The following is a 57,671-nucleotide window of genomic DNA, read 5'->3' as shown; positions in this document are numbered from 1 at the left end:
TGCGCGGAAGGATTGAAGCAGCGCGGCATATTCTCGGTCCGAACCGAAAGACACCGGTCTTGATTGACTGGCAAGCACAGACGATTTTTTTTCCGACGACTGCGAAGGAAAAAGCGGAATGTGTCTGGATTAATTTTAAGCAGATGAAGGCAGTTCAAAAGAAATCTGGGAAAGTACAAGTCGAATTCCAGACGGGACAGTGCATCGATACGGAGGCATCTGCCTACAGTATCGAACGTCAGCGGATTAAAACACTGGAACTGGCTTACGAGATGCAACGCCGTTTTCAGCTGCCTGAGTTTAAGAATCGCTGAAAAGTGGAATCACATAACAGGAATCTTACTTAGGTAAGGCGAAACAAATCAGAGAGAGAAATCATAGGGAGGTGAAGCGGTAGTAGATACCGCGACACGATGAATGAATCATATGAATGGTTAAATCGCCGAAAATTACAACCGGGATTCGGTGCGACGGGTGGCAGACGTTTTATCAGTTCGCGCATCGTTCGACCTGAAAACACACCGGGTAAGCGCATCAAAGGCATCAAACGGGCGCGTCAGCTCGTGGTTGATGATGCTGGTAACCGCCGTTGGGTTACGAAACGAATCGTCGTGACAGATGCTGCGAAGCACGTTACGATGAACCGCCGGACATCGATTGCATTGAAAGAGACGAAGGAATCACGTCTGGATCAAGTCAAACAAAAGCTTGCATCGAACAAAAAAGTTCTACTGCCCATCTTGGCAGCAACCGGAATTGCTGTCGCTGGTGGCGTCCTTGCTTATGTACTCCGCCGCAAGAACAAACAGACGGAACAATAAGAAAAGCCGTTCTCCTCTTTTGGAGTACGGCTTTTCTGCATCATAGGAACCGTTTTCGTAAGGAAGTCGAGAGTGCTTTATCGGCAATCTCTTCTAACTCTGAAAGATTCGTAGGATCAAAGCTATCGTTGTAGAAACGACCTACGAAATCTACCCGATCATAATCGAGTTCCTTGAAAATCAAGTGCTTATGGTCATCGTAAAAAACAACACGATAATAATCAGATCCACGCTCGAGTGTCACGAGCCCTTTGATGTGATCTAGTTTTTTCTGTTCCTCGGTTTGTTCCTCTAATGTATCGTCCTCGTTCGATGATGCCTCTGCTTGCTCGATGGCATTCTTTACGAGTTCCGGTCGTTGTTCTTGTTCTTCCGCCATGTTTTATCGCCTCCAATTAGTATTTTACATGGAAATGGACTGATGAGAAAGAAAAATCCCTCAATTCATTTGATGCGCCTCACATACGCGCAATACGTTCATCGCTCCGATCTGAAGTCGTTCCATCAGCTGAAGACGTGCCTCTTCATTTGCAATCGTCTCAATCGAAGCCTTCTCCATGAGCGCAAGCCAGCGAACGGCATGTTCTCGACGGATCGGTAAGAGGCGATGGATCATCGCTAAGCTCGTCGGCTCTTGGTTAAGATTACGCGGACCTCCGGTTAATTGAGTCAAAAATGAAAGTTGAGCCTGTTCGACACGTCGGCGGTCATCAGGAAACAAAGGACGTAATAAGGAATCGTGGTAGACTTGATGATAGAAGGAGCGGATAAGGGATGCGAGAACCTTCTCACCACCGAGCGCTTCATAAAGTGACATGAACCATTACCCCTTTACATAGGATGTGCTCTGATTATAGCAAATTCACAACAAAAAGACAGTTGTAGAAAACAGTACATTTGTTCTTATTTGTGCGATAATAAAGAAAGATCAACACGAAGAGGAGGTTTTCTTGATGAACCATATGCACATTGGTCGTGCCGGCAGCGGAAAAACGACGCAATTGATTGAACGCGTCATCCATGAGCTCGAGCAACGACCGTTAGGCGATAAGATGTACTTCATCGTCCCGGACCAAATGTCGTTTGAAATGGAGCGGCGGATCGCCACGGATGAGCGGATTGCAGGTCTTGTTCGGCTGGAAGTCATGAGCCTACGCCGATTTGCGTTTCATATCTTACGCGATTATGGGAATCAGGCGATTCCGTTTTTGGATGAGACAGGAACACAATTATTGCTTCGACAGGTCGTCGAAGAATCAGAAGATGAACTGAAGATTTTTAAACGGACGAAACACATGCCTGGTTTCTTTAAAGGACTCGATGAACTCATTGCATCGTTTAAGCGTTCATTAATTGAGCCGGAAATGTTGCGGCAAGTAAGTGACCGTTCGCTTGAGCGGTCCCCGAAGCTGAACGATCTCGCCTTGATCTATGAGCGTTTTACAGAACGTATTGTCAATAAAGCACTGCATGCAGATGACTATTACACGACATTGCTTGAATTGTTGCCTAAGGCGCAACTCGATAAAGCGACGATCATCGTCGACGGATTCTATGAATTTTCGCTACAAGAACAGCAGGTATTGCTTGCTTTGATGCAACAAGTCAGCGAGATGCATATCAGTTTTACGATGGACGCGACGAATCCGTATGCTAAGCAGACGTCCTTTGGTGTATCCCAGCGGTGTTACATGCAACTGATCGGTCAAATGCAGGAACAGTCGATTGAATATGAAGAAGTGTTCTATGACCGTGCTGTCAAATTCCGTTCAAGTGGACTTCAACATTTGGAGCAGGCAGTATTGAATCCCGGTTATCCAGCTGTCGATCATGAAACGGATGGTTTTCAGATGACAGCTGCCGTCAATCGTCAGGTCGAGGCGGAAGCAGCCGTTCGGACAGCAGTCCAGCTTGTGCGAAAAAAAGGTTATCGTTTTCACGAGATGGCATTCGTCGTCCGGCACCTCGAGCCGTACGCGGATCATTTGGAGCGAGCCTTCGAGATGTACGACGTTCCGTATTTCCTTGATCAGCGTGAATCGATGGTCCATCATCCGCTTGTTGAATTGATTCAATCGGCACTCGACATTGTGATGTCCGGCTACCGGGAAGAGACCGTTTTCCGGTTACTCAAGACGGAACTATTGCCGATTCCTTCAGAAGATGCACGTTTGGCACTTGATCGGTTCGAGACGTTCGTGCTCGAACGGGGAATCAAAGGTTCCATGTGGCAACAGCCTTGGCAATTGAAACGTCGCTTAGCGGAAGAGGTCCGGTTATCGGAAGAGGAACTGGCTCAGGAAGAGGAATTGAATCGATTGCGTACCTTTGTCGTCGGGGTGATTGAACCATTGGAGCGCCGCCTGAAGCAGGCAAAAACGATGAGTGCGTATACGAAAGGATTGTATCAATTTCTTGAAGATCAAAAGATTGCTGACCGTTTAATGGAGTGGCGGCGTCTTGCGCTCGAAGAAGATCACTTACTGGCAGCTCGGGAGCACGATCAGGTATACGAAGCGATACTGCATCTATTCGAACAGTTGGAGGCTGCCGCACCAGAGCACACCTTATCGACAGAGTTATTCGTCCAGATGGTCGAAACGGGTCTTGAAAGCCTTCGTTTCGCACTCGTTCCACCTTCGCTTGATCAAGTCATTGCGACAGATTACGTACGCGGACGATTGCAACGCGTGAAAGTCGTCTTTTTACTCGGAGCAAACGACGGTCTCATTCCATTCGTTCAGGATCAATCCAAACTTCTGTCGGAAAATGATCATGATTTTTTACATGAACATGGCATTCCGGTCGGTAAGGCATCGCTCGATGTGTTTGATGATGAACTGTATTACTTGTATCAGGGGATGATGGCGCCAAGCGAAGCCTTGTACGTCAGTTATGCGCTTGTGGATGAAGAGGGAAAAGCGTTGCAGCCGGCTGCTGTTACTAAACAATTGAAGCGACAACTGTTGCTTGATCGCCCGATCAAGACGCATTTTGCAGAAGCTGGAGAGCATGCACCGCAGGAACAACTTCACTTCGTAACGAGTCCAGACCGTGCGGCGGCTGCGACAGCGATTGAACTTCGACGTCTGCAGCGACGTTATCCGATTCAGCCAATGTGGTTTGAAGTCTACAACACACTTCTTGAAAACGGACAAGGACGCGACCGCATGGCATTGTTCTCACATGCCTTGTTCTATCAAAATCATGCAGAAGCACTTCCGGAAGGACTTGCGCACCAATTATACGGCGACTCCCTTCAAGCAAGTGTTTCACGTTTTGAAACCTATAATGCCTGCTCCTATAAACACTTCGCGCGATACGGTCTCCGACTGCGTGAACGAAAACTCTATAAGTTCGAAGCACCAGATATCGGAAACCTGTTCCACGGGGCATTAAACGATTTATCGCTTAGCATCAAAGCTTCCGGACGTCACTGGAAGGAACTTGACGGGGAGACGTGCGGAACGCTTGCGAAGGAAGCCGTCGAAAAGGTAACACCAGAGATTCAAAATGCGATTTTAATGAGTTCGAGCCGATTCGGATATATCAAGAAAAAATTAACGGATGTCGTCGAACAGACTGCGAAGATGTTAGTCGAACAGTCGAAACGAACGGATTTCGAACCGGATCTGTTTGAAATCAGTTTCGGAAACACAACGTTTCCACCGTTACGCTTCACGTTACCGGATGGAACGGAAATCGAATTCACCGGGCGGATTGACCGGATTGATCAGGCAAAGATCGGAGATCAACTATACGTTCGCATCATCGACTACAAGTCGAGTGCACGGGGACTCGACTTTGCGGAAATCTATTACGGACTGGCGATTCAGATGCTGCTTTATCTAAAGACGGTCGTCGAGCAATCTGAATTGTTGTACCAGCAACAGGCTAAACCGGCCGGTGCTCTTTACTTCCATGTCAAGAATCCGATGTTACGGGGAGACTTGTCTGCTGACGACGAGGAACGCAATCGGTTGTTGCTTGAGTCCTATCAGATGCAGGGAGTCATTCTCGAAAATGATGAGGTATTACGGGCGATGGATCATATTGCGTACGATGAACGGAAAAAATCGCCGCTCGTTAAAGTGACATTTACGAAAAATGGCTTGCATAAGACGCAAACAAAAGGTGTCGTACAGGAGGAAGAATTATCGGCACTAATGAACCATGCGTGGGAAGAACTGAAAGAGAGCAGTCAGGACATTTATGACGGAGACATCGCGATCAATCCGTTCGACTATCAGGAGCGGACACCGTGTAGTTTTTGTGAGTATCGTTCCGTTTGTCAATTCGATGAATCACTTGGAAACCGTTATCGTCCATTAAAACCGATGTCTGAGAAAGAGGTACTGGAACGGCTGAAGGAGGAAGAAGAATGAGTGTACGTTGGACCGAAGAACAACAGCAAGCAATCTCAGCACGGGGCGGACATATCTTAGTTTCAGCAGCCGCTGGTTCTGGTAAAACAGCCGTCCTTGTCGAACGATTGACCCAACGTTTGATGGACCCAGAAGACGCATTGTCCGCCGATCGGATTCTTGTTGCGACGTTTACGAACGCGGCGGCACGAGAAATGAAGACCCGAGTCATTGAAGTGATGGACCGACGGATCAAAGAGGCACCGGATGATCTGTACTTGAAGAAACAGCGTCAGCTGATGAACCGAGCCCAAATTACGACGATTCACTCGTTCTGCTTATCGATTCTACGAGAAAACTACTATCGTATCGGTCTCGATCCTGCATTCCGGATTGCCGACGAATCTGAATTGCTCTTGTTGCAAGATGATGTGCTAGAGGCTCTGTTCGAATCCTTTTATGCATCGGAAGATCCAGGGTTCTATGACTTGATTGATAGCTATACATCAGACCGTGATGATCAGGCGATGATTACCTTGATTTCGAATCTGTATCGTTTTTCGCGTTCTTTACCAGATCCAGAAGCGTTTTATGCACATTTGATTGCTCAATACGATCAGCCGATCGATCCGGATGAGTCATCGCTCATGCAACGCCTCGTCGATCTAGAATGGGAGAGTCTGGCGAATCTATTAAGTCGATATCGCGAACTCGCATTGGAGCTTGAACAGTCAGGGTATGCGGAAATGGGTACTATGATGCGTCAGGATATCGCACCCTTTTCAAGCCTTGAGACGCATGCACGGCAATGGACGACGGTCGCTTTTGCTTTTCAAGCGCTCGAGTTCGGACGCTGGAAAAGTCCACGAGGAGATGAAGGAATCAAACCGTTTCAAACAGAGCGGACACGGCTCGTCGCAGAGTTCAAGAAAGCAAAAGAACTATTCGTCCAAAAGACCGGTGTCGATTACTTGGAAGACTTGCGTTCACAGTTGCGCCATGTCGAGACGATTGTTACGCTCGTCCGTCAATTTGCAACGGACTATTTAGAAGCGAAGCAACAGCGAGGGATCGTCGATTTTTCAGACTTAGAGCATTTTGCCCTGGAAATTCTGACATCAGACGGGCAACCGTCCGATGTAGCCAAATTGCTACAAGACCGATTCATCGAAGTGCTCGTTGATGAATATCAGGATACGAACGAGGTGCAGGAGCGGATTATCCAGCTCGTCTCAAAGACGGATGAGGCGACAGGGAACTTGTTCATGGTTGGGGATGTCAAACAATCCATCTATAAGTTCCGTCACGCAGAACCGGGACTGTTTCTTGAAAAATTCAAGCGATTTCAGCAGACGGCTGCTGGAACACGGATTGACTTGACGAAAAATTTCCGCAGTCGTTTAGAAGTTCTGGACGGTACGAATCAGATTTTCCGCCAAGTCATGGATGAGACAGTGGGCGAAATCGATTACGACGAAGCGGCGCATCTTCGGCTCGGAAACATGAGTTATCTTGAGTCGGAGCAAGTCGCCCCTGAGCTACTGTTGATTGATCCACTGGATAGCGAAAAAGAGGAAGTCGAAGCACGCGCGATTGCGACGCGAATTCTCGAACTGGTCGATACCGAACATCCACATTTAATCTACGACAGTAAAGTGAATCGTTTCCGGACATGTGAATACCGAGACATCGTCGTATTAGCACGTTCACGTGGAAAACGCGTGCAGGCTCTCGTTGAAGTACTTGAGCAGTACGAAATTCCGGTCTACGCGGATACGACAGGCGGTTATTTTCAGGCAACCGAAATTCAGATCATGATGGCGTTGCTCAAAACGATTGATAATCCCTTGCAGGATATCCCGTTTGCAAGTCTACTGCGTTCACCCATATTCGGTGTGACGGATCAAGATCTTGGACGCATCCGTGCGAAGCAAAAAGATGGAAGTTTTTATGAAGCCGCGCTGGCAATGGCGTCAGAAGATTCATCGCTGGGTGTTTCCATTGATGAGATCATCCGTCGAATCCAAGCATGGCGTACGGAAGCACGAGGAAGTGCACTTCCTGCATTCATTCGCTCACTCTTTGATCAGACCGGTTATTTTGAATATGTCGGTTGCTTAGCGGGAGGACGAAGTCGCCAAGCTAACTTGAACGCACTCTATGAGCGGGCGAAGCAGTATGAAGCGTCTGGATACCGTGGTTTGTACCGTTTCCTTCGTCTGATTAACCGGTTGATTGAGCGCGGTGAGGATTTTGCGGAAGCCCGTTCGCTCGGGGAGGACGAAGACGTTGTCCGTATCATGACGATTCATCAGTCGAAAGGTCTCGAATTTCCAGTGACGATCGTCAGTCAATTGACGAAACAATTCAATAAGCAGGATCAGATGCAAGCCATTCAGTTGCATAAGACATATGGAATCGCACTGGATGCAATCGATCCGATTCGTCGTTTACGATCAGGTACATTATTGAAGGAAGTCATCCGTCGGGAAATGGATCGTGAGATGAAGGCGGAAGAGATGCGTGTACTATATGTTGCGATGACTCGGGCGAAGGAAAAGTTGATTCTCGTCGGAACGGTGAAGGATCTAGACACCCAGTTGATCGATTGGCAAATGACTCCACCGGATGAAGTCTTGTTATCGGAAAATGATCGCCGACAAGCGAAGAGTTATGCTGATTGGGTCGTACCGGCAGTCCTTCGTAGTAGCCTGCTCCGCCCAGATGAAACAGAGTGGTCGCTGCGACTTCTATCCCTTGAAGAGCTGGCACCTTATCAAGAAATCTCAACATTGGTCGAGCAGTTGGAACATGTGCAAAAGCTTGAGAAAATAGATGTTCCGATCAATGAATCCGTTAAAGTAGCAGTTGAATCAGCATTTTCCTATCGTTACCCTCATGCGCTGGCGACGGAAACGGCAGCTAAACGAACCGTAACTGAACTGAAACGGGCGGAGCAGCTTGAGCGAGCAGCTTTTGAGACGACGTATCGCCAAAAGAACTATTACCGTACGCCTCAATTCCTTGGACCGGTTTTAAGTGGTGCAGAACGGGGGACCGTACTGCACTTGGCGATGCAACTCTATCTACCGGACCTTCCGCTTCTGGCTCAAATCGATCAATGGGAAAAGGAAGAACGCATCACACAAATCGAGGCGACGACGATGCGGGAAGCGGCTGGTCAACTACAAGGCTTTTTGAATTCGGATATAGGTCGACTGTTCAGTGACCGTTTGCGAACGCATCAAGTGTACCGGGAGTTGCCATTCACCTATAAAATCAAGGCTTCTCGTTTTCGACAGGACTGGGCGGGACCGGTTGATGATGCAGTCATGCAAGGGATCGTCGACTGCTTGATTCAAGATGGCGAGACGTACATCCTGTTGGATTATAAATCCGATCAGATCGTTGAGACGGCAGACGAACAAAGCCCTGCTGATGTATTACGCGAACGTTATGCAACCCAGTTGAATTTATATCAAGAAGCGTTAGAGGCCATCCTTCGCATTCGTATTACACGGAAAGTGATTTATGCCTTCGCGTTAGAAGAAACGATCGACATAGAGTGAATAATGGTGAGAGATGAAACCTCCTCATGCCTTCCTTCTTTCGGAACAGGCAGAGGAGGTTTTGTCAGGGATCAAAAGAGGGGATGGAAAGGGAGAGAAGAAAAATGATTTCTCTAATGTTTTTCATTTCTTATTCAGAAGGAACTGTGTAAAATAAAGAAGATATGTTAATTGAAAGATGGATAATTTTAGGAGGTTTAATAGATGGCGCGTATTTTACTTGCGGAAGACGAAGATGTCTTACGAATGTTGGTACTTGATACATTAGAAGATGAAGGATATTTAATTGACGAGGCAACAGACGGAGACGAGGCCTATCAAAAGATTATGAGTACGGAGTATGACCTTGTCTTGCTTGATTATATGATGCCGGGTATGACCGGGATCGAGGTCATTGAAAAAGTACGACAGCATCCGGATAAACAACATTTGAAAATCATGATGCTGACTGCCAAAAGTCAACAATCCGATCGGGAACGCGCTGAAGAAATCGGCGCAAACTATTTCTTCTCAAAACCATTTAGTCCCCTTGAACTGATTGATGTCGTGGGAGGAATACTGAGTGATCATCAAGTGGATTAATCGGAAAATCGGACGCCAACTGATGGCTTCCTTTTATGTCGTATTAGCGACCCTCATGATTTCCTCACTGATCGTCTACAACTATACGGATACGAAACTACAGGCGACACGGGCCAAATTAGAAGATATTCGTGATCGTAGCGCGCGAGCAGGTGCTTTATGGGAAGAATGGCAGGACGTTCAGTTCAATCTGCGCGGGTATGCCTTGATGGGAAATACTGATTTATATGAACAAGTCATGTCTCAGCGAACGAAGATTGACCAGCAGACACAATGGTTCGAAACGAACGCGATTTATGATCAAGGAAAGGCATTCGCCGCATCCTCGAGGGAACTCTATCGTTATTATTTTGAATCAGTCTTGCCGCTCGTCCAGGCATATGTAAAAGAAAAAGAATCTGGAGATGTGACGGAATCCTTTTTAAAAGGAACGACACTTGCCGAACTGCCACTCGGTCAGCAATTGTTAGCTGAGGGTAAAATCCAGCTTGATGCTAAAGGAAACATCGATGTTCTGTCTGAAATCAATAAAAGTGAGTTGGCGCTAGGTGGTTATCGTCAATTTTTAGAAGACTGGGCAAAGCAGACGAGCGATCAACTCGCGCAAGAAATTCGGACGACACAATTGATTTGGCTTGCAAACATCGTCGTCTTGATTGCGGTTCTCATCTTTTTCATCTATCCATTCATCCGGCGGATTACACTGGAATTGCTATCACTCGTCAAAAATAGTCAACGGCTCGCGAACGGGGAAGATGTCTCGAACGTAAAAGTACCGAATCGGAAAGATGAGATTGGTATACTGGCATTATCGTTCAATCAGATGGCGAGTTCGATTTCTGAGAATAAACAGCATTTGCTCGCAAAAAATGAAGAATTGCAGGCGCAACAGGAAGAACTGCAAGCTCAGCAAGAAGAATTACAGGCGCAACAGCAAGAACTGGAAGAAGCACTCGAATTGACGATGCGTAATGAGCAACATCTTCAGTACCGCAATGATTTAACGGAAACGCTTGCGGCACGGGAATCGTTAACGGCTTATCCGGAAATCATCGAGAAACTCGTGACGATTACCGATTCTGAAATTGGTGCACTCGTTTTTGTTGACGAAGAGGAGACCTATTCTGTCGTCACACACGGGATGACGGATGAACTTGCCGCGCAACTTCTTCAAAATGATGTGTCGTTATTGAAACGGGCAGAATCATTGAAGACACCTGTTCACTCCTCTAAACAAGTCGCAAGTAACCATCCGTTACCGTATCCGTATTACATGTACGAGACAGCCGTACCGATTCTTGAACCTGCTTCAGGTGAAATCATCGCTTATATCTATCTCGTTCGTTACCGGGATCAGTTTACGGATGAACAGATGCGTGACGTCATGTCCTTCTCCCGTCAATTATCGCTGTCGCTTTTACGGATGCGGTTATTTGATGAAATGACGAAAGAAAAAACGAAGACGGAACGAATTCTCGATTCGATTCGAGAAGCAGTCATCTATCTCGAACCGGGAAAAGAAGAAGTCTTCGTCAATCGACCATTGTATGATTTATTCCCAGAGCTGCGGTATAGTGCCCAGCTAGAGCAAGAAACACTTCAAACATGTCTCGACGTCATTCAATCCGTCGTCGATGATCCGGAAGCCTTCAGTCGTTATGTAGATGCCGTCTTACGAGGCGAGGTGCCGACAGAAAGTCTACAATTCTCGGTACGAAACGAGACGGTCTTCATTCAGTTTTATGTCGAAGTGATCGACATTCATCATGTACACAAAGGAACGATGCTTGTCATGCGTGACGTGACGAAAGAGACGGAGATGGACCGTCTGAAGTCGGAACTTGTCTCGACGGTTTCCCACGAACTCCGGACACCGTTGTCATCCATTTATGGCTTCACGGAATTGATGTTGAACCGGGATATCGAAGATGCACGGCAGGACCGGTATTTGCGGACGATTCACTCGGAAACGGAACGACTTGCAAATCTCGTCAATGATTTTCTGGATGTACAACGAATGGAATCAGGCACGCAGTCTTATAAAAAGATGTCCTTGAACATTCAATCAATCGTTGAGGAAACGACGCAGTTTTATGCGGAATCAACGAATGCACACCGTATCATGTATCGACTGGAAGGGAATCAACTGCCAATCATTGAGGCGGATGAGGAAAAAATCCGACAGCTGCTTAACAATCTGTTGAACAATGCTGTGAAATATTCACCCGCCGGTGGTGCGATTGACGTCGTACTTTCAACGTCACGAGATCAAGTCATACTTCAGGTGCGTGATGAGGGAATCGGAATCCCGGAGCAATCGCTCAGTCGGTTGTTCGAAAAATTCTACAGAGTCGATAATTCAGATAGTCGAAAGATTGGTGGTACGGGTCTTGGCCTTGCCATCTGTAAAGAAATCGTCACGGGTCACGGCGGAGAGATTCATGTCGAATCCGTCGTCAAACAAGGCAGTCTCTTTACAGTTAAATTCCCTATCGTACAGCCAGAACATGTGACAATCTCCTGAATAAACCATATATCGACAAAATAACGCTAGGTGTTCGAACGAAAATCAGATACGATGAAATAGGAAAAGAAAGGAGGTATTGAGATGCCAATCACAGCATTCGTTCACACACACGTCTTACTTTGGGTCCTTTTATTGGTCACATTCTTCGTCGCCTTTTCGATGTACAAGAACAATAAGAAAGCCGCAAAAGGCATTCACATGGCGTTCCGTCTTCTCCTTTTATTGACGTTCGCGACAGGTCTTTACCTGTATATCAAAATCATGGGGATGTCTGAAAATCCGGACCCACTCTATCATGCGAAGATCACAGCCGGTCTCTTGACACTCATCTTCGGAGAGTTGACACTCGTTCGCGTCAAAAAAGGAAAAGGATATTCTGGTTTTGTCATCGGATTTATCGTACTGGTTCTCGTAACAGTATTCCTTGGATACTCTCTTCCATACGGTATGAAATTCTTCTAAATGCATACGTTAAAAAGGTCTTTCCTGACTTTCATGTCAGGAGGGGCTTTTTTTCGTACATCCGATTGTAATTTTTGTTTACAAGTGGTTGTTATTTGGGAAAAGGGATGTAATACACAGTAGAGAGGGGAACGCTTGTGGCACAGTTGAAAGAATGGACGAAGGTTTTTCGGGCACGAAAATGGATGAAACGCGCAGAACCGGTATTACCACTTTGGCATGGGTATATCGGTTATAAATATGGCTTGTTCGATGCTTTGCAAACAGGCGCAACACAAGCAGAAGCACAGTTGCGGATGCAACGTCCCTTAACACAGGAAGCACTGTCACGCTGGTTCGAGGTCGGTGTAGCCGTCGGTCATCTGAAGAAAAAAGATCACCGTTATACGGCGACTCGTCATGTCTTACCTGAACTCTCTCAATCAGATGAGCGTAGTATCGGTTTCATGCTGTCTGAAATGATGGAGTTGCATCTACCGGCGCTGTTTTCCTACCCACAATTCCTAGAAGACGGTCAGCAGAAAGTTTTTAGTGGTGAGGAACACGGCGATATCGTCGCAGAAACGTCTGCGCTCGTTGAGACAGTTGCGTTTCCGGCTGTCCGTCATATCATTCGTAGCAAAAATCTTACATCGCTCCTCGATATCGGTTGTGCCTATGGTGGATATTTGCGAAAAATCCATGAAGCGCTTCCGGAACTTCGGCTCGCCGGGATCGATATCGAAGAATCCGTCATTGAAGAAGCAAAACGACGCGAACCGAGTGGTGAGATTGACTTTGTCGTCGGGGATATCAAGACCTATGATGTGAAAGAGACATATGACGGTGTCATGATGAACAATATTCTCTATTATTTCCCGCAAACCGAACGTCTTGCGTTATTAGAAGGTGTACGTCGCTTCGTCAAAGATGATGGAACCGTCATTCTCGTCACCCCTTTACGTGACAGCGATCATGGTGCACCCTTCTCAGCAGCCTTTAACGCTTTCATGACGTTGCACGAGAATCTATATCCATTACCTAGCAAGGAAGAATTGAAGAAAGATTTATCAAAAGCTGGGTTTGAAAATATTTCAATCACACCTTTCTTAAAAGAAGGTGCTTGGTATATCGTCACTGCAAACGCCACTTCCTAAGCGAAGACTGGCGTTTTTACAGTTAGAAGACAGTTCAAATTTGTCGCTTTTACTATGTGCTTAGTATAATAGTTGAAACGATCAGAGAGAAAAAGGAGAGATTCGGGTGAAGCGACGGGTAGCAGTGATTGGAGCAGGACCAGGGGGACTAGCATGTGCCTTGTTATTAGCAGGAAAAGGAGTAGATGTCACCGTTTATGAAAAACAGGCACAGGTCGGCGGGCGGACTTCAGCCGTCAAAATCGGTGAGTATACATTCGATCGAGGACCGACTTTTTTGAATATGCCGCATATTTTAGAAAATGTTTTTCGTGAAGCCGGTCTTCAGCTTGAAGACTATTTAGATTTGAAGGCACTTGACCCGATGTATACCCTTTATTTCAAAGGGGGGACGGAGCAGTTTACGATGACGACGGATCGGGATCGAATGAAACGAACGATTGAAGAACACTTTCCGGGAAACGGAGAGGGGTATGACCGCTTCATGGCAGAACAAGCACTAAAACTCGGAAAATTAATGCCTATCCTGCAGACTCGGCATGACCGGTTGACCGACTATTTGTCACCGCGTGTCTTGACGGCACTGCCTAGACTTTCTTTAGGTCGATCTCTATATGATGTCTTGTCTGACTATTTTACAAGTGAAGAATTGAAGTACGCGTTTACGTTCCAGGCAAAGTATCTCGGCATGTCTGCCTGGGAATGTCCTGGTGGATTTTCAATTTTATCTTATATGGAACATGCTTACGGTGTACATCATCCGATTGGCGGAATGCACCAAGTACCATTAGCGATGCAACGTGCGGTCGAAGAACTCGGGGGTCGTGTAAAGTTAGATACAGGTATTCAACAATTGATCTTAAACGGAAAAACAGTCGAAGGTGTTGTTTTGGAGTCGGGTCAACACGAACTGTTCGATGAGGTCGTCATCGGAGCGGATTTTGCACATGCGATGAATCATCTTGTGCCGGAAGGTGTATTGAAAAAATGGTCCCGGCCAAAAATTGATCGGAAAAAATTCTCATGTTCGACATTCATGTTGTATCTCGGCGTCAATCGGACATTCGATGCCCCTCACCATACAATTTATTTTGCGGAAGATTACGAGAAGAACGTCCGGGAGATGACACAGACGCTGGAACTATCGGAAGACTTTTCGTTTTACGTCCAAAACCCATCCGTTCTTGACCCGACATTAGCGCCAAAAGGGAAGTCGGCTATGTACGTGCTGGTGCCGGTACCGAATAATTACTCGGAACTCGATTGGTCGATTGAAGGACCTAAATTACGCCGTCGTGTCCTGGATGCACTTGAGACGCGTTCTCCTTATCAAGGAATCGAAGCGGCCATCGAAGTCGAAGAGATGTTTACACCGGACGATTGGGAAGCGATGGGGATTCACCAAGGTGCAACCTTTAACTTAGGACATCAGCTGACACAGATGATGTATTTCCGTCCGCACAATCGATTCGAAGAACTGGATCATCTGTATCTTGTCGGAGGGGGCACACATCCAGGGAGTGGGTTACCGACGATTTTTGAATCTGCCCGGATTACGGCTGAACTTGTGCTTGAAAAAGAGGGGGCGCACATATGAAGATCGGATTTGTAGGAGCAGGTGTCGGAACGTTGCATGCGGCCCTCTTGTTGACAGCACGTCACCCGCATGTCGAGATTACGATTTTTGAAAAAGAACGACGTGTCGGTGGTAGACTTCGATCCGTTGACTTTGATTCCGGTGGTCGAATCGACGAGGGGCCGACGATTGTTCTCATGCCCGGAAAGCTAAAAGAGCAATTAGCGGAGGCTGGTATCGATGGAGTTGAATTAGAACGAGTCGATCCGTTATATGATCTCCATTTTGATGATGGAACGATTGTTACTAAAGTGGCGGATGTCGTCGATCAAGCCATCGCGATTGAACGTCAATTCGGAGAAGGACGCGGGTTCCATGAATTCATGCAACAAAAAGAAAAGGATTATGAGACGAGCGTATCGAAATTTCTAGAACGTGGTTACCGTCGTAAAACGGACTTGTTGCATCCGGAAATGATGCGCCCGCTTTTACAGATGCATGCGCTTGAAACCGCATATGATCATTTAAAACGCTATTTCAAGAGCAAATATCTACGGATGGCCTACAGTTTTCCGACGTTCTACATCGGTGGAAATCCGTATACGACACCGTCGATTTACGGATTGATTCCGTACCGAGAGCAAGCGGAAGGAGTCTGGTATGTCAAAGGCGGATATTTTTCGCTTGCGGAACGAATGTATGACACGTTGGTTGAACGAGGTGTCCGATTCGTCTTCGAAGCACCGGTCGAACGTGTCGTCGTCGACCGAGGGCAGGCGAAAGGAATTGTTTTACAAGATGGAACACATGAAGCATTTGACCAAATCGTTCTAAACGGAGAATTCCCGTTAATGGAGCGACTCGTCGAAGGGAAAAAACCAAAGACATACGCTCCATCAGGCGGCACGTTGTTGCTGTATTTCAAAATGAAGGGAACGGTCGATTTACCAGTGCATCGCTTCTTGATGCCAAATGATTTAGAACCCCTCATGACGAATATCTTTAAAAAAGGGCATTTACCAGAATATCCAGCAGTCTATCTATTCCATCCGAGTCAAATTGACTCTAGTCTGACAGGAACGGACGATAGCGTCGTCTACTCGTTGATTCCTTCTCCACGTGGTTATGGCGTAGAAGATTATGAAAAAGTGGGCTTCATCGAAACTGTACTTGAAAAAATCGAGCATCATCATCCGGGATTCCGGGAAAAGATACAGGAAATGAAGATACGTACACCAAATGATGCACAAGCGTTTGGCTTATACGAAGGCGGTAGTTTTGGCATCGCCCCGACGGTTCGTCAATCTGCGGCATTGAAGACACAGGCTAAACCATATCCGGAAATCGATCGACTGTATGCGGTCGGAGCATCGGTTCATCCGTGCGGGGGTGTTCCCGTCGTCATGATGGGTGCAACGATCCTCGTAAATCGAATGGAACAAGAGATGGGGTGGAAACATGAATTCAGTGACGATTCAGAACGCGTATATCAAATGTGAAGAAGTCATTCAGTCCGGGTCGAAGACGTTCTACAAGGCATTTTCACTCTTACCAAAGGCAGATCGTCAAGCCGTTTATGCCATCTATACGTTTTGCCGCTTTCTTGACGATACTGTTGATGAATCGGAGACACCAAAGGAAAGCCTACTTGCTTTTTTAGAGGAATTCAAGCGATTCCGTCACGGTGAAATTCTCGACAAACCATTGTGGATTGCCTTAGCAGACGTATTTGAACGCTACGAGATGGATGAGACACCTTTTCTTGAACTGGCCGAAGGGATGCGTTGGGATATCGAAAAGAATCGATACCAAACGCTAGAAGAAACGGAACAGTATAGCTATTATGTCGCAAGTACCGTGGGATTAATGCTGTTACCGATTCTAGCACCGCAACAGCCAGATCTCCGTAAGTCGGCGATTGATTTAGGGATTGCGATGCAATTGACGAATATCTTGCGGGATGTCGGTGAAGATGCCAAGCGAGGACGGATTTATTTACCGCATCACTGGATGGAGACATACGGTGTCACAGCGGAATCATTACTTGCGGGTCATCCTTCAGGAGACTTCGTAGGTCTGTGGGAAGAGGTGGCACTGCGGGCAGAACACCTGTATGAAGCAGCAATTCCTTCATTTGAGCGTTATCCGAGAGAAAGTCGGAAAGCATTAAAGGCAGCAGCTTTCCTTTATCGGGGAATCCTCGATGCGGCACGTGATAATCATTATGATGTCTTTACTAAACGGGCATATGTGAGTCGTTGGCAAAAAATGAAATTACTCGCAACGATTTAACCATAGAAAAAAGACCTTGGCGGGGACCAAGGTCTTTTTTCTATGGTCTGAGACCGGGGAGTCTCAGATTACTTCTAGACCAAGTACGAAATAACGGACTACAAAGATAGGTCTTTCAAGACCACGGGGATGGTCTGATGTTTATCGAGCTATCTGTGGTTCCATTCGGATGAGACGATCTAAGGGGGAACGTCGTAGGTCATGCGAATGGCTACACGATGAGTCACGTCGGATCAAGGGGTGGGTCCCCAAGATTTCGCTGGTTAGAAAAGTAAGTTCTTCAACGCTCTTGACTCGGGGAAGTCACCTTGCGCTTGATTGAGGATGTGGGGTCAATCACTACCTCTTGAACTCGAAGTAATCGTATCAAATCTCAGTTGTCCGTACAAGTGATTGATATGCAATTCACATAACGTTCACAGGGTAGCCGCGACGGCAGAGACGATTCGTTCACTTGCTAGTTTTCCTGAAAGCGTCACCATTGGACTACCACCACCAGGATGCGTCGATCCACCGGCAAAAAACAAATTGTGAACATTCTTTGAACGGTTACTTGGACGAAGGAAAGAAGACCGAATTCCGTTTGAAGACAGTCCATAGAGTGAACCGTGATAAGCAAAAAATGTCTGCTCGATGTCTTGCGGAGTGATGCGTTGTTCATAAACGACATCCGATGAAATATCGACGCCAAACGCACGCAGGCGTTGGTTGATCAGTTGATCGTACGTATTAAAATCAATCGCATGTCCAGTATCCGTCGCCGGCGCATTGACGAGTACGAATAAATTGTCACCCGCTTGTCCCATTTCCGGTGCTGTGACGGAAGAATTGGAAATATAGATGGTCGGCTCCTCCGCGTAACGTTTTTCATCAAAGAGTGCCTTGAACTCGGCTTCATAATCAGAAGAGAAGAAGACGTTATGATGGGCAAGACCTTCAATCCGACGTGAGAGACCAATACATCGGACGTAGGCAGAAATCGAGGGTTCGACTTGAGCAGGTGTCGGATTTTTAAAATCAGGTCGTGCGGTCTCTGAAATCAGGCGTGGATATTGTGTCAACAAATCACCGTTCATGACGACGAAGTCAACCGGTAGATATTCCAAGTGATTCAATTCGATTTCCGTCGCCTGCCCGTCGACGACTTCGATCTGTGTCACCTCATCGCCAAGTCGGAAGACGACACCTAGTTCTTTTGCACGTTTTGCGAAGCCTTCGGCGATCGTCGTGTTGCCACCATTCGTGAAATAGACGCCGTCGTTTAACTCCAAGTGCGCGATCAATCCGAAAGTAGCCGGTGTCTCATAGGGGCTGCTTCCGATATACGTCGCATAACGATCGAGTGCCTGAATCAACTCTTTATCCTTAAAGTAGTGCTTATGCAGCCCATGAAGGTTTTGGAAAGGATGCACTTTCAACATGTCTCGCCAAAGGGAAGGGCGGATGAATGAATCAATATTCGTAAAGAATTGTTGTTTTGCGATCGTATGCAACTTCGCCACTTCTTCTTGATAACCTGTAATATCGTTCTTCGCCAACTGACCGTTCGTGAACCGATCGACTTCCGTCCGCATCGCTTCGCGTCCAGACGAGAACGTTAAGGTTCGTCCGTCAGAAAAGTGATTGACCGTATGACGCTCAAGTTTCGTGAATGTAAAATATTCGTCGGGATCCGCACCGGATTCAAGAATGACGGATTGAAAAATTTCGGGCATCGTAATCGTATTCGGACCAAAGTCGAAGCGATGTCCTTCCGTAACGATCGGCATCATCTTACCGCCGATATGTGTATTGCGCTCGATGACCGTGACACGGAAACCTTTTGAAGCTAATGAAATCGCAGCGCTCAGTCCACCGAGACCTGCTCCGATGACAGCAATATGTTTCATGATACTGATTCCTCCTTATGAATAGGTCCTGCCCTTCCAAGTGATTTCCCGTTTCCTGAAACTTCGAATCATCGCACTTGCGAGCAGGATGACATATAGAAGAGTAGCAAGCGGATGCAACCACCAAACGTTCGGAATCCGAGCGGCATGATCAATTCGGATCCGGGCAAGATGGAGCAAAAGCCATGCTGCACCGACTTGCCAGGACGGCTGTACGAGCAGGTAGGGAAGAAGACTTGCTTGGATGAGATAAAACGTTAAAAAATAAAAGCCGACGATATACGAATCATTCATACCACGAAAGACATTTTTCAAGAATCCTTGCCAGACTTCTTGATTCGTCGCATACATATCACAAGAGACGACTGGCGCGGCATGGACGAGTGTAGTCGTCCAACCGTTACGTTTGAATGCCCGGCACAGCTCTAAATCATCCACGAGTGCAGAACGGATTTTTTCGTGCCCGCCAACTTGTTCGTAGGCGGAACGCTCGACAAGAACGACCATTCCGTTAGCAGCTGCGAACGCCGGATGTTTTACTTTCCGAAAGGGAATCGGTAGATGTTGGGCGATCAGTACGTGTTGCATCGGGATAAGACATTTTCCGAGAAATGTCGGTACAGGAAACGATGGGAATCCGGAAAGGAAGACAGCCCGTTCTGTAAGAAGTGTAGCGTACAGTCTGCCAATCGCATCGGGTGATAATGTCACATCTGCATCGAGAAACAAGAGATAGTCCTCTGTCGTTCGTTGAGCGAGTTGATGACAAGCATGTACTTTTCCTGCCCAATTAGTTGGCAAGTCAAGACCGTCAATGAGCGTGAATCGCTCGTCTTGACCGATTCGTTCCAGTAACAACTCACGTGTCCGGTCTGTCGAACGGTCTTCATACAAATAAACGTGCATACCTGGTGTCAAAGCAGCTTCAAGTGAATCGAGTAGCTTCTGAACATTTCTCTCCTCATTTCGAAGCGGGATACAAATGGCGAGACTGCTCGGGTGAACAGGAGCGGATAACTTCGGTAAGAAGGCAAGGTTGATCCATGTATACAGGCAAACAGCTAAAGCGAAAAAGAACAAAAACCAATTCATGGACGAAGTGCCCGTAACCAGCGTTCCGTCCGGGCAGGTAGTGGTTCCCTTCGTGTCGTGATACAACGGTAATGATGAATTCGTTCAGCAATAGCGTCTGCTCGTACGTCATCGTATAGAGCAGTCAATTCAGCCGTCAGACGTTCAGCTTGAGCACCTGTTCGTTCACCGGCACGCGGCTCGAAGCGACGCGTCCGAACATAGACGTCCGGCTGTTGTTCATGACCATAGGAATAATAAAAGGCAACAAGGAATACGCTTTCAGCATGGCGTGTCAAATGCGCTGCTCCACTCGCTAGGTGAAGTGGCCGTTCTTCTTGGTGTCGCTCCTCCCCTTGGGGAAACATCCAGACGCTGCTTCCGGACAGCAGTTGTTCTTTTGCATACTGAAGGCTTTTTTTGATATCAGAAAAAGATGAACGATCGATCGAAAAGGCTCCTAAACGCGAAAAAAATGGAAAGCGGGCGAGCCCCTCATGATCGATCATGACATATGGATCATGCCGAAAGCAGGTCTGATCCAAGTGGAAGAGAATCATCCCATCCCACCAGGATCCGTGTGTCGCAAGCATCAGACCAGGTAACGGAAGATCGTCCGCTCGGTAGAGAACGCGGTGAAAATGACGACGGATCAAGGCATGATCCACATACGAATGAAAGATGGATTCAGCTAATCTGTTTTTGTGTGCTTCTTTCAACGACAACCCCTCGTTTCATGATGAAATAGACGATGAGTGCACTCAAACTGATCAGTGTAACGCCGTAGAGACCGGCGACGCCTGCTGTTACACCAAACAGGGTATGCAACATCAAAAAAAGATATTGATTGTTCTGCTCGAGCACTACATTCGTAGCCCGACCTTGATATCGTGCAATCAGAAGTGAGAAGACGAGTGCTGTTCCGTACCATCCGAAAAAGTTTTGTGTTGGAATATCATAATAGAAACCACCGTCTTGCCAAAGCCAATACGACTTTACGTTCGCCGCCACAGGATCGATGGCTAAATCAAGCCAGACAGCAAAAAGCGGAACGAGAATGACCGTATTATAGCGAAACGGGAAAAGCCGGGAGAAGGCAAGACTAGCACCCATGACGGACAGCCAGGCAGCGCCAATCGTAATCGGAACACCAAGCAATTGCACGCCAAAATCAGACTCATAACGATACGTACCGAATGGCCAACCGGTATGTACGCCGATGGACTCGATGAGGATCGAACCGAAAAAGATGAACGGGATGATAAAGCGACCTTTCGGTAAAACATGCCAAAAATAAAGGCCCGCATATAAACCGGAAGCGAATAAAAAGACGGCATTTGCCCATTCTAACCAAGGCGGGAGTAAGGAAAAACCGACTAAAATCAAACCGATGACGAACCAGACCGAAAAGAACAGCCATAGCCATTTTTGAAAACGTTCCATGTATAGCATTCCTCCGTTTCATTAATGGTACTTGCCATAAGTATACCCATATATCTTGAAAACGAGCGAGGAAGAAGCGGTCTTACGAAAAAAAGTGGTTCGACTTCTCGGGAGAGAAATCAAACCACTTCAGACAATCACCCATTTGAATGTTGCTTTTGCTTTTTCCTTTTGATGAAAGAGAAAAGTAAAAATGCGATATACAATGGAATGGCGACGAACCAGAAGGTTGACCATTCATTGCTGCGGGCAATCATGACATACGTGACGTACAGTAACGTAAAGGTGATGACGAACGTATGGCGCGGAACGGGAATGTCTTTGAAACTTGGGATTTTGACGCGACTGACCATCAAAAAAGCAAGCCCGGTGAAGACGAGCGGGACCATCAAATCATTCATACGTCCGCTGAATAAGGTGACGACAGCGAGGATTCCACCAGCTGCTGTAATCGGAACACCAGAAAAGTAAGCGGAAGCGACATTCGTTGCCGTCAAATTGAAGCGTGCAAGACGGAACGCACCGAATAGCGGGAAGAGAGCAGAAATTAACAAACCAACTTCACCGAATTCAAAGAAATACGTATAATAGGCCATCATAGCAGGGGCGACACCAAAGGTCACGACATCTGCCAAGGAATCCAGTTCCTTCCCGAAATCACCGGCGACGCCGAGCATACGGGCCAGACGTCCGTCAAGGCTATCTAGCATCATCGCGATGGCAATCAGCAAAGTCGCGTTTTGAAAATCACCCTTTGCTGCCATGACGATAGCTAGAAAACCACAATAAAGATTTCCGAACGTAAATAGGTTGGGTATTGCATTACGAACACGATCTTTCCACAAAATGATTCCTCCTGCCACTTCATCGATACTTCTCATCATATCATAGTTAAGCGATAGAATTCAGCCGTTCGTAAAGAGAATCCCTTGTGTGAAAGATAAAAAATCTTGTGGATTCAATCGAACTTGATGCCCCCGTTTCCCTGCGGATACGATGATGAACGTCTCCGTCAAGACGCGGTCCGAGACGAGGACCGGAAAGTTTTTTTTCGCACCGATAGCGGAAACCCCGCCTCTGATATAGCCGGTCAATCCTTCTAAATCCTTCATGGGTACGAGAGCGACTTTTTTAGAGTGCAGAACCTTAGCAGCTGCCTTCAAAGAAAGTTCCTCTTCCCCCGAAACGACGACGAAGGCGTATTTATTTTCGGCTATTTTCAAAACAAGGGTTTTAAAAATGGTCGAAAGGGGGTAATTAATCTTTCTAGCGACGGCTTCAGCTGATAAATCATCCAAATCGACAGGATAAGTGAGAGCTTCAAATGAAATATTAGACTGCTTCAGAAGTCTCTCGACGTTCGTTTTGCTCATGTGGTTCTCCTTTTGTGAGTGAATATTGAACCCATTTCCGTCCATGCCAGCGTTTCATCGCAAAAATACCACGGAACCATTCATCGGCAGAGAAGGCAATCCAGATGCCGAGAAGACCAAGACCAAATCCGAGTCCGAGTGTATAACTCAAGACGACTGCGATGCCCCACATTGATAGAATACCAATGGCGACAGGGAAGCGGACATCTCCCGCTGATTTGAGTGTTCCCATAAGAACGATGTTCATCGCGCGACCTGGCTCAAGAATGACACTTGCCCAGAGCAATGGAATTCCGATCGCGATGATTTCAGGACTTGATGTGAACAGTGATAGAATCGATGATCCGAACGAAGCTAACGCAACAGCAGAAATGAAGCTAGCAAAAACAGCGATTTTCAACGTTTTCACAGCACGACCATACGCTTGTTCAAACTGTTGAGCTCCGACTTGACGAGCGACTAGCAATTGGGTTCCTTGTGCAATTGCGAGTGTGAAAAGGAAACACAACATCGTGATATTAGAGACGTAAACACGTGCTGAAAGAGCTGCTTCACCGATTGTTGCAATGAATCCAGTAATGATCAGTTGGGAAAATTGATATGAGATTCCTTCACCGGCAGATGGAATGCCGATATTCATGATTCGTTTGACATCATCACGGTTAAAATGAATCAAATCCTTTACTGTAAAACGCAGTGACAATTTGCGGTAGACGACGAAAAAGAGGACGAGTACAGCAATTGTCCGAGCAACGACGATTGACCAAGCAACACCTGCGACACCGAGGACCGGAATACCAAAAAGTCCTAGAACAGCAATGACGTTACCAAAAGCACTGACGAAATTCATGAGCAACGTGACATACATAGCATTTTTCGTAAAACCGTGACTCCGAAGAATTGCACCTAATGTGAGTGAGAGTGCTTCTAGGAACAAGAAAAGTCCGACGATCTTAATGAACGTTTCGCCATAGATGAGCGTCTCTCCTTCTAATGAGAACAATCCAAGAAGTTGTTTTCCGAACAACACGACGGTCAGAGAAACGATGAGACCAGTATACAGATTGATCGCAAAAGCGGAGCGAGCCGTTTGGCGGGCATTCTGTGTTTTTTTAGCACCGAGGTACTGACCGATGATGATGGTTGCCCCGACTGAAGTGATGTTGAATAAGATAATGAAAATGTTCAAAATTTGGTTGGACACACCGACTGCCGCAGCAGCGCTATCCGAGTAATAACTTAAAATCAAAGTCGCGATGATTCCGAGACTCATATGCAACGCGATTTCGATGAAGAGTGGCCACGTAATGTGGAATAAACTTGGTTGCTTGACTGTTTTCATAAAATAAATCCCCTTTGTTTCTTAAAAACGAATAGTGTTTCTTTATCTTTTTGAAACTATACGCCTTCGATTTTCATAATGAAAGAGGGTTTTTTGTCTTTCATCGAAAAAATAGAGATTTAAAAGGATTTTCATAAAATATCACGAATACATCATAATGAACAATCATTCATTTTTAAAAGGTAGGGGAATTCGATGAAACAAGAAATGATGTATGTCGTTAATGACCAAGTTGCGACATTAACGCTTGCTCGACCGAAGCAATTGAATGCATTGACCTCGACGCTGTTGGAGGAATTGGCAGCAGCACTAGAAGAAGCCAATCAAGATGATGCCGTACGTGTCATCGTCTTGACGGGGGAAGGTAGAGGATTTTGTGCAGGACAAGATTTAAAAACCGTCTCGCCTGAACTCGATCATGGCGAATATCTACATCAGTATTACCATCCTGTCGTTCGTGCGTTAGCCAAATCGAAAAAACCGACGGTGGCAGCCATCAATGGCGTCGCTGCAGGTGCCGGTTTATCGTTGACACTTGCTTGCGATTTTCGACTCGTGCACGCAGAAGCAACATTATCGCTTGGCTTCATTAACATCGGTCTTGTACCGGATGCCGGCGCCCCGTACTTCCTGCCCCGTTTGATCGGAGCAGCGAAAGCGACGGAGCTTGCGCTACTTGGAGATACGATTTCAGCAGAGGAAGCCGTTTCGTTGAATTTAGCGACCCGTCGTCTTGAAGCGGATCATTTCGAAGCGGAGGTTAAGGCATTCGCTCAAGGTCTTGCTAATCGTCCGACGAAGGTGATTGGTTATATTAAACAACTTCAAGCGGCTAGTTATGAAAATAACTTAGAAGAGATGCTCGCTCAGGAAATCATCTATCAGTCGCGTGCCGGAAAAACCGAAGATCATCGTCATGCTGTCGAATCTTTCATTGAAAAGAAACGTCCAGTATTCGTCGGTCGTTAAGTCAACTCTATATAGAAGAAAGACGTCGAGCACGTAATGTGTCCGACGTCTTTCTCATTTGAGTTTCTGCTTGATTTTTTTAGCTGTTGCATGTGTCCGATCTGTCAAGGCTGTTGAAATTCGAAATAGTAGGATCCCTAAGAAGGCAGATACGAAAATATAGATCCCGGTCAATGTCACAAAAGCACCGCTGGCAAGCGTAATGAAGAGAATGGAGAATTCACCGCGTGGTCCAAGACAAAATCCTGATTCGATGGCATGGTAATTCGAGAGTCCGAATGATTTTCCTCCGAGATAACCGACGAGAAACTTGGAGAGGACACCCCAAACAACTAGTGCAACAAAAAACAGATCGATCGGTAAGCCATCCGTCAATTCGAATGACATTCCGAATGTAATGAAGAACAATGGCAACAACAAGTCTTGAAAAGGAGTGACCAATCGTCTGAGGTAGCGATTCTCGTCGAGTTCCGTCAACAGGATGCCGATGACGAATGCCCCGAGGACTTCAGATAAGCCAAACAAAATTCCGATGCCGGAAAACGTCAAAATGAGACCGACGATCCCGATTCCGGCGTCAGGGTGACGATATAAGGAATCAACTAACCGTTTCCGTCGCCGGATGAAAAGTGTCATAGCGATCAGAGCCACGAAAAAGACGGCGAAGCCTAAAAAGATGATTCCGACCTTCGACAATGAAAAGGAGGATGTTCCTAATACAAAAGGCGCCGTCGTTAACAAAAGAGGGGCCACCAAATCTTCAAAGACTAGAAGAGACAAGACAAAACGATTAACGTCTTGGTGTTTATCCGGTTCACGGTCAAGTAACCGGGCAGAGATGGATGAACTGGTGGCATATAAAACACAGCCGATTAGAAAAGACTCCGCAAATGAAAAACCAAACGAAAGCGTCAGAATAATCGTGCCGCCGAACGAAAGCAGGATATCGATGATACCTGCTTTCCAAATCGAGCGAAGCTGGATCAGTAAGTCGGGAATTGAAAATTTCAGACCAAGTAAGAAGAACAGCACGATGATACCTGCTTCACCACCGAGCTTCAGTTCTTTCGGTGGATCATAATAAAGACCAAGTAAAATGCCAATCAAAATAAAGGCTAAAATACTTGGGATATGAAAACGTTCGCTAAGATAGCTGATACTGAACAAGCCGATGAGGACAAGACCGGCATAAAAGAATATTTCCATCAAGAGCGTGCTCCTTTCTGTATCCTTTACCCGAATTTCCTTCGTTTCATCAGTCCTCAAAAAAGCCCGTCCTCTAGCTTCTCATAGAGAAGACCGGAGGACGGGCGGTGAGATGTCAAAAATGGATGTTATAAAACTTGAACGATGGTTCCTGAGTAAGCGGGTAGCGAGACGTCCAGTGTTTGCTGATGGGTGTGTGTGAGTAAATCCAGCCCACGTCCTGCCTGGGGTGCTGTCAAGGAAACGGAAACATCCGAGTTGTTGAAGTAGATGTAATACAACCCTTCTGCACTCATGCGACGCATGATGATCGTATTCGTCTCATCATTGGCATGAACAAAGGAAATATGACCGGCGTTCGCAAGCGTTTTATGTTGTTTGCGAAGCAGTAGTAAGTGGCGCGTATAAGCGAACAACTCCTGATCTTGCTCCTCTGGGTTCCAAGGCATACATTTTCGACATCCTGGATCCTGGTCGCCATCCAATCCGATTTCATCACCATAATAGATGACAGGGCTACCTGAGAAGGTCAACATCGATAGCAATAAGAGACGAAGCTTATTTTTGTTATTGCCCGCGCGGGTTAAAGCCCGCGGCGTATCATGAGAACCAATCAGGTTAAAGGTCACCTCGTTGACATTCATCGTGTTCGAGAACAAGACATGCGACATGTCATTAGCGTACGACGATGCTTTTGTCTTATCTAACGCAAAGAAGTTCAAGGCAGCATTCGTAAATGGATAATTCATGACAGCGTCAAATTGATCACCAAGCAACCATTCCTGAGAATCATGCCAAATTTCTCCTAAGATGTAGGCTTCGGGATTCACTTCCTTGACGACTTGGCGGAAATCACGCCAAAAGGCATGATCCACTTCATTTGCGACATCTAGGCGCCAGCCATCAATACCGAATTCTTCAACCCAGTAGCGGGCGACATGTAAGAGATAGGATTTGACTTCTTCATTTTCCGTATTGAATTTCGGCATCTCAGGTACAAAGGCGAACGTATCATAGTTCGGCAATGGTTCTGTTACGAGCGGGAATTCCCGAAGGTGGAACCAATCTTTATAGATGGAATGACTACCGTGTTCGCGGATATCCGCGAATGCCTTGTGATGGAAGCCGGCGTGGTTGAAGACGGCATCTAACATGATACGTATGCCGTTTGCATGCAACAAATCGACCATTTCCTTGAATTTTTCTTTCGTTCCGAATTGGGGATCGATTTCTAAGTAGTCGATCGTATCGTATTTATGATTCGATTTCGCTGCGAAAATCGGACAGAAATAGATACCGGTAATGCCAAGTTCGACGAGGTAATCGATATGGTCGATGACACCCTGGAAGTCACCGCCAAAGAGATTCGTCGTCGTGGGCGCAGTACTGTTCCAAGGAAGGGTACCGGCGGGATCATTCGTCGTGTCACCGTTCGCAAAACGATCTGGGAAAATCTGATACCAGACCGTATCTTTGACCCAATCCGGTGCAGTGAATACATCGACTGCATTGAGGAAAGGAACACAGAAATAGTATCCTGTGTCATCGAGCGGTTTTTCGTCAAACCACCCGCGTTCTGTGAATACTTGACTGGTCACGCCGTCATGGAGGCGAAATCCATACCGGAGACGGCGGAATGGAGGAACGACATCAATGAACCAGTAGTCATATAACTCGTCTGATCCACTTCGTTTCATCGGTGTTTCGAACGTATTCCAGTAGTTTGACTTCGAAGGATCAAAGTTCCAGTCCGCCGCATCAGGGTTTTCCGTATGCCAATCATACGGATCACCCCAAATCAGATCGACGCGATCAACGTCATTTTTTTTCGTTTGTAGACGAATATGGATAGTCTTCTCATCGTATTTATAGACGAATGGAGACATCGCACGGTGAAACACAGCTTCTTTGAACATGGCAGTCACTCCTTAACGCAATCGCTTGCATCGTATTGAATATGTCTTCGACCTAAGAATAGTGAAGCGCTTTCTTAAAGTCAATCCGAATCCCATGAAAACGAGGATTCCTGATAAAAGTCGAGACTTAGATGCAATCGTTTGCATTAAGTTGTGCAAAAGAATAAAATGAAAACGTTTTCTTTTTGATGGTAGATTCCGCATAGCATTTGATTCGAATAATGAAAATAGGAATAATAAGTTTTTGAAATGTAAGAAAATAATTGAATAAAAGGACTTGTCAAAAGGAATTTAGATTGTATAATAAAAATGTAAAGGTGATGCAAACGTTTTCATAAAACGCTTACAACCACTCGGTTGTTATCATGGGAAAATGGTTGTGCCTTTATGCAAACGTTGTGCATTAAAACTTATCATTCATAAGTTAACTTGGGGAGGAAATTTCAATCATGGAAATGAAAAAATTCGTAGCAGGACTTTCTGTATCTGTCATGGCAATGGGCGCTCTTGCAGCATGTGGCGGTGGATCAGACTCTGAATCATCATCTTCAGAATCAGGCAGCAAAAAACCAAGCAAAATCGTCATCTGGGAAGATACGGACAAAGCTGAAACAACGAAAGCGGCAGCTAAAGCGTTCGAAGAAAAAGAAGGCGTTAAAGTTGAAGTCAAAGAAGTCAAAATGACAGATCAGCAAAAGAAAGTAGCACTTGACGGACCAGCAGGTAAAGGACCGGACATCATGCTTCTTCCGCACGATCAAATCGGTACAGTCGTTGACCAAGGATTGATCGCTGAACTCAAAGATGGTGAAAAAGCACTTGAGCCGTTCATCGATACAGCGAAGTCAGCTGTTACATTTGATGGTAAAGTCTACGGATATCCAAAAGCAGTTGAAACTCCAATCCTCCTCTTCAATAAAGATGAATTAAAAGAAGCACCGGCTTCAATGGATGACTTGTATAAACTGTCTACTGAAAAGAAAAAAGACGGTCAGTACGGGTTCCTCGCTCTTTGGGATAACTTCTACTTCGCTCACGGTCCAATCGGTGGATACGGTGGTTATGTCTTCAAAGACAACGGCGGCAAATTGGATCCATCTGATATCGGCTTGAACAATAAAGGTGCCGTCGAAGGAATGGATTACATCGGCAAATGGTACAAAGAAGGTCTCTTCCCGAAAGGTCTCATCGGTGGTGGCGGTGGTCAAGCCATGGACCAACTCTTTGGCGATAAAAAGGCTGTAGCCGTCATGAACGGTCCTTGGGCGGTCGCAGGATACAAAGAAAAAGGAATCAACCTCGGCGCTTCAGAGCTTCCGAAGCTTCCAAATGGTGAGCCGATCAAAACATTCGTTGGTGTAAAAACGTACGCGATTTCTGCATACTCGGAAAATGCAGAGTGGGCTGAGAAATTCTTGGCATCCCTCACAGGTGAAGAGAACGCGAAGACGATGTTCGAAAAATACAACGAGATCCCACCGGTCACTTCTCTTCAAGAAGATGCAGCAATCAAGGATAACGAAGTTGCAGCAGCTGTCTTCGCACAAGCGAAAAACGGTGTTCCAATGCCGAACATCGCTGAGATGGGTCAAGTTTGGGAGCCGATGGCAGCAGCACTCCAGCTTGTTGCAACGAACAAACAAGACGCACAAAAATCAGCTGATGACGCTGTCAAACAAATCAAACAACAAATCGAAGCAAACAATCAATAAGCGTAAGTGGAACGCATGAATCCATGACAAAGAGATAAAGAGAGGGGGATCTTGGATTCCCCCTCATCTTTATGGTTGGAAGAGAAGCCTGAGGTCAGACATGACCTTTGGAAAGGAGAACGGACGATGGCTGCGATTGCAACACCACACCCGACGAATCCAACGCCTGAAAAAAAGACGAACCACCGCATGATTGCGGCGCTGATGTCAATCATTCCAGGAGTAGGACAACTATACAATAAACAATTCCTTAAAGGCGCGACATTTTTTGTCGTCGTACTTTCATATTTCCTTGTTAACTTTGAACTGTTCTTCAAAGGAGCCGGAAATGGTCCTGGCGATCGCGGAGCGATCTGGGGCTTGATTACACTCGGTGAGGTACCAGGCGTAAGGGGGGATCACTCGATCTTTCTGATGGTCGAGGGCATCATTGCCTTGATTTTACTTGTCTTTGGTATCGCCATTTACGTCTGGAACTTTATCGATGCGTATCGAATCGGTAAGTTACGCGACATGAATCTTGAAGTGCCATCTTTAAAAATGCAACTACGGAACTTCCGTGATAACGGGTTCCCGTACGCGATGTTGATTCCTTCATTGGTGCTTTTAGTATTTACGGTCGTCTTACCGTTGATCTTTACTTTCTTGATTGCGTTTACGAACTACAAGTTCAATAATTCTCCACCAGCGAAGCTGGTCGACTGGATCGGGATTCAAAACTTCCTGAACATTTTCACAGTCGACATTTTCCGTGACACCTTTGTCAGTGTTCTCGGTTGGACGCTTGTCTGGACCGTCGCTTCAACGACGGGGGTCATCGCAATCGGAATTGGACTTGCGGTCTTGCTAAACCAAAAAGGCTTAAAAGGGAAGCGATTCTTCCGTTCCATCTTGATTCTTTCATGGGCAGTACCAGCTTTCATCACGATTTTGATTTTCCGCTCGATGTTCAATGAAACATTCGGTGTCTTCAATACGACGCTTCTTCCTGCAATTGGTCTTGATAACGGGATCGATTGGATGACGGATCCGACGTATACGAGACTCGCTTTAATCGGAATCCAGTGGTGGTTAGGATTCCCTTACATCATGACGCTGACGACAGGGATTTTACAGTCGATTCCTGAGGATTTATACGAAGCTGCGACAATCGATGGGGCAACTTCAGGTGAAAAATTCCGCCTGATCACGCTGCCAATGATTCTGTTTGCAACGGCACCGATCTTAATTACGCAGTATACATTCAACTTCAATAACTTCAATATCATTTATCTCTTCAACAACGGTGGACCGGCAGTGCCGGGACAATCCGCTGGTGGAACGGATATCTTGATTTCATGGATTTACAAATTGTCACTCGGCTCGAATCCGCAGTATGGATTCGCGGCAGCCATCACGCTTGTGTTGTCGTTCTTCATCATGACGATTGCCGTCATTCAGTTCAAGCGTTCAAAATCATTCAAAGATGAGGATATGATCTAATATGAGAAAACAAAACCGAATTAACATGGCGTTGTCATATCTCATTTTGACGATCGCCTCCATCATTATCGTCTATCCGCTTCTCTGGGTCGTGGGTACTTCACTCAACCCTGGGAAAAGCATTACATCGGACATCTTCCCGAGCAATCCGACATTGATGCATTACTTTGATCTATTTGATCCAGCAAAAACGGATTACGGCATGTGGTACTTGAACACGATTAAAATCGCTGTCATCACGATGGTCGTCTCTGTCGCTTTGATTACGTTGACAGGATACATTTTTTCACGTTACCGCTTCGTCGGTCGGAAAAACTCACTGATCCTGTTCCTCGTCTTACAGATGGTTCCGCAATTCGTTGCCATCATCGCGATTTATGTCTTGCTTAATATGCTAGAATTGTTTGATACGCATCTGGCGCTCATCCTACTCTATTCGGGCGGTGCGATTCCCATGAATACGTATCTTGCTAAAGGATATTTCGACACGATTCCAAAAGAACTCGATGAAGCGGCGCGGATGGATGGTGCCGGTCACTTACGAATCTTCTGGCAAATCATCTTACCACTCGCGAAACCGATGGTCGCCGTCATCGCGTTGTTCAACTTCATGGCACCGTTCAATGACTTCATCTTGGCATCACTTGTTCTGCGTTCCCCTGAGAAACAGACGCTTGCGGTCGGGTTGTATAACATGGTGTCGGAGCAGTTCGACAATAACTTTACGTTATTCGCGGCAGGTGCCGTATTATCAGCAGTTCCGATCGTTCTTCTCTTCTTCGCTTTCCAGCGCTTCTTCGTGTCTGGTTTGACAGCAGGTGGAACGAAAGGATAATCATAAGGGGGAAATCAGCGGCATGAGACGAGGCATAATGCTTCTCCTCTTGCCGCTTCTCTTGTCTATCGGGCTACAACCGATGGCAGGCGAAGCAGCAAGTTGGGAAAAGGAACGGATGTATTTCATTATGGTCGACCGGTTTGAGAACGGCGATCCAAGTAATGATGGAGAGGCAAATCCTGAAGATCCAAAAGCCTATCAGGGCGGGGATCTTGCCGGAGTGACGAAACGTCTTGATTACATTAAGGAAAAAGGATTCACTTCGATTTGGTTAACACCGATCTTCAAGAACCGTCCGAACGGCTATCATGGATACTGGACGGACGATTATTACGAGATTGATCCGCACTTTGGAACAAAGGAAGAGTTTAAGCGACTCGTTCAAGAAGCGCATGACCGGGATATCAAAGTCGTACTCGACCTTGTCGTCAATCATTTAGGACCGAATCATCCGATGGTCAAGGAAAAACCGGAGTGGTTCCATAAAAATCAGCCAATCATGAACTGGAATAATCCGTCAGAGGTCGAAAATAATTGGTTGTTTGATTTACCAGACTTCAACACGGAAAACCCGGAAGTCGTGGATTACTTAATCGATGTCGCAAATTACTGGGTCGATGAGACGGGGATAGACGGTTACCGGCTCGATACGGTGCGGCACGTGCCTGCCGCCTTTTGGAAAACGTTCATTCCGGCAGTCAAGGAAAAACATCCGGATTTATTTTTGCTGGCAGAAGTCTTTGATGGAGATCCTCGGAAAATCGCGTCGTATTCGAAATTAGGTTTTGATTCCGTGACGAACTTCCCGTTCTACTATGGAATCAAAGAGCAGTTTGCCCGGAAAAATGGTTCGGCGGAAGAACTCGATTCGGTTTATAATCGAGATACTACGTTTAATCCAAATGCGAAAGGACTTGCGACTTTCATTGACAATCATGATGTGAAACGTTTCATCACAGAAGCGAAGATCGGGGGAGCAGCGGAGGAAGAACGGCAACTTCGTTTAGCACTGTTTGCTCTTTACGCCGCACCTGGTATGCCGATTGTCTATCAAGGAACAGAAGTAGCAATGCCGGGTGGCGAGGATCCGGGAAATCGAATGATGATGACGTTTGATCAAAACAAGAAGATGCAACAGTACGTCAAGACATTGAATGAGATGCGTCACGACTATCCGGCGTTTGCAACAGGGAAGCAACGCTTAGTCGCGAAGACTGATCACATGGCTGTCTACATACGTGAGACGAAACAGCAACAAGTCGTCTACGCCATCAATCTTGGAGAGAAAAAGACGAGTCTACGAGTCGCGTCAAAGGAAATCGGGGATGACCAGCGCTTAAGAGGTCTTTTGTTCTCGGACTTAGTTCGTCAAGATGGTGATGCGTATGAGATCACACTCGATGCAAGCAGTGCAAACGGTTATGTCATCGAGAAATCACAGGTCAATTGGTGGTCAATCATCGCGATCGGCGCAATCGCTCCGATTTTGGTACTGATCCTTCTTCTCGTGCACCGAAAACGCATGCAACGTCAAGCAAAATAAACTACTCAAGTAAGGGAAACAGTGAGGTGAAGGGGATGCAGGTAACAATCAAGGATGTCGCGCGGGAAGCGAACGTTGCACCGTCAACGGTATCACGTGTCATTGCGAACAGTTCGCGTATCAGCCAAAAAACAAAAGAACGTGTCCGACAGGCCATGGACGAATTAGGATATTATCCAAATGTTCACGCACGGAGTCTGGCGAACCGGACGACACAAGCGATCGGTCTCGTCATGCCGAGTGCCGCTACAAAAACACTTCAGAATCCATTCTTTTCGGAAGTCATCCGTGGCATCAGTACGAAAGCGCATCAAAATGGTTATTCGCTCTATATGACGACAGGTGTCTCGGAAGAAGAAGTCTATGAAGGGGTCGTCTCGATGGTTCAGGGTCGTCGTGTCGATGGTGTCGTCGTTCTCTATTCACGTACGGATGATAAAGTCGTCCAATTTCTGCAAGATTCGAAGTTTCCGTTCGTCGTCGTCGGAAAACCGTTCAGTGATTCATCGCACGTCACGTATGTTGATACGGATAACTACCTAGCAGGTCGCGAAGTGACGAAGTATTTGCACCAACTGGGTCATGAATGCATTGCGTTCGTCGGAGGAGCACAGGATTTAGCTGTGACTCAAGAACGTGTCGGTGGCTATAAGACGGCCCTCATGGAAGAGGGAATACCGATTCATGAGTCATACATCGTCAGTGCTCCGTTCATGACGACAGGAGGGGCAGAGGCGGTTAAGCGACTGATGTTGCTTGAACATCCTCCGACAGCGGTCGTCGTAAGTGACGACATGATGGCACTTGGCGTCATGAGTACGCTCAATGAAATGGGAATCAGTGTACCGGATCAAATGGCTGTCGTCAGTTTCAATAACTTGTTCATCGCCGAATTTTCAAGCCCGCCATTGACTTCTGTTGAAATCAATATCTTCGGACTCGGTTTCGAAGCGACGAATTGTCTGATTGAACAAATCAATGAAGAGGCGACACCGTATGGAAAGCGTGTTATCGTTCCACACTATCTGGTCGTCCGGCAATCGTGCGGTGGGAAATCAGAAGCGTGAATAAAAAGACTGTTTTTAGTCCAAATGGCTGAAAAACAGTCTTTTTTTTGTATCTTGAAACGCAATCACCCAGTAATAGGAAGCGGTTGCAGAAAAAGAAATTTATTTTCGTGCAAACGATTGCATTGCGTCTTTTATTGTGTAAAATAAAGATTGTACAGTATAGATGAAACGCTTACATGGTCGGTAGGACCGACATGCGTAGCATAAAAGGAGCGACTTGACGATGAAACGACTTTTTGAGGTCAACGAATGGAAAATCACAGAACTTGGCTTTCATCCGGAAGAGAACCGGTTAGCAGAATCGATGACATCGATCGGAAACGGTCATATGGGGATGCGTGGTACGTTCGAAGAAGAATATACAGGGGATACACATCAAGGTATGTACGTTGCCGGAGTCTATTATCCTGACAAAACACGCGTTGGTTGGTGGAAGAATGGATACCCGGAATACTTCGCGAAAGTACTCAACGCTGTTAACATCATGGGGCTAAAAGTATCAGTCAATGGAAAACCAGTTGATTTGAATACGTGGGAAGTCGTAGATTTCAAACGGGAGCTCGATATGCAGCATGGTGTATTGACACGGACGATGTTGTTGAAAAACGGTGTAGAAGAGACAAAAATCGAGTCGAAACGTTTCTTCTCGATCGTGGATAAAGAAATCGCAGCACTTCAATATTCGGTGACACCGGTCAACTTTGAAGCCGAAATCGTCATCGAGTCGTATCTCGATGCGGATGTCGAGAATGAAGACTCGAACTATGATGAGAAGTTCTGGCTTCCGGTCGAACATGGCATCGAAGAACGCTTCGGTTACCTGACGTCAAAAACGAAAAAACTCGACTGGCACGTAACAGCGGCGATGATCACGGATGTAGAAGCTGCGCAGTGTGAAGTCATTGATGAAAGCACACAATATGTAGCAAATCGTTTCACGAAACAGGCAGCTATCGGTGAAACGGTAACCGTTGAAAAATTCGTTGCGCTCGTCACGAATCGCGATTATGACATTGAAGCATTGCTTGAACAGGCGATGAAACGGGTTCACCAGGCATTCGATGCTGGATTTGAAGCCTTACTTGCGGCGCACGAAGCGGCTTGGCTCAAACACTGGGAAGAGGCAGATGTCAAGATCGAAGGAGATGTCGAGGCACAACAAGGGATTCGTTTCAACATCTTCCATATGTTCCAAACGTATACGGGAGAAGACTCCCGTTTGAATATTGGACCCAAAGGCTTCACGGGTGAGAAATATGGCGGTGCGACATATTGGGATACAGAGGCATACTGCTTGAACTTCTATCTCGCTACCTCAAAACCGGAAGTCGCTTGGAATTTATTGAAGTATCGACATAATCAATTGCCGCAGGCAAAAGAAAATGCCGATAAGAATGTCGGTATGAAGGGTGCGCTTTATCCGATGGTGACGATGAACGGGGAAGAATGTCACAACGAGTGGGAAATCACGCATGAGGAGATTCACCGGAACGGCGCAATTGCGCACGCGATCTACAACTATACGAATTATACGGGAGACACCTCATACCTCGGACAATATGGATTTGAAGTGCTAGTTGAAATCGCTCGTTATTGGGCGAGTCGTGTCAATTATGTAGCGCACAAGGATGTCTACATGATTCTCGGAGTGACGGGTCCGAATGAATATGAGAACAATGTCAATAACAACTGGTATACGAACCTGATTGCGGCGTGGTGTCTCGAATATACGCAGACTGTCCACCGTCACCTAGAACAGGAGGAGCCGGAACGGTTGCAGGAGCTCATGCATCAGTTAGCTCTAACGGATGAAGAGCTAGCGAAGTGGGCGGATATCGATGCGAAGATGTATTACCCGAAGGACGAGGCGGCACCTGGTATCTTCATGCAACAGGACGGCTTCATGGACAAAGAACACATCTTGGTCGATGAACTCGATCCGAAACATCTCCCGCTGAACCAGAATTGGTCTTGGGACCGAATCCTTCGTTCTGTCTTCATCAAACAGGCGGATGTCTTGCAAGGACTTTACTTCTTGACGGATCGCTTCAGTTTAGAAGAGAAAAAAGCGAACTTCGATTTTTATGAACCGCGGACGGTACATGAATCGTCATTATCACCATGTATCTACTCCATCATCGCGGCAGAAGTCGGTTATGAAGAGAAAGCGGTCGAACTCTATCAACGTTCGGCTCGACTTGATCTCGATAACTACAATAACGACACAGAAGATGGATTACACATCACTTCGATGGTCGGATCATGGATGTCGATCGTTCATGGTTTCGCCGGCTTACGGGTGACAAATGATACGTTGTCCTTTAAACCGATGTTACCGAAAGGCTGGACGAGTTACGCCTTCCGGATGCAGTGGCGTGGTCATCACATTCATGTCCATGTCCAACCGAATGCTGTTGAAATCACTCAGACGGCAGGTGAAGCATTTACGTTAGACATCCATGGAACAAGCGTGGAAGTTCCGGCAAGTGGACAAGTCACTGTTCCTGCATCCATGACAGTATAAGAGGAATCAACAAAAAACCGACGGACGCGTCGGTTTTTTGTTTTCACGATTTAAGAATCAGACACCTTTGTCACAAATGAAAACGCCATCATGAAAAAGAACATCAATCTTTGAAAATCTTGACTATCCGACGACATTTGAATGTGCTAAAGTGTTTCAAGATAGTTACGAATGAGAGGAGAACGGCGTGTGACAGCAGTAGTGAAGGAAAGTATGTTAAAAGTGATTGTGGCGTCGATCGGGGGATTCGTCATCGCCGTCGCTATGAATTGGTTTTTGATCCCAAGCGGTGTCTATTCGACGGGATTTACAGGGCTTGCGCAAATCTTAACGCAGGTCCTCCAAAATACGGCGTTTGCCTTTGGCGAAAACGTCTGGTTCTTGGCACTGAACTTACCATTGATCGTACTGGCGTGGATCATGTTAGGTCGGAGTTTTACGCTCGTGACATTGATTTCGGTTTTAGCGACGACGATTTTCATCGGTCTCATTCCTCAATACGCTGTTATTCCCGGTGATCAGACGCTTAATGCGGTATTCGGAGGGGTCTTGCTTGCAATCGGAACGGGGATTACGATCAAATTCGGGGCTTCGACGGGTGGATTTGATATCGTCGCGTTGATCTTTGCCCGTTTTTCGGACCGGAGTGTCGGACTATACCTGTTCGTCCTCAATTTCTTGATTGCTTTACTGGCAGGTGCGTTGTTCGGTTGGTCGACCGCACTGTATACGATCGTATTCATCTACGTGACATCGAAAGTCGTCGATGAGATTCATACGAGCAACCAGCGCTTGACGATATTCATCGTCACGAACCATGCCGATGATATCACGACCGCTCTGCATCAGCATATCATTCGGGGGATTACGCAGATTCCTTCAATTGGAACGTATTCACGTGCTGAAAAAGCGACGTTGATGATGGTCATCGAGCGGCATGAGTTGCGGGATATTGAACGGATATGCCGAGATGCGGATGAGACGGTGTTCATCAACGTCGTCGCGACCGATTCTGTCGTAGGTTATTTCCGTAAAGGGTAAGGAATCAGAAAAGCACTTGCGCTGCAGCAGAGGCAGGCAAGTGCTTTTTCGTGTATCTTTAAGCAAGTCCTAAGACATGTCTCAAATAGTAAGCAATCCCGTCATCCTCATTGCGTTTCGTCGTACCGTTCGCGAGATGCTTGAGAGCAGGAATCGCATTCCCCATAGCAACACCATGTCCGGCGTACTCAATCATCTCTAAATCGTTTTCTTCATCCCCGAACGCAACGATCTGCTGAGCTTCAATCCCGAGATGGCGAGCAATATGAGCAAGACCGACTGCTTTACTCGTACCTTTTCGCATCACTTCGACCATGAACTCCGGTTTTACCCACTGGCGATTCAAAACGGTCTCGGCATGAACAGCGGATAATTCGGATCGAATATCTTCGACGTGTTCGCCTTTGGCATGAATCAATAGTGAAGTCGGTTCGTGAAGTAATAGCTTTCGCAGATCACCCGTCGTCACCGATAAGGCATGATCGGTATAAAATTTATAGATGCCGACCGGATCGTTTTGGAAATAGACATGATCCGTGACTTCACAAACGATATTCTGTGTCTTCGTCTCAGCGACGGATTCTAAAATATGCTGTACTGTCTGGAGTGGAATCGGATGGTGCTGGACTTCAAAGTGTGCATCACGCGGGTGATGGACGAGCCCGCCGTTGAAATTAACGATAGGTGTCGTCAAACCGAGCTGTTCATAGTATTTTCGGGCGTGACGAAACGGTCGTCCTGTTGCGATGACGATTTCGTGTCCATTTTTTCTGGCACGCTGAAGTGCCTCGACGTTTGCAGTACTGATCGTTTTATCATCGTTTAAAAGGGTACCATCGAGATCGACGGCGATTAAGTGACGGGTCATGATGAAATCCTCCGCTTTCTTTTCGTTAGTTCTACTGTAGCATACGAAGTGATCGTCACCTGTATGAATTGATGAAGTTTTTCGAGGAAAAGAAAGCGTTTGAAAAAAACGGAGAAAGGCTGTTGCTTGGAATAAAAAATGGTATACTACAAATCGTAGGACAACACTATAGTACGTTATGGAAACGGAGGGGAAATCATGCGTTTTCTCGTTACATTCTTTTGGTCGTTCTTACTCGTAAACACGGCCGTGTTCATCGTATCGGCAGTTGATGCCGTATCGTATAACTTCGGATTCGCGTCAGCGATGTCTGTCGTCACTTCACTCGTCATCTTCGCACTCGATGCCGTCAATGAAGATTTAGGTCTTGGTCAAGGGACAAAGGCAGAATAAGAAAAAGCGAGATATCGTCATGTGGACGATAGGCTCGCTTTTTGCATGAAGGAGGAATGATGAATGATCGTCATCGAACAGGTCATGTGGCATGAGACGCTGCAAGATGTTTACATTGCAGGAAATCAGATCATCGGGATCGGTTCCTATACGATGGATCGCTCGCTCATCACACAGCGAATTGACGGGCGGAATAAACGATTGGTACCGGGATTCATCGATGGTCATTTGCACCCGATCGGTGGAGGGGGCGAAGGGGGATTTGCAACGAGAACGTCTCCTCTGACGGTACGGGATATCTTCGAAGGTGGTGTAACGACCGTCGTCGGTTTGCTTGGAACGGACGGTTGGACGCGGACGGGAATTGATCTACTCGCACACATACGCGGATATGCCGCATCCGGCATTCGACCGTTTCTGTTAAGTGGAAGTTACGCAGTACCTCCTGTTTTTCTGACGCAGTCAACAGGACACGATATCGTCCTCATCAATGAAGTCATCGGAGTCGGTGAAATCGCGATCAACGATCATCGCTCGACACAACCGACAGCGCATGAATTGGCTCGCCTTGCATCAGAGGCACGGATTGCCGGCATGGTCAAAGGAGTGGCGGGGACGATGAACGTCCACATCGGAGACGGGAAGCAAGGACTCGATCTATTACATGAGGTCATCGATACGACCGATATACCGATTCAACAATTCCTCCCGACACATATCAATCGAAGTGAACGGATCTTTGAAGCAGGACTGGCTTGGGCAAAACGAGGTGGACGGATTGATTTCACGACGTGTACGACAGAAAGCTTCATTGCAGAAGGCGAGATTCCAGCCGGACAGGCTGTCGCCCGTGCTTTGGCAGCAGGGATTCCACTCGAACGGATCACGATGTCGAGCGACGCTGGTGCCAGTCTGCCGGCGTTTGATGAGGCAGGTCGTCTAGTTCGGATCGACACAGGAAAGCCTTCTTCTCTGATGCAAGCCGTACGTGATGCGGTGACACATGGTGTTGATTTTGATCACGTGATTGCGACGATCACGCGACATGTCGCAGATGCATATGGTATACCGGGCGGGCGAATAGCGGTCGGAGAACGAGCTGATCTGTTACTGATTGATGACGCTTTGCAAATCGATACGATTCTTGCGGATGGGCATGCTATAATGGTTCAGAAAAAATGGCTAATACCAGAATGACGGAGGGATAGACGTGTCAAAGAAGTCGAAGCAAAAAAATACGAAAAAGCCGCAATCAAAAGCAAACTGGATTACGGCGGGAGTCATCGCTTTGATCGTATTGATCGGTGGCGTACTTCTTGTCTTTACGGACCGGGAAGATTCCGCATCGAAGAACGGCAATCTAACGGCTACACAAGTCGCGGATAAAGTAAAATCCGGCGATGAATTCTATACGTATTTCTATCAAACGGGTTGTGTTCACTGTGAGAAAGTAAAACCATATCTTGTTCCGCTCGGTGAAAAACAAGACATCCCATTCGAACAGATCGACCTTGCTGTCGAACAGTCGGCTTGGGATACGTTTGGTATCGAAGGTACACCGACTGTCGTTCACTTCAAGGACGGTAAGGAAGTCGGACGGGTAGCAGGAGAGCAGACTGAAGAGAGCTATAAAGAGTTCTTTGCCGGCAAAGAAGTAAAGGATTCAAAAGAAGAGTCTTCCGGTGATCTCAATGATTAAAAGATGGTTCTACTCTCGTATATTCGAATTAAATGGACATCCGCTCATCGCTAAACAACTGAAACGTTTTGCGATGAGTCGTGTCAGTCGTCCATTCATCCGTCCATTCGTTCGGGCATATGATTTGAATATGACAGAAGCGACTCGGAATCTTGAGGAGTATTCGACGTTGCATGACGTCTTCGTTCGTCATGTCAAACCGGAAATGCGACCGATTGATTCAACAGAAGGAGCGTTCGTCAGCCCGTGTGATGGTGTGTTATCCGTCGTTGACGATTTGACTGCTGATAGCCGTTTTACTGTCAAAGGGCAGTCGTACACGGTGTCGGAGTTACTTGGTTCCCACCACGAAGCACAACAGTATGTCGGCGGACGCGTGATGATTTTTTACTTAAGTCCGCAAAATTACCACCGTGTTCATGTGCCGATGGATGGGACGATCCGGACGAGCTATACACTTGGTCGGGACTCGGCACCGGTCAATGAACTTGGCTTAACGCATGCGATGCGCCCATTGACACGAAACTATCGTCGTGTGACACGCATCGTCCAAGGAAAACATGCGCTTGAACATGTGATGGTTGGTGCACTCAACGTCAATTCGATCGTTCGGACGAATGAATCACGAGACGTCCGACGGGGTGATGAGTTCGGGTATTTTTCGTTCGGTTCAACCGTTGTGTTGATTTGTCCGAAAGGTGCATTGGAATTGGATTCGCAAGTCATTGGACCAGTCTTGATGGGACAACGACTTGGACAATGGCATTCTTAAGATTGAGACGCCCGATTGGGCGTCTCCTTACGTTTAGGAGGAATGAAACATGCCTGCTTTGGCATTAGCGGAAATCGGAAGCGCACAGGTCCAGACATATATTGCCCTCATCATTTTTTTAGTGACCTATGGCTTCATCATTAGTGAAAAAGTTAGTCGGGCAATCGTCGCGATTCTTGGTGCACTCGCGATGATCATCATCGGTATCGTCGATTTAGAAACGGCTTTGTTCGAGTATGTCGAGTGGGGAACGATCGTCTTATTGATTGGAATGATGATTCTCGTCACGATTGCCAATCAATCCGGTCTGTTCGAATACATCGCCATCCGGGCAGCGAAGACGACGAAGGGAGATCCGGTGAAAGTACTGATTTTGTTATCGGTATTGACGGCACTCGGATCCGCGTTCTTAGATAACGTCACGACCGTCTTGTTGATCGTCCCGATCACGTTTTCGATTACGAAAGTTCTTAAGATCGCGCCGTTTCCCTTCTTACTCGCAGAAGTGTTGTTTGCGAACATCGGAGGGACGGCAACCTTGATCGGGGATCCACCGAACATTATGATCGGTGCTGCGAATCCGCACCTGACGTTCAATGCCTTTTTAGTGAACCTTGCACCGATCATTCTTGTCATTACACTGGTGACGATCGGGATTCTTTATTTTATTTTCCGTAAACAATTGCATGTCGAAGCGGAAGATCGGCAGAAATTGATGGAGATCGATGAGAAGAGTTACATCGTCAGCCGGAAACTGGTCACCCGTAGTAGCATCGTTCTGATCAGTACGATTGCGCTCTTTATTTTGCATCCGGCGCTTGAGCGAATCGGACTCCACCTGGAGGCGCCAGCGATTGCAATTCTTGGGGCGACGGTTTTGATGTTGCTGACGATCGAAAATGACCATCAACTCGAAGGAGTCTTTGCTCGGATCGAGTGGACGACGATCTTCTTCTTCGCAGGACTGTTCATCCTCGTCGGTGGGATACAGGAGGCAGGTATCATTCGTTACCTTGCTGAAAAGGCGATTGAATGGACTGGCGGCGACATCCAAACGACAGCGACGGCTGTGCTTTGGTTATCCGGTATTGCGAGTGCGACGATCGACAACATCCCGTTCGTTGCTACGATGATCCCACTCATCAACGATATGGCTGCTGGCATCGGACTCACGCCGGCAGATGCCAAGGTAGACGTCCTTTGGTGGTCGCTTGCCCTCGGAGCATGTCTTGGCGGAAACGGAACTTTGATTGGTGCATCGGCGAATGTCATCGTTGCGGGTCTTGCGACGCGACAAGGTGAGAAGTTCACCTATATGCGTTTTTTGATTTATGGAGCACCGATCACAATCGTGACGTTGATCCTATCCCAACTCTATCTCTGGATTCGGTATTATTAAGAAAACGGGAGGTTCGCCTTCCGTTTTCTTTTGTGCGTCGCTCTTGCTACGTGGTTGTGCTATAATCGAACGATAAGAGCATAACTGTTTCTTAAACTTAACTATAGAGCTAGACCATTATCTGGAGGTTTTATTCTTGTTCAAACGACTTTATCCGAAACATTTCGTGGCTTCGATCTACGATATCGATCTGGAAATGCTTAAACGAAACGGTGTCAAAGCGATTTTGACCGATCTTGATAATACGCTCGTCGCATGGAATATCGCAGATGCTCCAGACGAATTGGTTGCTTGGCTGGATATGGTGAATAATCAATATGGTTTCGACGTCATCATCGTATCGAACAATAATGGAGATCGCGTCAAGAAGTTCGCGGATCCACTCGGCTTGCACTATATTGCGCCTGCTCGAAAACCGCTACCTATCGGGTTTAAACGGGCATTGACGGAATTTGGATATCATGCGAAGGAAGTCGTCTTTTTAGGAGACCAACTTTTCACAGATGTACTCGGTGCAAACTCCGTTGGAATCGAAGTCATCCATGTTCAACCCGTCGTCAAGACAGATGGTGTCGTCACGAAATTCAATCGCCTGATGGAACGTGTCATTTTCCGCCGGATGAAACGCAAAGGAATCTACAAGTTGACGCAACGCGCCAAGGAAGATCCTTCTGCACTCGAACATCCGATCGAAACACTTCGTCAGGATAAGCAACAATAACCCTGTCAGATCGGTAGATGAAAGGGAAGGCAGCAGTCGCAACCTGTACGGCTTAAAGGTCGGAAGTTACGCTCTCGGAGTAGCGGGCAGGGCGCTACGTTGAAAAGAGAAGGGATATTCGTTCCCGTATGCGGCTCCATATAATATGATCGAAGAAATTCACTGCGCTGGTTGTGGTGTCGCCATTCAGACGGAAGACACAAAAGCACCAGGATACGCACCTAAATCTGCACTTGACCGTGAAATGGTCATTTGCCAACGTTGCTTTAAGTTGAAGCATTACAATCAAATTCAAGATGTCTCCTTATCGGACGATGATTTCGTTAAAATCTTGGACGGAATCGGTCAAAAAGATGCACTTGTCGTTAAAATCGTTGATATCTTCGATTTCAACGGTAGTTGGTTACCAGGGTTACATCGGTTCGTCGGGAAAAACGACGTATTGCTTGTCGGGAACAAAGCCGATCTATTACCGAAGTCACTGAACCCGAACCGCCTTATGAACTGGATGCGTCAAGCGTCAAAAGAACTGGGATTACGCCCGGTCGACGTTCATCTGATCAGTGCGAAAAAGGGGCACGGGGTCGATGAACTCGCTGAAAAAATCGATTACTATCGTAAAGGGCGCGACGTCTACGTCGTCGGTTGTACGAATGTCGGAAAATCGACATTGATCAACCAAGTCATCAAACGTTTCGGTGAAGAGGACGAAGCCGTCATCACGGTCAGTCATTTCCCAGGAACGACACTGGATTTGATCGACATCCCACTCGACGATAACTGTAACTTGTATGATACGCCGGGAATCATCAATCATCATCAGATGGCTCACTACGTTGATGCGAAAGACTTGAAGCTGATCACACCGAAAAAAGAGATCAAGCCACAAGTTTTCCAAATCCATCCGCAACAGACACTCTTCTTTGGAGGTCTCGCACGATTGGACTATATGGAAGGGAACAAGCGTTCATTCGTCATTTACATGTCGAACGAATTGAAGGTTCACCGGACGAAGCTTGAAAAAGCAGACGATTTATATGCAAACCATAACGGGGAGCTGTTGTCTCCGCCGAACGAAAAAACGCGTGAGATTCTACCGCCGCTCGTCCGACATGAATTCAGTCTCCGTGATAACATGAAGACGGATATCGTCTTCAGTGGACTCGGCTGGGTTGCCGTTCATGGAAAAGGCGGACGTGTTGCCGCTTACGCCCCGAAAGGTGTCGCTGTATCTTTACGTGAGGCGCTCGTCTGATGCGCTTTGCCGTCATCGGTCACCCGATTGCCCATTCACTTTCACCCGAGCTGCATACAGCTTGGCTGGAAGCGGCTGGGCTTTTCGGCTGTTATGACCTCATCGATGTAACGGAACAGGAATTGCCGCAAATCATTACGAAATTACGAACGCATCAACTGGACGGAATCAATGTGACGATTCCGCATAAGACCGCGATCATACCTTATCTGGATCACCTGGAACCGGCAGCTCAAAAAGCAGGCGCCGTGAACACGGTGTACCGGAAGGAGGGGCAATTGATTGGTGCAAATACGGACGGAATCGGGTTTGTTCGTGCTCTTAAGAAACGGCGCCCTTCGTTTAAGCGGGTACTCGTTCTTGGAGCAGGTGGGGCAGCACGAGGCATCATTGCGGCTTTACCCGGAGATGTGACGATTACGAATCGGACACAGGAACGTTCCGAAGCGGTTGCCCGTGAATTCGGAGCATGCGTCCTGCCATGGCAAGACACCTTTGATTTAACGAGTTACGACGTCATCATCAATACGACTTCTGTCGGGATGGCACCGCTTGTCGAAGCACGTCCGATCGAATTGACCGAGACGGACGCCTTGATTTGTGATATTATTTATCGACCGACGCCGACCCGTCTCTTGCGTGAAGCGACCGAAAAAGGTCTTGATACGCTGGACGGTGTCCCGATGTTCGTCTTACAAGCGGCTGAAGCATTTGAACGCTTCACCGGACAAGCACCTGATCTCGTACTTGGCGAGCAAGTGATACGAAAGCAATTGGAGGAATTTTAATCATGTTAACAGGTAAACAAAAACGTTTTTTACGCGCAACAGCTCACGATTTAAATCCGATTTTTCAAGTCGGTAAGAATGGAGTCGGAGAAGCGATGTGTGCGGATTTGATGGATGCGCTCGAAAAACGGGAACTCTTAAAAGTACAAGTTCTGCAAAACTGTGCGGACGCACCGAAAGATGTCGCCCAAGAACTCGTCGCCGGAACGAACGCTGAACTCGTACAAGTCATCGGAAAAGTCATCGTTCTCTACAAAGAATCAAAAGAAAACAAGTCGCTCGAATTGCCACGATGAAAATCGGACTGATGGGCGGAACGTTCGATCCTCCGCATATCGGTCATCTCCTGATTGCCGAACAAGCGCAGGAACAACTCGAACTTGATGCGGTCTGGTTCGTACCAGCCAATGTGCCACCGCATAAACAACGTACTGTGACCGAAGGATCAAAACGACTGTGTCTTGTAGAAGAAGCGATTGCATTGAATCCGACCTTTTCGGTTTCGGCGATTGAGTTCGAGCGAACAGAGCCTTCCTATACGTATGACACGATTCGTGCACTCAAGCACCGGTACCCGGAGCATGAGTTTCTGTTTCTGATTGGAGCAGATTCGCTAGTGAGTCTCGATACGTGGTATCAAGCAGAACGGTTATACGAAGAAGTCGTCTTTGGTGCCGTCGCTCGACCGGGTAGCCGCTATCTGATTCCACGTGGTGCACGTGTTACAGCGGTTGATATGCCATTGCTAGAAATTTCTTCAACGGATATCCGGCAACGCGTTGCGCGAGGAAGAAGTATTCGCTACCTAGTGCCGGAAGCCGTTCGACAACGAATTGAGGAGTGGAAGTTATATGCGCCTTGAAGAAGCACGTCGAATCATTGAAAATACGTTGCCTGAACGACGCTATGTGCATACGCTAGGTGTCGTTGAGACAGCCCGCCATTTGGCTCTCAAATATGGTGTCGATGAAGAAGATGCAACACTTGCTGCTATGCTCCACGATTACGCGAAATACCGCGATCCGGATGAGATGCGCTCGATTGCTGTTGAATTGAATCAACGGATTTTACTCGATTATGATGACGAACTGCTTCATGCACCAGTGGGGGCAGAGCTCGTCCGGCGGGAACTCGGTCTTGACTCGGGTGTGATTTATCAGGCCATCGCGAATCACACGACAGGAGCACCCGATATGCCGTTACTCGATCAAATCCTCTTTGTCGCGGATGCGATTGAACCGAACCGCAGTTACCCGGGTGTCGAAGTGCTTCGCGAAGTAGCGGAGCACGATTTGACGGACGCCGTCATCGCAACACTCAGTCAGACGATTCATTTTTTATGTAAGAAACAAGCCATCATCTTTCCGCGAACGATAGAGACCTATAATGCCTTCGTCGCGGCCAAACGAAAGGGGACCGTCCTATGACAGTCGAACAAGAATTACAATTAATCGTAAATGCCATCGACGATAAGCGTGCTGAAGATATCGTCGTCTTAAATATGTCTAGCATTTCACCGGTTGCGGACTACTTCGTGATTTGTGAAGGGAATTCAGAAAAACAAGTACAGGCGATCGCACGTGAACTCAAAGAAGTCGCGCACGAGCATAACTTACCGATCAAACGTCTCGAAGGATTCGATGCGGCACGTTGGGTGTTAGCGGATCTTGAAAACGTCGTCGTTCACGTCTTCCACCGTGATGACCGTGATTACTATAATCTCGAAAAACTCTGGGCAGATGCGCCAAAGGTTGAAGTCGAGGTCAACTAATGGCATACGAACAGTTCGCCTACATCTATGATGAATTGATGCAGGATGTCCCGTACGATCAATGGGTCGACTGGGTCACAGCCTACGTTCCGACTGGAAGTACGATTGCGGATATCGGATGTGGAACAGGTACGGCGACGCTTGCGCTAGCGAAACACTATGAGATGCTCGGGATCGATTTATCGGAAGAGATGCTCGAAGTCGCGCAAGAAAAGGCGATGGAAGAAGGCTTAAGCATTCAATTCTGGGCGCAGGATATGCGTGAAATTGAACTACCGACACCTGTCGATGCCGTGACGATTCTATGTGACTCCTTAAATTACCTCCGGACGGAAGAGGATGTCAAAGAGACGTTTACACACGTAGCAGCAATCCTCAAAGAGGGTGGACGTCTCTTATTCGATACACACTCCCCGTATAAGATGGAGACCTTGTTCAATGGGAAGACGTACGCGACACATGCGGAACAAAGTTCCTACATCTGGTTCGCGGACCCGGGTGAGGCACCGCTTTCTGTCGTCCATGAACTGACGTTTTTCATCGAAGAAGAGGACGGTCGTTATGAGCGGGTCGATGAAACACATTACCAGCGAACGTACCCTCCGGCACAATACGTGACATGGTTACGCGAAGCGGGGTTCCGGGTTCTCGCTGTCACGGGTGATTTCGAAGCGGATGCTCCTTCTGAAACAGCTGAACGGATTTTCTTCGTTGCTGAAAAAATGTAAAAGGTGATCTGGTCCGTCTTCTTGAAGCGATACACGTTTGTGTTGCTTGAAGGAGACGGATTTTTTTCATGAAATAGATGCTAATTCAAAGTAACGGTATGGATGGTATGATTATTATCCGATGTAACGGAGCAGAATCGTGATGCAAAGAGTAGATAGTGTGTATGCCGTCGTTTCCTAGATGGGGTGAAGACCTGTTAGAGTCGTGGCAAAGGGAGGGAATCGTCTTGACCGTTCCACGTTTGCAACAGATTGCAGGTCTCGTCGTCGTCCTGCTACTCATCATTTTATTGTTCGTACCGTTACCTTCTTGTTCGAAAGAAGCAATGGTCGATCAACCATCCTTAACGGACAAACAACAAGAAGCGAAGGCAGAGCCAGCAGAAAAAGATGCCTCGATTCGCGATAAACTCATCATGGTGGACGTAAAAGGAGCGGTAGAAGCACCTGGACCCTATCAATTTCATTTAGGTGATCGAGTAAAGGATGCAATCGAAAAAGCAAAGACATCTGCAAAGGCTGACATTCGACAAATGAATCTTGCAGCACGCCTGATTGATGGACAGGAAGTGATTGTACCGGTAAAAATGGTAAACGATCAGCCAAAACCACCAAAACGCGCAAAAGCAGAGGTACCTAAAGGATTGGTTGACCTTAATGCGGCAACCGCAGAACAGTTGATGGAAGTCCCGGGGATCGGTCCCGCCAAAGCGGAAGCGATCATAGCCTATCGTGAGGAGAAGGGAGGATTTGCGACGTATGAATCACTTGGAGATGTGAAGGGATTTGGTGAAAAGACGTTAGAGTCGCTCAAATCCTACCTGATCGTCTACTGATGCCGCTTCATGCGCTGTTCGTCCTCTTACTTGTCGTTGCCATCAAAGAATCCATCTGGTGGTTAGCAGCGTTGATGTTGTTTGCTGTCATGAAGTCATTGTCTTTTTCGGTCGGTCGTCTCTTGCTCCTGTTCATATTGAGCTGTCTGTTCATCGGAATGGGGCACCTGTCACCTGAACCGCATGATGTTTCTTTCGTGGATATCCTATCGGGAAAGCGCAACGGGGATCGCATTCGTTATGAGGCGGAGAGTAACGGTCAACCCGTCCTGCTGACGGCAACGGTCGCAGAAGAAGAGACAGGATATGAACGAATCGGTCACTCCTGTCGTGTGATGACAGAACCACTCGACATCCGACAACAATCGAATGCGGGTGGCTTTGACGAACAGCAATTCATGCATACACATCGTTACGGTGGAAAGTGGGAAGTCCGCTCCTTTGAATCCTGTCGTCCGACACCGGGGTATGCGGCGGAAGGGAGACGGGTCCGTGAGTCTTTTATGACACGGATTGAACAACGGTTGCCGCAGAAACAAGCATTCTACGTCGAAGCGCTCGTTTTCGGTGAGGATCGATTAATGGATCAAGTGACGCTCGAGCGGTTCAAGAAATTCGGTTTACTACATGCCATCGTCATCTCAGGGTCACATATCGCTTTTTTGATTTTCAGTCTGTTGTTTGTCTTGCGGAAAATTCGAATGACAAAAGAAAAACGACTCGATGTCGTGTTTATCCTGTTACCGATTTACGGATGGTTGACGGAATGGAGTCCGCCGGTCACACGAGCCGTTCTTGTCGCAATGATTCTGTTGCTCGGTCGTCGCTTCCATAAAGCGTTCGATCCGGTGGAAGTCATTGCGGGAGTTGCGGCCTTTCAATTAGCGATGCAACCGACCGTCCTTTATGATATCGGATTTCAATTGACGGTTGGATTGACATTATTTCTTGTTCTGTCGAGAAGACTTATGGGTTCCGTTCGTCGTCCATGGAACTGGTTACTCATCAGTGCTTGGGCGCAGTGCGGGACTCTTTTATTTTTACAAGGCATCGAACAAACGACAGTTTCAATCTGGGCTCCGCTGTTGAATATATTAATTGGCGGTTGGATTGAATGGGTGATTCTGCCGGGATCGTTCGTTCTTGCCACAATTCCGTTTTTACCAATTAGCTCGACGTTTCAAACAGTGCATCAACACGCGATTCAGTGGATGGATCAAGCGTTACGACTAGCGGAACACTTACCGTTGGCGGTGGTTGCTGTTCCGGCGTTTTCTCCTATCGTCTTGACGTATGTCGTTGCTGGAACCGGTCTTGCTTGGTTCATCGCTGAGCGAAGATGGTGGGGGCATGTCCTGCCGTTAATTTTTTTACTGACGGCATGGGGCTTTACAGAATGGCATGCGCCTGAGCAAATTACGTTTTTAGATGTAGGTCAAGGTGATAGTGTTGTCCTTGAAAAAGCAGGAGAAACGTTTGTAGTGGATACAGGAGGCGTTTATCAACAGACGACACACCCTGTACTCCGTCCGTTTGACCCGGGCAGCCACATCGTTGCCCCTTATTTGTTTACACGTGGAGAAACAGAAATCGATGGATTAATCGTGACGCATGCCGATCATGATCATGTCGGCGGACTTCTCGCATTGTTGCGACACGTTCGGGTCAAGACGGTTTACATGGGAACTTATGATAATACGGATGAAAAGCGGCGTGATCTGATTCGTTCCATCGAGATGACAGGAACCAAAATCCAGTTCGTTAAAAAAGGGGAAGCGATTCGTCCCTGGTTACAGGTCCTCGCACCGACTGGGCGAGAGGAAGAAGAGAACGACCGTTCGGTCATCTTATTCGCATATATTGCGCAACAGCGTGTTTTGCTGACGGGAGATGCAAGTATAGCGATGGAGGAGGAGTTGTCGGTTGGTCCGATTGACATTTTAAAAGCCGGTCATCACGGCTCAAAGACATCGACGAGTGAAAAGTTACTGAAACAGACGAATCCGGAAATCGTCATTTTATCAGCCGGACGTCATAACCGGTACGGTCACCCCCATACGGAGGTACTGGAGCGGATCGGCACAACGCGGACAATCTTTCGGACCGACCAGGACGGGAGCATAACTTGTTCTTCAGCGGGCTGTGAACCTATGATAAAATAAAAAAACAGCAACCCCCCAAGGTTGCTGTTTTACTGATTATAGACTTAAGAACTTAATTGCGACACCGATGATGAACAAGACTGCGAAGAAGCCGAATGATGCACCAAAACCAACGGCAGAGTCGAGCGCATCGTTGCGTTTTGATTGAATATCGTTCTCGAACGCGTTTTCACTTGGTGGGCGTACTGAATGTGCCATGCTGCATTCCCCCTTAATAGATTCCGCTTCTAGTATAGCGGAATAAAAGAGGATTATCTATGATGAAGTTAAGAACAAACTGTGAAATGTGGTGGGAATGATGAAAACTCCTTGGCTCGTCAACGGAAAATTAGCGAATTTATACTTATTATATGGAACGGAACGACACCTGTTGGAAGAATGGGAACGTGAAATCGTAAAAGCGGCTTTGCCGGATGGTGAGCGATTTGATTATATGAAAATCGATTTGAACGACCAACCGCTCGATGCGGTACTCGATGAAGCGGAGACAGTTCCGTTCTTGAGTGATTACCGCGTCGTCGTCGCAAAACCCGCAACGTTTCTGACAGGGGCAAAAGATAAAAAACAACATAACCTCGAACGGTTAGCAGATTACATCATCCAGCCGGCGGACTATGCAGTCGTCGTCTTGATTGTCGAAGCAGAAAAGCTCGATGAACGAAAAACCGTCGTTAAACGATTGAAGGAACGGGCGACGGTACTAGAGGCGAAAAAGCCGACGACTGAAGAGCTGTTCCGTTTCGTCCTGGATGCCGTCAATGATAAAGGCTACCGGATGGAGCGTCCGGCGATCGAGCGGCTTATTTTCCTGACTGCTGAGATGTGGGGGACGTTAGCCCATGAACTCGAAAAGTTGATGTTGTTTGCCGGAGATCGACCGACGATCGAAATCGAGGATGTCGATCTGCTTGTTCCGCGGACATTAGAGGACAACGTCTTTCAATTAACGGACTACTTGATGAAGCGTCAACTCGAACCCGCAATCCGGTTGATTCGCGACCTTGAAAAACAAGGACAGGAAGTGTTGGCCCTTCTTGGACTGATGGCACGGCAATACCGGATGATGCTGTTATCAAAACGATTAGCAGAACAAGGATATGGAGAACGACAAATCGCATCAAAAGTCGGAGCACATCCGTACGCAATCAAATTGGCCCTACAGTCTGCGAAACGGTTTACGTTTGCGCAGCTCGAGCAAGCACTCGTTGCCATTACGACGACGGATGAAGGCATGAAAACAGGACGCGGTGACAAGAAGATTTTATTTGATGCGCTGATCGTTCGCTTAGCGACGTTATAAGAGGAGGAAATCAATCATGGAAGTCCGGATCATTACAGCGGAAGAAGTCATTCCACTGCGGCACGACGTATTACGACCGCATCAACCGCGTGAAGCGTGTATTTACCCGGACGATGCGCGTGCGTCGACGTTTCATCTTGGTGGAATAAAGGAACACAGAGTCGTAGCGATCGGTAGTTTCTCTGAACAATCGCATAAACAAGCGCCAGGAGCGACGTACCAGCTGCGTGGCATGGCGTCGAGTGAACAGGTGCGTGGTGAGGGATATGGTCGGGCACTGATTGAAGAAGCCCGTCGCCTATTAAAAGAACGACAAGTGACAGCGTGGTGGTGTAACGCCCGCGTCACCGCACTTCCTTTTTATGAGCGTCTCGGACTTGAGCGTATCGGAGAACCATTTCTCATTGAAGGAATCGGTCTGCACTACGTGATGATTGATCATTTGGACGAGGGATGAAAGACAGTGAAAGCGGAAGCCGTGTAGACGGAGTCCCGCTTTCGCTGTTTTTGTACATACAAAAAGTCGCCACTGGAGATACCTCCTAGTGGCGACCCATCACCGTATTCTTCGGAAAGAATTAAAGTGCGTTTACGAGTTTAGCGAGACGTGATTTGTCACGACCAGCTTTGTTGCTGTGGATGAGACCTTTAGCAGCAGCTTTGTCGATTTTTTTAGAAGCTGTAGCGAAAGCAAGGACCGCTTGGTCTTTGTTACCTTCAGCTGCGAAAGTTTCGACTGCTTTAATCGCTGAACGCATTGCCGATTTACGTTGTACGTTAGCGACGCGGCGTTTTTCAGCTGTTTTAACGCGTTTGATTGCTGATTTAATGTTAGCCATGGATGATTCACCTCCAATAAAACTCATTCGAGATTTATATTCGCATATCTGCAGTTATCGTTCAACAGAACAAACACAATTGTAGCAAACGTTTTTCTTAAAAGCAATACGACGTCTAGGGAATCTTCACATTTTGTTTTTCGGGTAAAACAAAACGAGATAGTACAGTGAAGCGCTTTTTGGTATAATGAACCGTATGTACGTTTGAAAATAAGGTAAGGTGACTCTAAACATGACGAATGAAGACCGTTTAAAGCGGCAGAAGAGTATTCGTAACTTCTCGATCATTGCCCATATCGATCACGGGAAGTCGACACTCGCTGACCGGATTTTAGAAAAAACTGGCGCGCTGACATCGCGCGAAATGAAAGATCAGACACTTGATGCCATGGAGCTCGAACGTGAGCGTGGCATCACGATTAAACTCAATGCTGTTCAATTGAAGTATACAGCAAAAGATGGAGAAGACTATATTCTTCACCTCATTGATACACCGGGACACGTCGACTTCACGTATGAAGTCTCGCGTTCACTTGCAGCTTGTGAAGGGGCTGTCCTCGTCGTCGATGCGGCGCAAGGAATCGAAGCGCAGACGCTTGCGAACGTTTACTTAGCACTCGACAACGATCTCGAAATTCTTCCGATCATCAACAAAATCGATTTGCCTTCTGCAGACGTCGAACGCGTCCGTCAGGAAATCGAAGATGTGATCGGACTCGATGCGTCTGAAGCCGTTCCGACATCTGCGAAGGCAGGAATTGGGATTGAAGAAATTCTCGAACAGATCGTCGAGAAAGTGCCGGCGCCGACGGGTGATCCGTCTGCACCACTCGAAGCATTGATCTTTGACTCGTACTATGACGCTTACCGTGGTGTCGTAGCATCGATTCGAATCGTTAACGGAACAGTTAAAGTCGGCGACAAGATTCGGATGATGTCGACAGGTAAGGACTTTGAGGTTCTGGAGCTTGCCGTTGCGACACCAAAACCATTACGTCAGCAAGAATTGACGGTCGGTGATGTTGGGACGTTGTCGGCTTCGATCAAAACGGTCGGCGATGTACGTGTCGGGGATACGATTACACTCGCGAAACAGCCGGCTGCTGAAGCACTTCCGGGATACCGGAAAATGAATCCGATGGTGTACTGTGGCCTCTATCCGATCGATGCTGCAAAGTACAACGATTTACGAGAAGCGCTTGAAAAACTGCAACTCAGTGACGCGGCGCTCGAATTCGAACCTGAGACATCACAAGCACTCGGATTCGGATTCCGTTGTGGATTCCTCGGGATGCTCCACATGGAAATCATCCAGGAGCGGATCGAACGTGAGTTCAACATCGATATGATCACAACGGCACCGTCCGTTATCTATCACGTGACGACGACTGCAGGTGAAGTCTTGCACGTCGATAACCCATCGAAGATGCCGGATCAGCAAAAAGTTGAATTCATCGAAGAGCCGTTCGTCAAGGCTGCCGTCATGACACCGAATGATTACGTTGGTGCGATCATGGAGTTGTGTCAGAAGAAACGCGGAACATTCGTCGATATGCAATACATCGATACGACACGTGTCAAAATCACGTATGAGTTACCGTTATCTGAGATCGTCTACGATTTCTTCGATCAGTTGAAATCGAGTACGAAAGGGTATGCGTCACTTGATTATGAATTGATCGGCTACCAACAGTCGCGTCTCGTCAAGATGGATATCCTCCTCAACAACGAGAACGTCGATGCGCTCAGCTTCATCGTTCACCGTGACTTTGCGTACGAACGCGGGAAGGTCATCGTTGATAAGCTGAAGGAATTGATTCCACGGATGCAGTTCGAAGTGCCAATCCAGGCAGCAGTCGGAACGAAGATCGTCGCGCGTTCGACGATTAAAGCATTACGGAAGAACGTTCTTGCGAAATGTTACGGGGGAGATATCTCTCGGAAACGGAAGCTGCTCGAGAAGCAAAAAGAAGGTAAGAAACGCATGAAGATGGTAGGCTCAGTAGAGGTACCGCAAGAAGCCTTCATGTCCGTTCTATCCATGGACGAAGATTAAACAGGTGGGGGGCGCTTGCGTCCCCTTTTTGGTTTTATAGAGAAAGGATGAGGCGAAATGGGAATACGCGCCGCATATGTCCACATCCCTTTTTGTGAACATATTTGCTACTACTGTGATTTCAATAAAGTCTTTTTAAAGAATCAGCCCGTCGATGAGTACCTCGATGCACTCGAACGCGAAATCGAACTGACGCTGAAACAATACCCGACGGATCATCTCGAGACGATCTTCATCGGTGGCGGAACACCGACCGCTTTGAATGAACCACAGATGCAACGGTTGATGGAAATCATCCAGAAGCACTTGTTGCCACTGACAGGTGACGATTTAGAGTACACGGTCGAGTCGAACCCGGACGGTGTATCGGAAGAGAAACTCGATATCATGAAAGCGGGTGGTGTCAATCGTGTCAGCTTCGGTGTCCAATCGTTTGACGATGGGTTGCTCGAACGCATCGGTCGGACGCACCGGGAAGCAAAAGTCGCGCAGACGCTCGACGCAGCAGCGAAACGGTTTGATAACATCTCCGTCGACTTGATGTTCGGGTTACCGAATCAGACACTCGATCAGGTCCGCTACGACGTCACGCGCGCACTTCAATTGCCGATCACGCATATCTCATCGTATTCCTTGATTTTAGAACCGCATACGGTCTTTGCGATTCAGGAGCGTAAAGGAAAGTTACCCCTACCGACGCAAGATCTCGAGGCGGAGATGTATCAAGTGATGATCGAAACGATTGAAGCAGGCGGATATGCGCAGTATGAAATCTCGAACTTCGCAGAAGCTGGTAAAGAGAGTCGGCACAATCGCGTCTACTGGGAAAACGATGAGTACTACGGATTTGGTGCAGGCTCACATAGCTACATCAATCAGACGCGTCGTGCGAACATCGCACCGATTCCGCACTACATCAAAGCGGAAGGGTTACCGGTTCGAAAAGAGACACCGTTGACGAACGTCGAGCGGATGGAAGAAGAGATGTTCCTCGGACTTCGGATGAAGGACGGTGTATCACTCAAACGTTTCCAGACGAAATACGGAGTAGCATTCGAAGATGTCTTTGGTGACGTCATGAAACGGTTGTTGCCAAATGGTCTCGTTGAGCAGACAGAGACACATATCCGTTTGACGCCAGCCGGTATTCCGTTAGCGAACGAAGTCTTCGCAGAGTTCATCGGTGAAGCGCAGATTCAATGAGTCTTAAATCGTTGAAAAGAAATAGGACTGACTTAAAAAAGAATGACTCGTCTTTCCACGCCCTTTCCTCAGGCGAGACACAAGCCAGTTTTCCTGCTTCATTTAAGCAGGAAAGCGGGTCTTGTTTGTCTCT

Annotated in this window: 52 protein-coding genes (1 of these 52 running past the window's edge); 38 read left to right on the top strand and 14 right to left on the bottom strand. The window is 47.1% G+C overall.

Going from position 1 to position 57,671, the window contains the following annotated elements:
• Positions 1–314: the 3' portion of a competence protein ComK gene (locus ACRPK8_RS11360; protein WP_432238317.1), read on the top strand. Its footprint begins 160 nt before the window's first position; the window shows 314 of its 474 coding nt (coding positions 161–474); its start codon lies off the left edge, out of view; its stop codon occupies positions 312–314.
• A gap of 99 nt (positions 315–413) precedes the next feature.
• Positions 414–821 (top strand): hypothetical protein, encoded by a 408-nt coding sequence (locus ACRPK8_RS11355; protein WP_432238316.1) that lies wholly within the window; start codon positions 414–416, stop codon positions 819–821.
• A gap of 40 nt (positions 822–861) precedes the next feature.
• On the opposite strand, the gene ACRPK8_RS11350 is transcribed toward ACRPK8_RS11355, so the two are convergent.
• Positions 862–1,200: a hypothetical protein gene (locus ACRPK8_RS11350; protein ID WP_432238315.1), complete on the bottom strand. Its 339-nt coding sequence runs from the start codon at positions 1,198–1,200 to the stop codon at positions 862–864.
• 60 nt (positions 1,201–1,260) lie between these two features.
• Positions 1,261–1,638 (bottom strand): truncated hemoglobin, encoded by a 378-nt coding sequence (locus ACRPK8_RS11345; protein ID WP_432238314.1) that lies wholly within the window; start codon positions 1,636–1,638, stop codon positions 1,261–1,263.
• 136 nt (positions 1,639–1,774) lie between these two features.
• On the opposite strand from ACRPK8_RS11345, the gene addB reads away from it, so the two are divergent.
• The 9 genes from addB to ACRPK8_RS11300 all read left to right on the top strand — a co-directional run bounded on the left by addB (position 1,775) and on the right by ACRPK8_RS11300 (position 17,329).
• Positions 1,775–5,206 (top strand): helicase-exonuclease AddAB subunit AddB, encoded by a 3,432-nt coding sequence (gene addB, locus ACRPK8_RS11340; protein WP_432238313.1) that lies wholly within the window; start codon positions 1,775–1,777, stop codon positions 5,204–5,206.
• Positions 5,203–8,754, top strand: a complete 3,552-nt coding sequence (gene addA, locus ACRPK8_RS11335) for a helicase-exonuclease AddAB subunit AddA (protein WP_432238312.1) — start codon at positions 5,203–5,205, stop codon at positions 8,752–8,754. Before addB ends, addA begins: the two co-directional genes overlap by 4 nt.
• A gap of 204 nt (positions 8,755–8,958) precedes the next feature.
• Positions 8,959–9,336, top strand: coding sequence for a response regulator (locus tag ACRPK8_RS11330; protein ID WP_432238311.1), 378 nt, complete (start codon positions 8,959–8,961; stop codon positions 9,334–9,336).
• On the top strand, positions 9,317–11,860 hold the full coding sequence (locus ACRPK8_RS11325) for an ATP-binding protein (protein ID WP_432238310.1): 2,544 nt from the start codon (positions 9,317–9,319) through the stop codon (positions 11,858–11,860). Before ACRPK8_RS11330 ends, ACRPK8_RS11325 begins: the two co-directional genes overlap by 20 nt.
• An 84-nt stretch (positions 11,861–11,944) precedes the next feature.
• Positions 11,945–12,325: a DUF1516 family protein gene (locus ACRPK8_RS11320; RefSeq protein ID WP_432238309.1), complete on the top strand. Its 381-nt coding sequence runs from the start codon at positions 11,945–11,947 to the stop codon at positions 12,323–12,325.
• 185 nt (positions 12,326–12,510) lie between these two features.
• On the top strand, positions 12,511–13,461 hold the full coding sequence (locus tag ACRPK8_RS11315) for a class I SAM-dependent methyltransferase (protein ID WP_432238308.1): 951 nt from the start codon (positions 12,511–12,513) through the stop codon (positions 13,459–13,461).
• A gap of 106 nt (positions 13,462–13,567) precedes the next feature.
• Positions 13,568–15,058, top strand: coding sequence for a phytoene desaturase family protein (locus ACRPK8_RS11310; protein WP_432238307.1), 1,491 nt, complete (start codon positions 13,568–13,570; stop codon positions 15,056–15,058).
• Positions 15,055–16,536, top strand: coding sequence for a phytoene desaturase family protein (locus ACRPK8_RS11305; RefSeq protein ID WP_432238306.1), 1,482 nt, complete (start codon positions 15,055–15,057; stop codon positions 16,534–16,536). Before ACRPK8_RS11310 ends, ACRPK8_RS11305 begins: the two co-directional genes overlap by 4 nt.
• On the top strand, positions 16,496–17,329 hold the full coding sequence (locus tag ACRPK8_RS11300; RefSeq protein WP_432238305.1) for a phytoene/squalene synthase family protein: 834 nt from the start codon (positions 16,496–16,498) through the stop codon (positions 17,327–17,329). The genes ACRPK8_RS11305 and ACRPK8_RS11300 overlap by 41 nt, the downstream gene beginning before the upstream one ends.
• A gap of 416 nt (positions 17,330–17,745) precedes the next feature.
• Here the strand turns inward: ACRPK8_RS11300 and ACRPK8_RS11295 are convergent, their stop codons facing one another.
• The 7 genes from ACRPK8_RS11295 to ACRPK8_RS11265 all read right to left on the bottom strand — a co-directional run bounded on the left by ACRPK8_RS11295 (position 17,746) and on the right by ACRPK8_RS11265 (position 24,447).
• A complete protein-coding gene (locus tag ACRPK8_RS11295; RefSeq protein ID WP_432238304.1) occupies positions 17,746–19,218 on the bottom strand; it encodes a phytoene desaturase family protein in 1,473 nt (490 codons plus the stop codon).
• 15 nt (positions 19,219–19,233) lie between these two features.
• The gene (locus ACRPK8_RS11290; protein WP_432238303.1) at positions 19,234–20,310 is read right to left on the bottom strand and encodes a glycosyltransferase; all 1,077 of its coding nucleotides are present in this window, start codon (positions 20,308–20,310) and stop codon (positions 19,234–19,236) included.
• Positions 20,307–21,008: a lysophospholipid acyltransferase family protein gene (locus ACRPK8_RS11285; RefSeq protein WP_432238302.1), complete on the bottom strand. Its 702-nt coding sequence runs from the start codon at positions 21,006–21,008 to the stop codon at positions 20,307–20,309. Before ACRPK8_RS11285 ends, ACRPK8_RS11290 begins: the two co-directional genes overlap by 4 nt.
• Positions 20,977–21,732, bottom strand: coding sequence for a carotenoid biosynthesis protein (locus tag ACRPK8_RS11280; RefSeq protein WP_432238301.1), 756 nt, complete (start codon positions 21,730–21,732; stop codon positions 20,977–20,979). The genes ACRPK8_RS11285 and ACRPK8_RS11280 overlap by 32 nt, the downstream gene beginning before the upstream one ends.
• Positions 21,733–21,869: 137 nt before the next feature.
• A complete protein-coding gene (pssA, locus tag ACRPK8_RS11275) occupies positions 21,870–22,616 on the bottom strand; it encodes a CDP-diacylglycerol--serine O-phosphatidyltransferase (protein WP_432238300.1) in 747 nt (248 codons plus the stop codon).
• Positions 22,617–22,637: 21 nt separating this feature from the next.
• Entirely contained in the window at positions 22,638–23,105 is a 468-nt protein-coding gene (locus ACRPK8_RS11270) for an aminoacyl-tRNA deacylase (protein WP_432238299.1), read from the bottom strand.
• The gene (locus ACRPK8_RS11265; RefSeq protein WP_432238298.1) at positions 23,065–24,447 is read right to left on the bottom strand and encodes an MATE family efflux transporter; all 1,383 of its coding nucleotides are present in this window, start codon (positions 24,445–24,447) and stop codon (positions 23,065–23,067) included. Before ACRPK8_RS11265 ends, ACRPK8_RS11270 begins: the two co-directional genes overlap by 41 nt.
• Positions 24,448–24,642: 195 nt before the next feature.
• On the opposite strand from ACRPK8_RS11265, the gene ACRPK8_RS11260 reads away from it, so the two are divergent.
• Positions 24,643–25,416: an enoyl-CoA hydratase/isomerase family protein gene (locus ACRPK8_RS11260; protein ID WP_432238297.1), complete on the top strand. Its 774-nt coding sequence runs from the start codon at positions 24,643–24,645 to the stop codon at positions 25,414–25,416.
• Between the two features lie 54 nt (positions 25,417–25,470).
• Here ACRPK8_RS11260 and ACRPK8_RS11255 read toward each other — a convergent pair whose 3' ends face one another.
• Together ACRPK8_RS11255 and ACRPK8_RS11250 are read right to left on the bottom strand one after the other, a co-directional pair.
• Positions 25,471–26,622 carry a cation:proton antiporter gene (locus tag ACRPK8_RS11255; protein WP_432238296.1) on the bottom strand — a complete coding sequence of 384 codons (1,152 nt, stop codon included), beginning with the start codon at positions 26,620–26,622 and terminating at the stop codon, positions 25,471–25,473.
• 128 nt (positions 26,623–26,750) lie between these two features.
• Positions 26,751–28,538: a glycoside hydrolase family 13 protein gene (locus tag ACRPK8_RS11250; RefSeq protein ID WP_432238295.1), complete on the bottom strand. Its 1,788-nt coding sequence runs from the start codon at positions 28,536–28,538 to the stop codon at positions 26,751–26,753.
• 455 nt (positions 28,539–28,993) lie between these two features.
• On the opposite strand from ACRPK8_RS11250, the gene ACRPK8_RS11245 reads away from it, so the two are divergent.
• The 7 genes from ACRPK8_RS11245 to ACRPK8_RS11215 all read left to right on the top strand — a co-directional run bounded on the left by ACRPK8_RS11245 (position 28,994) and on the right by ACRPK8_RS11215 (position 38,748).
• Positions 28,994–30,250 (top strand): extracellular solute-binding protein, encoded by a 1,257-nt coding sequence (locus ACRPK8_RS11245; protein ID WP_432238372.1) that lies wholly within the window; start codon positions 28,994–28,996, stop codon positions 30,248–30,250.
• A gap of 126 nt (positions 30,251–30,376) precedes the next feature.
• Entirely contained in the window at positions 30,377–31,732 is a 1,356-nt protein-coding gene (locus tag ACRPK8_RS11240; RefSeq protein WP_432238294.1) for an ABC transporter permease subunit, read from the top strand.
• A gap of 1 nt (position 31,733) precedes the next feature.
• Complete coding sequence (locus ACRPK8_RS11235) at positions 31,734–32,567, top strand: sugar ABC transporter permease (RefSeq protein ID WP_432238293.1); 834 nt, start codon at positions 31,734–31,736, stop codon at positions 32,565–32,567.
• Positions 32,568–32,589: 22 nt separating this feature from the next.
• Positions 32,590–34,113: an alpha-amylase family glycosyl hydrolase gene (locus ACRPK8_RS11230; RefSeq protein WP_432238292.1), complete on the top strand. Its 1,524-nt coding sequence runs from the start codon at positions 32,590–32,592 to the stop codon at positions 34,111–34,113.
• Positions 34,114–34,148: 35 nt separating this feature from the next.
• Positions 34,149–35,180, top strand: coding sequence for a LacI family DNA-binding transcriptional regulator (locus ACRPK8_RS11225; RefSeq protein WP_432238291.1), 1,032 nt, complete (start codon positions 34,149–34,151; stop codon positions 35,178–35,180).
• 226 nt (positions 35,181–35,406) lie between these two features.
• A complete protein-coding gene (locus tag ACRPK8_RS11220; protein ID WP_432238290.1) occupies positions 35,407–37,707 on the top strand; it encodes a glycoside hydrolase family 65 protein in 2,301 nt (766 codons plus the stop codon).
• 189 nt (positions 37,708–37,896) lie between these two features.
• Positions 37,897–38,748 carry a YitT family protein gene (locus tag ACRPK8_RS11215; protein WP_432238289.1) on the top strand — a complete coding sequence of 284 codons (852 nt, stop codon included), beginning with the start codon at positions 37,897–37,899 and terminating at the stop codon, positions 38,746–38,748.
• A 58-nt stretch (positions 38,749–38,806) separates the two neighbouring features.
• On the opposite strand, the gene ACRPK8_RS11210 is transcribed toward ACRPK8_RS11215, so the two are convergent.
• Positions 38,807–39,616: a Cof-type HAD-IIB family hydrolase gene (locus tag ACRPK8_RS11210; protein ID WP_432238288.1), complete on the bottom strand. Its 810-nt coding sequence runs from the start codon at positions 39,614–39,616 to the stop codon at positions 38,807–38,809.
• Between the two features lie 198 nt (positions 39,617–39,814).
• Here ACRPK8_RS11210 and ACRPK8_RS11205 point away from each other — a divergent pair, with 198 nt between their 5' ends.
• The 15 genes from ACRPK8_RS11205 to ACRPK8_RS11135 all read left to right on the top strand — a co-directional run bounded on the left by ACRPK8_RS11205 (position 39,815) and on the right by ACRPK8_RS11135 (position 52,140).
• Positions 39,815–40,009 (top strand): YjzD family protein, encoded by a 195-nt coding sequence (locus ACRPK8_RS11205; RefSeq protein ID WP_432238287.1) that lies wholly within the window; start codon positions 39,815–39,817, stop codon positions 40,007–40,009.
• Between the two features lie 63 nt (positions 40,010–40,072).
• Positions 40,073–41,206, top strand: coding sequence for a beta-aspartyl-peptidase (iadA, locus tag ACRPK8_RS11200; RefSeq protein WP_432238286.1), 1,134 nt, complete (start codon positions 40,073–40,075; stop codon positions 41,204–41,206).
• Positions 41,207–41,219: 13 nt separating this feature from the next.
• On the top strand, positions 41,220–41,708 hold the full coding sequence (locus tag ACRPK8_RS11195; protein ID WP_432238285.1) for a thioredoxin family protein: 489 nt from the start codon (positions 41,220–41,222) through the stop codon (positions 41,706–41,708).
• Positions 41,701–42,480, top strand: coding sequence for a phosphatidylserine decarboxylase (locus ACRPK8_RS11190; protein WP_432238284.1), 780 nt, complete (start codon positions 41,701–41,703; stop codon positions 42,478–42,480). The genes ACRPK8_RS11195 and ACRPK8_RS11190 overlap by 8 nt, the downstream gene beginning before the upstream one ends.
• 49 nt (positions 42,481–42,529) lie before the next feature.
• The gene (locus ACRPK8_RS11185) at positions 42,530–43,879 is read left to right on the top strand and encodes an ArsB/NhaD family transporter (RefSeq protein ID WP_432238283.1); all 1,350 of its coding nucleotides are present in this window, start codon (positions 42,530–42,532) and stop codon (positions 43,877–43,879) included.
• A gap of 136 nt (positions 43,880–44,015) precedes the next feature.
• Complete coding sequence (locus tag ACRPK8_RS11180) at positions 44,016–44,600, top strand: YqeG family HAD IIIA-type phosphatase (protein WP_432238282.1); 585 nt, start codon at positions 44,016–44,018, stop codon at positions 44,598–44,600.
• A gap of 145 nt (positions 44,601–44,745) precedes the next feature.
• A complete protein-coding gene (gene yqeH, locus ACRPK8_RS11175; RefSeq protein WP_432238281.1) occupies positions 44,746–45,855 on the top strand; it encodes a ribosome biogenesis GTPase YqeH in 1,110 nt (369 codons plus the stop codon).
• On the top strand, positions 45,855–46,643 hold the full coding sequence (aroE, locus tag ACRPK8_RS11170; protein ID WP_432238280.1) for a shikimate dehydrogenase: 789 nt from the start codon (positions 45,855–45,857) through the stop codon (positions 46,641–46,643). The genes yqeH and aroE overlap by 1 nt, the downstream gene beginning before the upstream one ends.
• Positions 46,644–46,645: 2 nt before the next feature.
• Positions 46,646–46,939 carry a ribosome assembly RNA-binding protein YhbY gene (gene yhbY, locus ACRPK8_RS11165; RefSeq protein WP_268026398.1) on the top strand — a complete coding sequence of 98 codons (294 nt, stop codon included), beginning with the start codon at positions 46,646–46,648 and terminating at the stop codon, positions 46,937–46,939.
• The gene (gene nadD, locus ACRPK8_RS11160) at positions 46,936–47,505 is read left to right on the top strand and encodes a nicotinate-nucleotide adenylyltransferase (protein ID WP_432238279.1); all 570 of its coding nucleotides are present in this window, start codon (positions 46,936–46,938) and stop codon (positions 47,503–47,505) included. Before yhbY ends, nadD begins: the two co-directional genes overlap by 4 nt.
• Positions 47,495–48,070 (top strand): bis(5'-nucleosyl)-tetraphosphatase (symmetrical) YqeK, encoded by a 576-nt coding sequence (gene yqeK, locus ACRPK8_RS11155; RefSeq protein WP_432238278.1) that lies wholly within the window; start codon positions 47,495–47,497, stop codon positions 48,068–48,070. The genes nadD and yqeK overlap by 11 nt, the downstream gene beginning before the upstream one ends.
• A complete protein-coding gene (gene rsfS / locus ACRPK8_RS11150) occupies positions 48,067–48,414 on the top strand; it encodes a ribosome silencing factor (RefSeq protein ID WP_023467427.1) in 348 nt (115 codons plus the stop codon). The genes yqeK and rsfS overlap by 4 nt, the downstream gene beginning before the upstream one ends.
• Complete coding sequence (locus tag ACRPK8_RS11145; protein ID WP_432238277.1) at positions 48,414–49,142, top strand: methyltransferase domain-containing protein; 729 nt, start codon at positions 48,414–48,416, stop codon at positions 49,140–49,142. The genes rsfS and ACRPK8_RS11145 overlap by 1 nt, the downstream gene beginning before the upstream one ends.
• Before the next feature lie 227 nt (positions 49,143–49,369).
• Complete coding sequence (locus tag ACRPK8_RS11140) at positions 49,370–49,978, top strand: helix-hairpin-helix domain-containing protein (RefSeq protein WP_432238276.1); 609 nt, start codon at positions 49,370–49,372, stop codon at positions 49,976–49,978.
• Positions 49,978–52,140 carry a DNA internalization-related competence protein ComEC/Rec2 gene (locus ACRPK8_RS11135; protein ID WP_432238275.1) on the top strand — a complete coding sequence of 721 codons (2,163 nt, stop codon included), beginning with the start codon at positions 49,978–49,980 and terminating at the stop codon, positions 52,138–52,140. The genes ACRPK8_RS11140 and ACRPK8_RS11135 overlap by 1 nt, the downstream gene beginning before the upstream one ends.
• A gap of 36 nt (positions 52,141–52,176) precedes the next feature.
• Here the strand turns inward: ACRPK8_RS11135 and ACRPK8_RS11130 are convergent, their stop codons facing one another.
• Entirely contained in the window at positions 52,177–52,338 is a 162-nt protein-coding gene (locus ACRPK8_RS11130) for a YqzM family protein (protein ID WP_023467431.1), read from the bottom strand.
• 100 nt (positions 52,339–52,438) lie between these two features.
• Here ACRPK8_RS11130 and holA point away from each other — a divergent pair, with 100 nt between their 5' ends.
• Both holA and ACRPK8_RS11120 read left to right on the top strand, forming a co-directional pair.
• Positions 52,439–53,440: a DNA polymerase III subunit delta gene (holA, locus tag ACRPK8_RS11125; RefSeq protein WP_432238274.1), complete on the top strand. Its 1,002-nt coding sequence runs from the start codon at positions 52,439–52,441 to the stop codon at positions 53,438–53,440.
• Between the two features lie 16 nt (positions 53,441–53,456).
• A complete protein-coding gene (locus ACRPK8_RS11120; RefSeq protein ID WP_432238273.1) occupies positions 53,457–53,897 on the top strand; it encodes a GNAT family N-acetyltransferase in 441 nt (146 codons plus the stop codon).
• Between the two features lie 121 nt (positions 53,898–54,018).
• Here ACRPK8_RS11120 and rpsT read toward each other — a convergent pair whose 3' ends face one another.
• Complete coding sequence (gene rpsT, locus ACRPK8_RS11115; RefSeq protein WP_023467434.1) at positions 54,019–54,279, bottom strand: 30S ribosomal protein S20; 261 nt, start codon at positions 54,277–54,279, stop codon at positions 54,019–54,021.
• Between the two features lie 232 nt (positions 54,280–54,511).
• On the opposite strand from rpsT, the gene lepA reads away from it, so the two are divergent.
• Positions 54,512–56,335, top strand: a complete 1,824-nt coding sequence (gene lepA, locus ACRPK8_RS11110; RefSeq protein WP_087679802.1) for a translation elongation factor 4 — start codon at positions 54,512–54,514, stop codon at positions 56,333–56,335.
• 57 nt (positions 56,336–56,392) lie between these two features.
• Positions 56,393–57,538 (top strand): radical SAM family heme chaperone HemW, encoded by a 1,146-nt coding sequence (gene hemW, locus ACRPK8_RS11105; protein ID WP_432238272.1) that lies wholly within the window; start codon positions 56,393–56,395, stop codon positions 57,536–57,538.
• Positions 57,539–57,671: the final 133 nt, after the last annotated feature.

Origin of the sequence: Exiguobacterium sp. TDN 0502 (assembly GCF_050846835.1) — a bacterium.
Lineage (GTDB): Bacteria > Bacillota > Bacilli > Exiguobacteriales > Exiguobacteriaceae > Exiguobacterium_A.
The sequence above is the reverse complement of the archived record's forward strand: the minus strand, read 5'-3'. Positions and strand labels throughout refer to the sequence as shown.

Bases quoted from the DNA above. Each gene is read 5' to 3' on its own strand.
- ACRPK8_RS11355 (WP_432238316.1), top strand. From the start codon at position 414: ATGAATGAATCATATGAATGGTTAAATCGCCGAAAATTACAACCGGGA.
- ACRPK8_RS11350 (WP_432238315.1), bottom strand. From the start codon at position 1,200: ATGGCGGAAGAACAAGAACAACGACCGGAACTCGTAAAGAATGCCATC.
- ACRPK8_RS11345 (WP_432238314.1), bottom strand. From the start codon at position 1,638: ATGTCACTTTATGAAGCGCTCGGTGGTGAGAAGGTTCTCGCATCCCTT.
- addB (WP_432238313.1), top strand. From the start codon at position 1,775: ATGAACCATATGCACATTGGTCGTGCCGGCAGCGGAAAAACGACGCAA.
- addA (WP_432238312.1), top strand. From the start codon at position 5,203: ATGAGTGTACGTTGGACCGAAGAACAACAGCAAGCAATCTCAGCACGG.
- ACRPK8_RS11330 (WP_432238311.1), top strand. From the start codon at position 8,959: ATGGCGCGTATTTTACTTGCGGAAGACGAAGATGTCTTACGAATGTTG.
- ACRPK8_RS11320 (WP_432238309.1), top strand. From the start codon at position 11,945: ATGCCAATCACAGCATTCGTTCACACACACGTCTTACTTTGGGTCCTT.
- ACRPK8_RS11315 (WP_432238308.1), top strand. From the start codon at position 12,511: ATGAAACGCGCAGAACCGGTATTACCACTTTGGCATGGGTATATCGGT.
- ACRPK8_RS11305 (WP_432238306.1), top strand. From the start codon at position 15,055: ATGAAGATCGGATTTGTAGGAGCAGGTGTCGGAACGTTGCATGCGGCC.
- ACRPK8_RS11300 (WP_432238305.1), top strand. From the start codon at position 16,496: ATGAATTCAGTGACGATTCAGAACGCGTATATCAAATGTGAAGAAGTC.
- ACRPK8_RS11295 (WP_432238304.1), bottom strand. From the start codon at position 19,218: ATGAAACATATTGCTGTCATCGGAGCAGGTCTCGGTGGACTGAGCGCT.
- ACRPK8_RS11290 (WP_432238303.1), bottom strand. From the start codon at position 20,310: ATGAATTGGTTTTTGTTCTTTTTCGCTTTAGCTGTTTGCCTGTATACA.
- ACRPK8_RS11280 (WP_432238301.1), bottom strand. From the start codon at position 21,732: ATGGAACGTTTTCAAAAATGGCTATGGCTGTTCTTTTCGGTCTGGTTC.
- pssA (WP_432238300.1), bottom strand. From the start codon at position 22,616: ATGATGAGAAGTATCGATGAAGTGGCAGGAGGAATCATTTTGTGGAAA.
- ACRPK8_RS11270 (WP_432238299.1), bottom strand. From the start codon at position 23,105: ATGAGCAAAACGAACGTCGAGAGACTTCTGAAGCAGTCTAATATTTCA.
- ACRPK8_RS11265 (WP_432238298.1), bottom strand. From the start codon at position 24,447: ATGAAAACAGTCAAGCAACCAAGTTTATTCCACATTACGTGGCCACTC.
- ACRPK8_RS11260 (WP_432238297.1), top strand. From the start codon at position 24,643: ATGAAACAAGAAATGATGTATGTCGTTAATGACCAAGTTGCGACATTA.
- ACRPK8_RS11255 (WP_432238296.1), bottom strand. From the start codon at position 26,622: ATGGAAATATTCTTTTATGCCGGTCTTGTCCTCATCGGCTTGTTCAGT.
- ACRPK8_RS11250 (WP_432238295.1), bottom strand. From the start codon at position 28,538: ATGTTCAAAGAAGCTGTGTTTCACCGTGCGATGTCTCCATTCGTCTAT.
- ACRPK8_RS11245 (WP_432238372.1), top strand. From the start codon at position 28,994: ATGAAAAAATTCGTAGCAGGACTTTCTGTATCTGTCATGGCAATGGGC.
- ACRPK8_RS11240 (WP_432238294.1), top strand. From the start codon at position 30,377: ATGGCTGCGATTGCAACACCACACCCGACGAATCCAACGCCTGAAAAA.
- ACRPK8_RS11235 (WP_432238293.1), top strand. From the start codon at position 31,734: ATGAGAAAACAAAACCGAATTAACATGGCGTTGTCATATCTCATTTTG.
- ACRPK8_RS11230 (WP_432238292.1), top strand. From the start codon at position 32,590: ATGAGACGAGGCATAATGCTTCTCCTCTTGCCGCTTCTCTTGTCTATC.
- ACRPK8_RS11225 (WP_432238291.1), top strand. From the start codon at position 34,149: ATGCAGGTAACAATCAAGGATGTCGCGCGGGAAGCGAACGTTGCACCG.
- ACRPK8_RS11220 (WP_432238290.1), top strand. From the start codon at position 35,407: ATGAAACGACTTTTTGAGGTCAACGAATGGAAAATCACAGAACTTGGC.
- ACRPK8_RS11210 (WP_432238288.1), bottom strand. From the start codon at position 39,616: ATGACCCGTCACTTAATCGCCGTCGATCTCGATGGTACCCTTTTAAAC.
- ACRPK8_RS11205 (WP_432238287.1), top strand. From the start codon at position 39,815: ATGCGTTTTCTCGTTACATTCTTTTGGTCGTTCTTACTCGTAAACACG.
- iadA (WP_432238286.1), top strand. From the start codon at position 40,073: ATGATCGTCATCGAACAGGTCATGTGGCATGAGACGCTGCAAGATGTT.
- ACRPK8_RS11190 (WP_432238284.1), top strand. From the start codon at position 41,701: ATGATTAAAAGATGGTTCTACTCTCGTATATTCGAATTAAATGGACAT.
- ACRPK8_RS11185 (WP_432238283.1), top strand. From the start codon at position 42,530: ATGCCTGCTTTGGCATTAGCGGAAATCGGAAGCGCACAGGTCCAGACA.
- yqeH (WP_432238281.1), top strand. From the start codon at position 44,746: ATGATCGAAGAAATTCACTGCGCTGGTTGTGGTGTCGCCATTCAGACG.
- aroE (WP_432238280.1), top strand. From the start codon at position 45,855: ATGCGCTTTGCCGTCATCGGTCACCCGATTGCCCATTCACTTTCACCC.
- yhbY (WP_268026398.1), top strand. From the start codon at position 46,646: ATGTTAACAGGTAAACAAAAACGTTTTTTACGCGCAACAGCTCACGAT.
- nadD (WP_432238279.1), top strand. From the start codon at position 46,936: ATGAAAATCGGACTGATGGGCGGAACGTTCGATCCTCCGCATATCGGT.
- yqeK (WP_432238278.1), top strand. From the start codon at position 47,495: ATGCGCCTTGAAGAAGCACGTCGAATCATTGAAAATACGTTGCCTGAA.
- rsfS (WP_023467427.1), top strand. From the start codon at position 48,067: ATGACAGTCGAACAAGAATTACAATTAATCGTAAATGCCATCGACGAT.
- ACRPK8_RS11145 (WP_432238277.1), top strand. From the start codon at position 48,414: ATGGCATACGAACAGTTCGCCTACATCTATGATGAATTGATGCAGGAT.
- ACRPK8_RS11135 (WP_432238275.1), top strand. From the start codon at position 49,978: ATGCCGCTTCATGCGCTGTTCGTCCTCTTACTTGTCGTTGCCATCAAA.
- ACRPK8_RS11130 (WP_023467431.1), bottom strand. From the start codon at position 52,338: ATGGCACATTCAGTACGCCCACCAAGTGAAAACGCGTTCGAGAACGAT.
- holA (WP_432238274.1), top strand. From the start codon at position 52,439: ATGAAAACTCCTTGGCTCGTCAACGGAAAATTAGCGAATTTATACTTA.
- ACRPK8_RS11120 (WP_432238273.1), top strand. From the start codon at position 53,457: ATGGAAGTCCGGATCATTACAGCGGAAGAAGTCATTCCACTGCGGCAC.
- rpsT (WP_023467434.1), bottom strand. From the start codon at position 54,279: ATGGCTAACATTAAATCAGCAATCAAACGCGTTAAAACAGCTGAAAAA.
- lepA (WP_087679802.1), top strand. From the start codon at position 54,512: ATGACGAATGAAGACCGTTTAAAGCGGCAGAAGAGTATTCGTAACTTC.
- hemW (WP_432238272.1), top strand. From the start codon at position 56,393: ATGGGAATACGCGCCGCATATGTCCACATCCCTTTTTGTGAACATATT.